Annotated in this window: 50 protein-coding genes, 1 tRNA gene and 2 pseudogenes (2 of these 53 running past the window's edge); 28 read left to right on the plus strand and 25 right to left on the minus strand. The window is 66.6% G+C overall.

What is annotated here, in order from left to right; genetic code table 11:
• The 3 genes from SD196_RS22550 to SD196_RS22560 all read right to left on the minus strand — a co-directional run.
• Nucleotides 1–887, minus strand: the 5' portion of a protein-coding gene (locus tag SD196_RS22550; protein WP_275608588.1) for a phospholipase D-like domain-containing protein. Its footprint begins 271 nt before the window's first position; the window shows 887 of its 1158 coding nt (coding positions 1–887); the start codon lies at nucleotides 885–887; its stop codon lies beyond the left edge, outside the window.
• A complete protein-coding gene (locus SD196_RS22555) occupies nucleotides 884–1459 on the minus strand; it encodes a YceI family protein (protein WP_416310688.1) in 576 nt (191 codons plus the stop codon). The genes SD196_RS22550 and SD196_RS22555 overlap by 4 nt, the downstream gene beginning before the upstream one ends.
• 112 nt (nucleotides 1460–1571) lie before the next feature.
• Entirely contained in the window at nucleotides 1572–2477 is a 906-nt protein-coding gene (locus tag SD196_RS22560; protein WP_343577382.1) for a LysR family transcriptional regulator, read from the minus strand.
• Nucleotides 2478–2586: 109 nt separating this feature from the next.
• Between SD196_RS22560 and SD196_RS22565 the strand changes: the two genes are divergently transcribed.
• Nucleotides 2587–4086 carry an MFS transporter gene (locus SD196_RS22565; protein ID WP_416310689.1) on the plus strand — a complete coding sequence of 500 codons (1500 nt, stop codon included), beginning with the start codon at nucleotides 2587–2589 and terminating at the stop codon, nucleotides 4084–4086.
• A 471-nt stretch (nucleotides 4087–4557) separates the two neighbouring features.
• Here the strand turns inward: SD196_RS22565 and SD196_RS22570 are convergent, their stop codons facing one another.
• The 5 genes from SD196_RS22570 to SD196_RS22590 form a co-directional block, all read right to left on the minus strand.
• A complete protein-coding gene (locus tag SD196_RS22570) occupies nucleotides 4558–5157 on the minus strand; it encodes a YceI family protein (RefSeq protein ID WP_416310690.1) in 600 nt (199 codons plus the stop codon).
• Nucleotides 5158–5201: 44 nt separating this feature from the next.
• A complete protein-coding gene (locus SD196_RS22575; RefSeq protein WP_275608593.1) occupies nucleotides 5202–5549 on the minus strand; it encodes an amidase in 348 nt (115 codons plus the stop codon).
• A complete protein-coding gene (locus SD196_RS22580; RefSeq protein ID WP_416310691.1) occupies nucleotides 5546–6688 on the minus strand; it encodes a serine hydrolase domain-containing protein in 1143 nt (380 codons plus the stop codon). The genes SD196_RS22575 and SD196_RS22580 overlap by 4 nt, the downstream gene beginning before the upstream one ends.
• A gap of 146 nt (nucleotides 6689–6834) precedes the next feature.
• A complete protein-coding gene (locus SD196_RS22585; protein WP_275608595.1) occupies nucleotides 6835–7620 on the minus strand; it encodes an MBL fold metallo-hydrolase in 786 nt (261 codons plus the stop codon).
• Between the two features lie 111 nt (nucleotides 7621–7731).
• Nucleotides 7732–8628: an acyl-CoA dehydrogenase gene (locus SD196_RS22590; protein ID WP_416310692.1), complete on the minus strand. Its 897-nt coding sequence runs from the start codon at nucleotides 8626–8628 to the stop codon at nucleotides 7732–7734.
• A gap of 147 nt (nucleotides 8629–8775) precedes the next feature.
• Here SD196_RS22590 and olsB point away from each other — a divergent pair, with 147 nt between their 5' ends.
• Both olsB and SD196_RS22600 read left to right on the plus strand, forming a co-directional pair.
• The gene (gene olsB / locus SD196_RS22595) at nucleotides 8776–9531 is read left to right on the plus strand and encodes an L-ornithine N(alpha)-acyltransferase (RefSeq protein WP_370600031.1); all 756 of its coding nucleotides are present in this window, start codon (nucleotides 8776–8778) and stop codon (nucleotides 9529–9531) included.
• Nucleotides 9531–10301, plus strand: a complete 771-nt coding sequence (locus SD196_RS22600; RefSeq protein ID WP_275608598.1) for a lysophospholipid acyltransferase family protein — start codon at nucleotides 9531–9533, stop codon at nucleotides 10299–10301. The genes olsB and SD196_RS22600 overlap by 1 nt, the downstream gene beginning before the upstream one ends.
• Before the next feature lie 145 nt (nucleotides 10302–10446).
• Here the strand turns inward: SD196_RS22600 and SD196_RS22605 are convergent, their stop codons facing one another.
• Together SD196_RS22605 and SD196_RS22610 are read right to left on the minus strand one after the other, a co-directional pair.
• Nucleotides 10447–11310: a universal stress protein gene (locus SD196_RS22605; protein ID WP_331319281.1), complete on the minus strand. Its 864-nt coding sequence runs from the start codon at nucleotides 11308–11310 to the stop codon at nucleotides 10447–10449.
• Nucleotides 11311–11388: 78 nt separating this feature from the next.
• Nucleotides 11389–11982: an ACP phosphodiesterase gene (locus SD196_RS22610; protein ID WP_275608600.1), complete on the minus strand. Its 594-nt coding sequence runs from the start codon at nucleotides 11980–11982 to the stop codon at nucleotides 11389–11391.
• Between the two features lie 256 nt (nucleotides 11983–12238).
• On the opposite strand from SD196_RS22610, the gene SD196_RS22615 reads away from it, so the two are divergent.
• The 3 genes from SD196_RS22615 to SD196_RS22625 are packed head-to-tail and all read left to right on the plus strand — an operon-like array spanning nucleotide 12239 to nucleotide 14860.
• Entirely contained in the window at nucleotides 12239–12568 is a 330-nt protein-coding gene (locus SD196_RS22615) for an ArsR/SmtB family transcription factor (protein WP_275608601.1), read from the plus strand.
• Nucleotides 12569–12616: 48 nt separating this feature from the next.
• Nucleotides 12617–13780, plus strand: coding sequence for an MFS transporter (locus SD196_RS22620; RefSeq protein WP_343577360.1), 1164 nt, complete (start codon nucleotides 12617–12619; stop codon nucleotides 13778–13780).
• A 30-nt stretch (nucleotides 13781–13810) separates the two neighbouring features.
• Nucleotides 13811–14860, plus strand: a complete 1050-nt coding sequence (locus tag SD196_RS22625) for an alkene reductase (RefSeq protein ID WP_416310693.1) — start codon at nucleotides 13811–13813, stop codon at nucleotides 14858–14860.
• Between the two features lie 197 nt (nucleotides 14861–15057).
• Here SD196_RS22625 and SD196_RS22630 read toward each other — a convergent pair whose 3' ends face one another.
• From SD196_RS22630 to SD196_RS22645, 4 genes are all read right to left on the minus strand, one after another.
• Nucleotides 15058–15327 (minus strand): FeoC-like transcriptional regulator, encoded by a 270-nt coding sequence (locus SD196_RS22630; protein WP_416310694.1) that lies wholly within the window; start codon nucleotides 15325–15327, stop codon nucleotides 15058–15060.
• Nucleotides 15327–17621, minus strand: coding sequence for a Fe(2+) transporter permease subunit FeoB (feoB, locus tag SD196_RS22635; RefSeq protein WP_416310695.1), 2295 nt, complete (start codon nucleotides 17619–17621; stop codon nucleotides 15327–15329). Before feoB ends, SD196_RS22630 begins: the two co-directional genes overlap by 1 nt.
• A gap of 6 nt (nucleotides 17622–17627) precedes the next feature.
• Nucleotides 17628–17855, minus strand: a complete 228-nt coding sequence (feoA, locus tag SD196_RS22640; RefSeq protein ID WP_370600035.1) for a ferrous iron transporter A — start codon at nucleotides 17853–17855, stop codon at nucleotides 17628–17630.
• A gap of 198 nt (nucleotides 17856–18053) precedes the next feature.
• On the minus strand, nucleotides 18054–18893 hold the full coding sequence (locus SD196_RS22645; protein WP_275608607.1) for an ATPase: 840 nt from the start codon (nucleotides 18891–18893) through the stop codon (nucleotides 18054–18056).
• Nucleotides 18894–19146: 253 nt separating this feature from the next.
• Between SD196_RS22645 and SD196_RS22650 the strand changes: the two genes are divergently transcribed.
• Entirely contained in the window at nucleotides 19147–19434 is a 288-nt protein-coding gene (locus tag SD196_RS22650; RefSeq protein ID WP_343577745.1) for a hypothetical protein, read from the plus strand.
• A 93-nt stretch (nucleotides 19435–19527) separates the two neighbouring features.
• On the opposite strand, the gene SD196_RS22655 is transcribed toward SD196_RS22650, so the two are convergent.
• Nucleotides 19528–20517 (minus strand): NAD-dependent epimerase/dehydratase family protein, encoded by a 990-nt coding sequence (locus SD196_RS22655; protein WP_416310696.1) that lies wholly within the window; start codon nucleotides 20515–20517, stop codon nucleotides 19528–19530.
• Nucleotides 20518–20709: 192 nt separating this feature from the next.
• Here SD196_RS22655 and SD196_RS22660 point away from each other — a divergent pair, with 192 nt between their 5' ends.
• Entirely contained in the window at nucleotides 20710–21771 is a 1062-nt protein-coding gene (locus SD196_RS22660) for a saccharopine dehydrogenase family protein (RefSeq protein WP_416310697.1), read from the plus strand.
• Here the strand turns inward: SD196_RS22660 and SD196_RS22665 are convergent.
• Entirely contained in the window at nucleotides 21758–22663 is a 906-nt protein-coding gene (locus SD196_RS22665; protein WP_416311766.1) for a LysR family transcriptional regulator ArgP, read from the minus strand. The two genes, SD196_RS22660 and SD196_RS22665, sit on opposite strands and share 14 nt — an antisense overlap.
• Nucleotides 22664–22756: 93 nt before the next feature.
• Between SD196_RS22665 and SD196_RS22670 the strand changes: the two genes are divergently transcribed.
• The 12 genes and pseudogenes from SD196_RS22670 to SD196_RS22725 all read left to right on the plus strand — a co-directional run bounded on the left by SD196_RS22670 (nucleotide 22757) and on the right by SD196_RS22725 (nucleotide 38896).
• Entirely contained in the window at nucleotides 22757–23182 is a 426-nt protein-coding gene (locus SD196_RS22670) for an ACT domain-containing protein (RefSeq protein ID WP_416310698.1), read from the plus strand.
• A 4-nt stretch (nucleotides 23183–23186) separates the two neighbouring features.
• Nucleotides 23187–23789, plus strand: a complete 603-nt coding sequence (locus SD196_RS22675; RefSeq protein WP_275608611.1) for a LysE/ArgO family amino acid transporter — start codon at nucleotides 23187–23189, stop codon at nucleotides 23787–23789.
• Between the two features lie 311 nt (nucleotides 23790–24100).
• Nucleotides 24101–24682 carry a superoxide dismutase [Fe] gene (gene sodB, locus SD196_RS22680; protein ID WP_152225940.1) on the plus strand — a complete coding sequence of 194 codons (582 nt, stop codon included), beginning with the start codon at nucleotides 24101–24103 and terminating at the stop codon, nucleotides 24680–24682.
• Between the two features lie 192 nt (nucleotides 24683–24874).
• Nucleotides 24875–26956, plus strand: a complete 2082-nt coding sequence (locus SD196_RS22685; protein ID WP_275608612.1) for a putative bifunctional diguanylate cyclase/phosphodiesterase — start codon at nucleotides 24875–24877, stop codon at nucleotides 26954–26956.
• Nucleotides 26957–27332: 376 nt separating this feature from the next.
• The gene (locus SD196_RS22690) at nucleotides 27333–28676 is read left to right on the plus strand and encodes an imelysin family protein (RefSeq protein ID WP_275608613.1); all 1344 of its coding nucleotides are present in this window, start codon (nucleotides 27333–27335) and stop codon (nucleotides 28674–28676) included.
• 221 nt (nucleotides 28677–28897) lie between these two features.
• The gene (locus SD196_RS22695) at nucleotides 28898–30286 is read left to right on the plus strand and encodes a di-heme oxidoredictase family protein (protein WP_275612011.1); all 1389 of its coding nucleotides are present in this window, start codon (nucleotides 28898–28900) and stop codon (nucleotides 30284–30286) included.
• A gap of 15 nt (nucleotides 30287–30301) precedes the next feature.
• Nucleotides 30302–31363 (plus strand): imelysin family protein, encoded by a 1062-nt coding sequence (locus SD196_RS22700; RefSeq protein WP_275608614.1) that lies wholly within the window; start codon nucleotides 30302–30304, stop codon nucleotides 31361–31363.
• A gap of 51 nt (nucleotides 31364–31414) precedes the next feature.
• On the plus strand, nucleotides 31415–32509 hold the full coding sequence (locus SD196_RS22705; RefSeq protein ID WP_343577339.1) for a DUF1513 domain-containing protein: 1095 nt from the start codon (nucleotides 31415–31417) through the stop codon (nucleotides 32507–32509).
• A gap of 605 nt (nucleotides 32510–33114) precedes the next feature.
• Nucleotides 33115–33324: pseudogene (locus SD196_RS22710) on the plus strand (methyl-accepting chemotaxis protein); the annotation flags it as partial.
• Nucleotides 33325–33552: 228 nt separating this feature from the next.
• On the plus strand, nucleotides 33553–34257 hold the full coding sequence (locus SD196_RS22715) for a methyl-accepting chemotaxis protein (RefSeq protein ID WP_416311767.1): 705 nt from the start codon (nucleotides 33553–33555) through the stop codon (nucleotides 34255–34257).
• A gap of 287 nt (nucleotides 34258–34544) precedes the next feature.
• Entirely contained in the window at nucleotides 34545–35657 is a 1113-nt protein-coding gene (locus tag SD196_RS22720) for an efflux RND transporter periplasmic adaptor subunit (RefSeq protein WP_343577336.1), read from the plus strand.
• Nucleotides 35658–35839: 182 nt separating this feature from the next.
• A complete protein-coding gene (locus tag SD196_RS22725; RefSeq protein WP_331319293.1) occupies nucleotides 35840–38896 on the plus strand; it encodes a multidrug efflux RND transporter permease subunit in 3057 nt (1018 codons plus the stop codon).
• 310 nt (nucleotides 38897–39206) lie between these two features.
• On the opposite strand, the gene SD196_RS22730 is transcribed toward SD196_RS22725, so the two are convergent.
• The 3 genes from SD196_RS22730 to SD196_RS22740 form a co-directional block, all read right to left on the minus strand.
• Nucleotides 39207–40571 carry a spinster family MFS transporter gene (locus SD196_RS22730; RefSeq protein ID WP_331319294.1) on the minus strand — a complete coding sequence of 455 codons (1365 nt, stop codon included), beginning with the start codon at nucleotides 40569–40571 and terminating at the stop codon, nucleotides 39207–39209.
• Between the two features lie 278 nt (nucleotides 40572–40849).
• Entirely contained in the window at nucleotides 40850–41872 is a 1023-nt protein-coding gene (gene hemH, locus SD196_RS22735; RefSeq protein WP_275608620.1) for a ferrochelatase, read from the minus strand.
• Nucleotides 41873–41986: 114 nt separating this feature from the next.
• On the minus strand, nucleotides 41987–42892 hold the full coding sequence (locus SD196_RS22740; protein WP_275608621.1) for a TIGR01777 family oxidoreductase: 906 nt from the start codon (nucleotides 42890–42892) through the stop codon (nucleotides 41987–41989).
• 272 nt (nucleotides 42893–43164) lie between these two features.
• Here SD196_RS22740 and SD196_RS22745 point away from each other — a divergent pair, with 272 nt between their 5' ends.
• The 4 genes from SD196_RS22745 (at nucleotide 43165) to phrB (ending at nucleotide 47644) form a co-directional block, all read left to right on the plus strand.
• Nucleotides 43165–44148, plus strand: coding sequence for an NAD(P)/FAD-dependent oxidoreductase (locus SD196_RS22745; RefSeq protein ID WP_275608622.1), 984 nt, complete (start codon nucleotides 43165–43167; stop codon nucleotides 44146–44148).
• Between the two features lie 152 nt (nucleotides 44149–44300).
• Nucleotides 44301–45260, plus strand: coding sequence for a DUF523 and DUF1722 domain-containing protein (locus tag SD196_RS22750; RefSeq protein WP_343577331.1), 960 nt, complete (start codon nucleotides 44301–44303; stop codon nucleotides 45258–45260).
• An 18-nt stretch (nucleotides 45261–45278) separates the two neighbouring features.
• Complete coding sequence (locus SD196_RS22755) at nucleotides 45279–46220, plus strand: MerR family transcriptional regulator (protein ID WP_343577329.1); 942 nt, start codon at nucleotides 45279–45281, stop codon at nucleotides 46218–46220.
• Nucleotides 46217–47644, plus strand: a complete 1428-nt coding sequence (gene phrB, locus SD196_RS22760; RefSeq protein WP_343577326.1) for a deoxyribodipyrimidine photo-lyase — start codon at nucleotides 46217–46219, stop codon at nucleotides 47642–47644. Before SD196_RS22755 ends, phrB begins: the two co-directional genes overlap by 4 nt.
• A 459-nt stretch (nucleotides 47645–48103) precedes the next feature.
• Here the strand turns inward: phrB and SD196_RS22765 are convergent, their stop codons facing one another.
• The 6 genes from SD196_RS22765 to hemA form a co-directional block, all read right to left on the minus strand.
• On the minus strand, nucleotides 48104–48625 hold the full coding sequence (locus SD196_RS22765; protein ID WP_275608626.1) for an acyloxyacyl hydrolase: 522 nt from the start codon (nucleotides 48623–48625) through the stop codon (nucleotides 48104–48106).
• 115 nt (nucleotides 48626–48740) lie between these two features.
• A complete protein-coding gene (gene murI, locus SD196_RS22770) occupies nucleotides 48741–49535 on the minus strand; it encodes a glutamate racemase (RefSeq protein WP_275608627.1) in 795 nt (264 codons plus the stop codon).
• On the minus strand, nucleotides 49528–50283 hold the full coding sequence (locus SD196_RS22775; RefSeq protein WP_275608628.1) for a molybdopterin-synthase adenylyltransferase MoeB: 756 nt from the start codon (nucleotides 50281–50283) through the stop codon (nucleotides 49528–49530). Before SD196_RS22775 ends, murI begins: the two co-directional genes overlap by 8 nt.
• Entirely contained in the window at nucleotides 50277–51107 is an 831-nt protein-coding gene (prmC, locus tag SD196_RS22780) for a peptide chain release factor N(5)-glutamine methyltransferase (RefSeq protein ID WP_343577321.1), read from the minus strand. Before prmC ends, SD196_RS22775 begins: the two co-directional genes overlap by 7 nt.
• A gap of 10 nt (nucleotides 51108–51117) precedes the next feature.
• Nucleotides 51118–52200 carry a peptide chain release factor 1 gene (gene prfA, locus SD196_RS22785; RefSeq protein WP_331319299.1) on the minus strand — a complete coding sequence of 361 codons (1083 nt, stop codon included), beginning with the start codon at nucleotides 52198–52200 and terminating at the stop codon, nucleotides 51118–51120.
• Nucleotides 52197–53465 carry a glutamyl-tRNA reductase gene (gene hemA, locus SD196_RS22790; RefSeq protein WP_331319300.1) on the minus strand — a complete coding sequence of 423 codons (1269 nt, stop codon included), beginning with the start codon at nucleotides 53463–53465 and terminating at the stop codon, nucleotides 52197–52199. The genes prfA and hemA overlap by 4 nt, the downstream gene beginning before the upstream one ends.
• Before the next feature lie 146 nt (nucleotides 53466–53611).
• Between hemA and SD196_RS22795 the strand changes: the two are divergent.
• The 4 genes and pseudogenes from SD196_RS22795 to SD196_RS22810 all read left to right on the plus strand — a co-directional run.
• Nucleotides 53612–55379 (plus strand): annotated as a pseudogene (locus tag SD196_RS22795) (tetratricopeptide repeat protein).
• A gap of 3 nt (nucleotides 55380–55382) precedes the next feature.
• The gene (gene lolB / locus SD196_RS22800) at nucleotides 55383–56000 is read left to right on the plus strand and encodes a lipoprotein insertase outer membrane protein LolB (protein ID WP_275608632.1); all 618 of its coding nucleotides are present in this window, start codon (nucleotides 55383–55385) and stop codon (nucleotides 55998–56000) included.
• 1 nt (nucleotide 56001) lies between these two features.
• Entirely contained in the window at nucleotides 56002–56850 is an 849-nt protein-coding gene (gene ispE / locus SD196_RS22805; RefSeq protein ID WP_275608633.1) for a 4-(cytidine 5'-diphospho)-2-C-methyl-D-erythritol kinase, read from the plus strand.
• A 31-nt stretch (nucleotides 56851–56881) separates the two neighbouring features.
• Nucleotides 56882–56924, plus strand: a tRNA-Gln gene (locus SD196_RS22810) (it continues 32 nt past the right edge of the window).

Consider the following 56924-nt stretch of genomic DNA (forward strand, 5'->3'; position numbering starts at 1 on the left):
TGAAGAAAGCGTGGCTGGTACTCGTATATCCGCACGCCGGCGCGCAGCAAGCGTGGGTAGTAGCGCTGGCCGGCATAGCGCACCGGCGCATGGTCGGTGAGCCGCCCGGTGAGCAACAGGCGCACATCGACACCGCGCTGGGCCGCCTTGCGCAGCGCGCGACGGACCTTCCAGGTCGGCAGGAAGTACGGCGTCGCCAGCCACACCCGCTGGCGCGCCCCACGCAATGAGCGCACCAGCGCCTGGAGGATGTCACGGTGCTGGCTGGCGTCGGCGTATGCGACCCGCGCCATGCCATCCCCTTCGCTGGGTCGAGGCGGCAGGCGGGTCAGCAGGACTTCCTCGCGCGGCTTCCACGCCCGCACGCCAAAGGTGGCGTGCCACTGGCGCTCGAACAGGCGCTGCCAGTCGGCGACGACGGTGCCGGTCATCTCCACCATCACCTCGTGCCAGTCGCTGCGGTTTTCCCGCGCCGACCAGAACTCGTCGGTGGCACCGGTCCCTCCGACATAGGCGATGCGCTCGTCCACCAGCAGCAGCTTGCGATGGTCGCGGTAAAGATTGCGCAGCCCGGCCTTCCAGTTCAGCGGGTTGTAGTGGCGCAGCTCGCCGCCAGCCTCCACCAGCTGCCGCGTCCAGGCGTTGGAAAGCTTCAGGCTGCCGAAGGCGTCGAACAGGCAGCGTACCCGCACACCTCGCGCGCGGGCGGCCAGCAAGTGGTCCAGCAATGCCTCGGCGCAGCTGCCGCTTTCCACCAGGTAGAGTTCCAGTTCGACTTGCCGCTCGGCGCCGTCGATGGCCTCGAACATGCGCGGAAAGAAGCACTCTCCATCACAGAGCAGGGCGAAGCGATTGCCGCTTCGCCAGGGAAAGATCGGGCCGCTCACCGCGAGGCGAAGATCAGCACGGCGCCCACCGGCACCGACAGGCCGATGCTTTTCAGCCCGGCCAGTTTGCGCAGCTGGGCCACGCCCGGCGCCAGGCCGAAGTCAGCGGCATTGACCACCAGCGGCGAGAGAGTCACCACCTGGAAGCGGTGCTCGTCCAGGCGGGTAATCAGCACGTCGGTGCGGTAGTCCCTGGATTGTCCACGCAGCTCCAGGCGCAGCGGCAGGCGCATCTCCATCTGCACGCCGCTGGCCAGATCGGTGATCGGCCGCAGGTCCAGGCGGGCGGTGATCCGCGCATCCGGGTACTTCTCGGTCTCGAACAGCTTCTCGCGCACCCGCTCGTCGCGCAGCGGAATGCCGGTGCTCACCGAGTCCATCTCGATGCGCAGCTCGGCCTGCCCCTGCTCGTCGACCTTGCCGTGCATCACCAGGAAGCGGTTCACCTCGGCGATATCGGCGTTCTTGGTGGTGACGAAGGTCAGCCGCGACGACTCGTAGTCGAGGTACCAGGCGGCCTGGGCGGAAGCGGCGAAACAGGCCGCGACGAGGAAGGCGAACAGCGAGCGCATGAAATCCCTTACATGAGAAACGGATGAATCAACGGCCAACGATAGCGGCCGGGCGGCGGCTTGCAAACCAGCCAAGCGGCGAGCCTATTGGGCAGGCAGCGGCGCCAATGGTTCAGTCGGCCAGCAGCGCAGGAATCCCGGCCACCAGCGCATCGATGGCGCAGCGGATCTTCGACGGCATGTAGCGGGTCTTCGGCCACACCGCATGGATGTCCAGCGGTGGCAGCCGGCAGCGCCCCTTCACCACCACCAGCTCGCCACGCTTCACGTGCCGCGCCAGCAGCCAGGTCGGCAGGCGTGCCAGGCCAAAGCCGGCCACGGCGGCGGCAGTGATCGCCTGCAGGTCGTCCATGCTCAGCTGCGGCTCCATCTCGATGCGCCTGGCATAGCCGTCGTCATCACGCATGTCCCAGGGCGAGGTGACGCCCGCAACGGAGTAGCTGATGGACGCGTGGCCGACGAGATCGTCCAGGTGGTCGGGCATGCCATGCTCGGCGATGTACGACGGTGCTGCGCCAATGCCGGTGTACTGCACGCCCAGCTTGCGTGCGGCAAGTGTGGCGCTGTCACTCAGCGGGCCGATGCGCACGGCCAGGTCGATGCCCTCTTCCACCAGGTCGACGCGGCGGTCGGTGAACGACAGGTCGATCTTCAGCGACGGATACTGGCGCGCCAGCTCCAGCATCAGAGGCGCCACGCAGAGATGGCCGAAGGAGATCGGCACACTGACCCGCAAGCGCCCGCGCGGCTCCCTGCGGCCGCCCTCCAGCGCCGTGTGCGCGGCGTCCAGCTCCGCCAGCGCGCGTACGCAGCTGTCGTAGAACACCTGGCCGTCGTCGGTGAGGTTCTGGCTGCGCGTGGTGCGCTGCAGCAGGCGCACGCCCAGGCGCGCCTCCAGCCGGGCGATGGCCTTGCCCACCGCGGAGCGCGTGAGATTCAGCCGCTCCGCCGCGAGGGCGAAGCTGCCGGCATCCACCACCTGGACGAAGGTGGCGATGCCATCGAGTCGGTCATCCATCGCCCTGCCCTTTTGCATCCTGAGAAGACCTAATGATGGGACGAAATGGAGCCAATGGGGAACCCCATTCTTTTCGACAATGGTGGCTCGCCAAACGGAGCCCACTCCCATGACTGCCCACCACAACCCCAGAAACCTCATCGCCCTGGCGGCGGTGTGCCTGTCCTCGATGATGTTCGGCCTGGAAATCTCCAGCGTGCCGGCCAGCCTGCCGGCGCTGGAGCGCGTGCTGCACGGCGACTTCCAGGACCTGCAATGGGTGATGAACGCCTACACCATCGCCGTCACCAGCGTGCTGATGGCCGCCGGCACCCTGGCCGACCGCTTCGGCCGCAAGCGCCTGTTCGTCATCAGCCTGGCGCTGTTCGGCCTCACCTCGCTGCTCTGCGGGCTGGCAACCAGCATGCCGGCCATGATCGCCGGGCGCTTCCTGCAGGGCGCCGCCGGCGGGGTCATGCTGATCTGCCAGGTGGCGGTGCTGACCAGCCAGTTCAGCGACCCGGCCGAGCGCGTCCGCGCCTTCGCCGCCTGGGGCGTGATCTTCGGCATCGGCCTGGGCTTCGGACCGATCATCGGCAGCGCCATCGTCGCCCTGGCCAGTTGGCAGTGGGTGTTCCTGGTGCACGGGCCACTCGCCCTGCTCACCCTGGCGCTGGCGCAGTACGGCGCGGTGGAATCCCGCGACCCGGACGCCGAAAGGCTCGACCTGGGCGGCATGCTGACCCTGTCGCTGGCCGTGCTCGGCACCGTCTTCTACATCATCCAGGGTGCCGACATGGGCTTCGCCAGCCCGGCCGCACTGACGATCCTGTTGATCAGCTTCGCCTGCCTGGTGGCCTTCATCGCCATCGAACGCCGCGTGGCGCACCCGATGTTCGACTTCTCCGTGCTGCGCATCCGCGCCTTCTCCGGCGCCCTGTTCGGCTCGGCGGGAATGAACGTGAGCTTCTGGCCGCTGATGATCTATCTGCCGGTCTACTACCACGGCGTGCTCGGCTACGACGACGTGAAGGCCGGCTGGTCGCTCCTGTCCTATACCCTGCCGACGCTGGTGGTGCCGCCGATCGCCGAGCGTCTGGCCCATCGCTTCCAGCCCGGCTGGGTGATTCCGGGCGGGATGTTCGTGATCGGCGCCGGCTTCTTCCTGATGCTCTGGGGCAGCGCGGTGGACCACGCGAGCTGGCTGACGCTGCTGCCGGGCTGCGTGCTCGCCGGCATCGGCCTGGGGCTGACCAACACCACGGTGACCAACACCTCCACCGCCGCCGTACCCGCCGCCCGCGCCGGCATGGCCTCGGGCATCGACATGAGCGCGCGGATGATTTCCCTGGCGATCAACATCGCAGTGATGGGTCTGATCCTGCTCTGGGGCGTCGCCGCGGGACTGCCGGACGAGGCAGGCGACGAGCGTCTGCAACTGGCCGCCAGCATCGCCAGCGGCCAGTTGGGCAGCGACGATCCCGTCGGCGCACGAGCAGCGCTGGTGCAGGGCTTCGCCTGGGTGCTCGGGTATGGCGGCGTCAGCGCCTGGCTGTTCGCGGCGGGCAGTTTCCTGGTCTTCGGCGCACATCGGACGATGGGGCGTAGACTGGAAGTCGCCCGATCCTGAAACGCAGGAGAATCGCCATGAAGACCGCCCTGCTGTTCGCACTCATCCTCGCCACCTCCGCCAGCTGCGGGTTCGGCTTCCAGGTACAGCATCAGGCGCCCTCTTTCGCGGTCAGCGCACCGGCCTGATTGCACTTCCCGTATCCGCGATCAGCCGGCAATACCGGCGTTGGGTGGGTTCGTGAGCAAGCTCACTCCTACGAAGAGCTCCTGTAGGAGTGAGCTTGCTCACGAACCGCTTGGCACGATGCTGATCGCGGACAGAGTCCGCTCCTACGAGATGCATCTGCGCTCGGGTTGGCCCTCACCCTAACCCTCTCCCAGGGGGAGAGGGGACCGTCCAGTGCAGGATGAAACTACTATGTCAGCCGGCACGATCTGGCTCCCTCTCCCTGAGGGAGAGGGCTGGGGTGAGGGGGAAAGCCCTGGCACAGATTCAGCCGGGACAAGATAGTTGCTCCTACAAAAGCCATCACGGCGCCTGCTTGATCACCTGGCGGAACCCCAGCACCGCGAACACCGGCACCTCCGGGGTGATCGACGGGAGGTTGGCGACCTCCTTGAGCGGCGCAAGCTTCTCCTCCAGATCGAAGTCGATCAGCTTGAGCACCAGCGGCTCCAGGGTCGTCACCTCGATACGCTCCTCGCTGGGCCGACTGACCAGCACTTCGGCTTTCAACCTGCGCTGCTGGCCGTGCAGGTCGAGGTTGAAGTCGATGGTTTCCGGCCGCGACTGGCCCACCTGCAGGTCATCGTAGAGGCTCAGGTCGAGCTGGCTGGTGATGGTTGCGTCCGGGTAGCGCTCGACCTCGAAGAAGGCGTTGCGCATGCGCTCGTCGCGCAGCGCCAGGCCGCTGTCGATGGAGGCCAGCGACACGACGAGGCGCACCGCGCCCTTGTCGTCGATCTGCCCGGAAAGCTGGTCGAAGCGCTGGACCTCCGCCATCTTGCCGCGCTTGACCGAGACAAAGCTGATCCGCGAGGTGTCGCCGTCCAGTTGCCACTCGGCCAGTGCCAGGGGGCTGGCCAGGATCAGCAGCGCCCCCATCAGCGCGCATTTCAGAGAAGACATCGTTCCTCCAGAGCGGGTCGCCCCCGCTCCGTGGAACGTACCCGTCAGTGGGTGCCCGAATCGGGCAATTCATCTGCCTGGGGCATCAGCTGGCATCCTTCGCGCGCGCCGAGCCAGGCGGCTGTCTGGGTACTGCCGAGGCCGCGGGCGGTCACCCGCTTGCGCGCTTCGTCGTCGAAGAATCCGCTGGTCGGCACGTACTGCTTCGTATAGGCCCGGCAATAGTCCGCCGAGTTCCCCATAACGTAACGGCAGGAGCAGTACTCCTTGGCGGTATAGGCGCCGATGATGCCGGGGAAGGCGGCGAGGTGGACGCGGTTCTGCCAGGCCGTGGCGGCGAGCATGAGCACCAGCAGGACCAGCGCGGTGAGGACCGGATGACGACGGATCATGGCTGCACCTCCCCGTGGGCGAAGGCCGCCTGGGCGAGCTTGAGGAAGGCGTCATGCTGGTAGCTGCCGTCGCGGTCGTCGGCGTAGCGCACGATCACCAGTTTCTCCTCGGGGATCACGTAAAGCGCCTGGCCCCAGTGACCGAGGGCGGCGAAGGTGTCTTCCGGTGCGCTCGGCCAGGGCGCGGGAGCGCCGGCCACCGCGCGGTTCAGCCACCACTGGCCGCCGGGCACCGCTTCGCCGGGTTTTTCCGCCTGCGGCTTGTAGTTGGGGAATGGCGCGAGGACGAACTGCAGCCAGGCCTGCGGCAACAGTTGGCGGTCCTTCCAGCGACCGCCGCGTTGCATCAGCAGGCCGATGCGGGCCATGTCGCGGGCGGTCATGTAGGCGTAGGAGGAGCCCACGAAGGTGCCGCTGGCGTCGCGCTCCCACACCGCGGACTGGATACCCAGCGGCTGGAACAGTGCGGTCCAGGGATAGTCCGCATAGGCTTGCGGGCCGACCATCTGCTTGAGGGTCGCCGAGAGCACGTTGCTGTCGCCGCTGGAATAGCGGAAGCGCTGCCCCGGAATCGCATCGAGCGGGAAGTCCGCGGCGAATTTCGCCATGTCATCGCGGCCACGGGTGTAGAGCATCGCCACCACCGAGGAGCGCACCGGGGCATATTCGTAGTCCTCCTGCCAGGCCAGGCCCGAGGCCCAGTTGAGCAGGTGGCGCATGTGGATGTCGCGGTGCGCGGCGAACGGCGCGTAGTGGCTCGCCACCGGGTCGTCGAGCTGGAAACGGCTCTCGCCGAAGGCCACGCCGAGCACGCTGGCCATCACGCTCTTGCTCATCGACCAGGCCAGGTGCGGCGTCTGCGCGCGGGTCGGGCCGGCGTAGCGTTCGTAGATCAGTTGGCCGTCGCGGATCACCACCACGGCGTCGGTGCGCACGCCCTTGCGGGTTGCGTCGTCGCGGGTGGGGAAGGCGTAACTTTCGAAGGCCTGGACGGCGGCACCGCTGGGCGTGGTGCCGTGGGGCCAGTCGGCCTCGGGCCAGGTGTCGCTGCCAAAGGCGTGGCCACCGAGCAGGCAACTGGCGAGCGCCAGGGCACGCAGCAGCGGCCTGCGCGAGGGAAAGCGCGGGAAGGTGGGCATCAGGGGGCCTCTTGTTATCGGGTCGGCCCGCACCCTAGCACGGCGAAGATGACGGATTAAGCGCCGATCGTGCCTACTTCAAGGACGATTGGCGCAATCGGTCAGCGACTCTCGCGATCTGCTGCGCGTTGGCAGAACTGCGGCTCTCAGCGCGGTACCTGATAGTCCTCCGGCCCCAGCAGGTCCATGCCGCACTGCAGGTTTTCGATCCAGTAGAGGAAGGCGCTGATCATGGCCTTGCCGACGAAGGGCCGGCCGTGCTGCGGCACGATCATCTCGACGTCCATGCCGCGCACCATCGAAGCCCAGAGCCGGGCGACCTTGTTGGAGGCCATGTAGCGGCGGTGGAAGCCTTCCATGTGCGGCAGGTGCGCGGCGAAGTCCTGCACGGGGCTGGCGTCATCCACCAGGGAGGCGCCCATGTCGCCGGAGAAGAGGATCTTGCTCACCGGGTCATAAACCTGGAAGTTGCCCACCGAATGCAGGAAGTGCGCGGGGATCATCTTCAGCTGGCAACGCCCCAGTTGCACGGACTCACCACGGTCGGGCAACGGGATGACCCGGTCATAGGTGGAGATGCCGTGGCTGACCGCCAGGTAGTTGGCCGTCAGGTGCGGCAGGAAGCGTGCCCAGAGCTTGGAGCAGATGACCTGGGCACGGGTGTGCAGCAGCCACTTGTCGAGCGCGGCGATGATGTCCGGGTCCTGGTGCGAGGCGAAGATGTAGTCCAGTTCCTGCAACGGGAACAGCTTGGACAGCTCCAGCGACAGCGGGGTGTAAGTAAGGTCGCCGCCCGGATCGAGCAACAGGCGCTTGCCATGGTCGACGATCAGGAATTGGTTGGACTGCACCCCATCGCCGCTCACCAGATCGTCGAAACACAGGCACTGGTGTTTGCCGTCGTCGAACAGCACGATGGGTTCGCGTCGCATGGGGGATTTCCTGTCGAGAGTAGTGGGCGGAAAACAGTGGGTAGCCGTGCGGAAATTTCTGGGTACAACCTCAGAAACGGCCGCAAAGGCTAACCAGCCCGCCCCCGGTACTCACTGACCTGGATCAAGCCCCAACGCCGCCCTCGCCTTTTCCAGGCGCTTGGCCCGTGCCACGCCGGCGATCGCCAGGACGCCACGGTCGCGCTGCCAGACTGCCGCCAGCGCCGGATCGGCCGTGGCGAACGCTGCATCCAGTGCCGCGGACAGCCCCTCGAACTGGCTGAACACCCCGGCCAGCAACAGATGGGTTTCCGCCTGGCCGGCCGGTTGCCGGCTCACCTCCGCGCAACCGGCCAGTACGCCGACCAGTCGCAGCGTCAGCTCCGCCGGCCAGTGCAGTTCGTTGGCCAGGCCGTAGAGCCAGGCGCAGAGGGCCGCCAGCACATGGGTGTCTTCCAGGGTGCGGAAGGGTTTGCTGTAAGTCTCCCAGCCATCCCCGGGCAGGCGCTCGCAATGGGCGCCATCGAGCAGCAGGCGGGCATGGGGGATGTCCGGCAGCAACGGCAAGGCCGGCAACGGTTCAAGCGTCGCGCCGGGCGCGCCGGCCTGCACCACGGCCATCGCCAAGCGCGGGGCCTCGCCTTCGTCCTCATCGCGCGCCGCCACCAGCCACCAGGCTGCGCGGTCGGCGGCGGTGGCGAAGTCTTTCTGGCCATGCAGCACCAGGCCCTCCAGGCGGGTCTGCAGGTCCGCCGGGCGCACGCTCTTCTTCTCGGTCACGCACAGCGCGCCCAGGCTCAGCGGCGCCGCCGGCCACAGGGCACGCAAGGCCGCCTGGTAACCGGCGAGAAAGGCCAGCCCCGGGGTGGCCGCCAGGCGTCCGCCGAGCACTGCCAGTTCGAAGCTGCCGACGGCGCCGGCGCGTTCGAGCAACTCGGCGTACCAGTCGTCCAGGGGGACTCCGGCGGGCAGTCGATCCTGCGGGCCGAGCAGGCATTTCCAGGGCATCGTGGCGCTCCTTCTCCAGGGCTTTCGTCGTTGTCATACAAGCATCACCGCACCGTCATGGGGGTGACACCGCTCATTCCTAGCCTGAGCTTGCACAACAAAGCCGACCGGCCGCAACCCGCATGGCCGGTTCACGGAGGCACTCGCATGAGTCAGATCGCCCTCTCCTGTGACACCCCGGCAGAACGCCGTCTCAAGGCCGTGCGTCTGCGCGGCGCCCGCGCCCTGCGCGAAGCCCAGGCCCTGCGTTACCGCGTGTTCAGCAGCGAGTTCGATGCCCAGCTCAAGGGCGCGGACCAAGGCCTGGACATGGACGACTACGACCGTCACTGCGCCCACATCGGCGTGCGCGACCTGAACACCGGCGCGCTGGTGGCCACCACCCGCCTGCTCGACCACCGCGCCGCCCAGCGTCTGGGCCGCTTCTACAGCGAGGAAGAGTTCGCTCTCGACGGCCTGGACGACCTGCAGGGCCCGGTGCTGGAAATCGGCCGCACCTGCGTCGACCCCGACTACCGCAACGGCGGCACCATCGCCGTGCTGTGGAGCGAACTGGCCGAAGTGCTCAATGAGGGCGGCTACCGCTACCTGATGGGCTGCGCCAGCATCCCCATGCGCGACGGCGGCATCCAGGCCCGCGCGGTGATGCAACGCCTGCGCGACCGTTACCTGTGCCAACAGAACCTGCGCGCCGAGCCCAAGACCCCGCTGCCGCCCATGGAAGTGCCGGACAACCTCACCGCCGAACTGCCGCCGCTGCTCAAGGCCTACATGCGCCTGGGCGCGAAGATCTGCGGCGAGCCCTGCTGGGACCCGGACTTCGGCGTCGCCGACGTGTTCATCCTGCTCAAGCGCGACGAGCTCTGCCCACGCTACGCCCGCCACTTCAAGGCGGCGGTGTGATGCGCAGCCTGCGCGCCTGGCTGCGCGTCGCCCGCCTCCTGCTGGTGCTGACGCTGGGCATGGCGCTGGCCTGCTTCGTCACCCTGCTGGAACGCCTGCCCGGCCGCGACTGGATGCCCTTGCGCCAGCGCCTGACCCGCTGGTTCCTGGCACGCCTCACCGCCGCCCTGCCCTTCGAGGTCAAGGTGCACGGCGAGCTGCCCAGCCAGCCGATGCTGTGGGTCTCCAACCATGTGTCCTGGGTCGATATCCCGCTGCTCGGCGCACTGTTGCCGCTGACCTTCCTGTCCAAGGCGGAAGTGCGCCAGTGGCCGGTGGCCGGCTGGCTGGCGGAAAAGGCCGGCACCCTGTTCATCCGCCGTGGCTCGGGCGATGCCCGGATGGTCAATGCGCAACTGGCCACCCAGCTCGCGCGCGGTCGTTCGCTGCTGGTCTTCCCGGAAGGCACCACCACCGATGGCCAGGGCCTGCGCACCTTCCACGGCCGCCTGATGGCCAGCGCCATAGAAGCCGGCGTGCCGGTGCAGCCAGTGGCGCTGCGCTACCGGCGCAACGGCCAGGCGTGCGAACTCGCACCCTTCATCGGCGATGATGATCTGGTCAGCCACCTGCGGCGGCTGTTCGGTAATGATCGGGGCGTGGTGGAAATCCATCTGCTGCCGGCACTGTCCAGCGCCCACCAGGATCGCAATCTTCTGGCGCAACAGGCGCGCAACGCGATCCACGCAGTGGTTTGCGACGTGCAGGAAGAACCGGCCATCGCGGCCTGATTCAAGCGGATTGAGAGCAGGAAGGGATGTGTGGATGTGGAGCCCGCCGTAACCTACGGCCGGCGGGTTCCCACTCTGACGAAACGGCTTTCGAACTGCGCCGGGCGGCACCCTCGAGCCGCCCGGTGAAGCCCGAAAACAGTCTCTAGGCGCCGGTCTCCGGCGGCACGACCAGGATGTCACAATCCAGCTCGCGCAGAGCGTAGTCGGCAACACTGCCGATCAGGGCACGCTTGATCCCGCCCATGCCCCGAGTGCCCATGACCAGCAGATCGGGCCGATGCTTGTCGACCATCCGCTGCAGCACGTTGCCCGGCAGCCCGACGGCCACCAGTTGTTCATCGATGCGATCGTCCAGGCGCTCCTCGCGCAGGAAGGTCTTCAGCTCATCCACGGCCTGGCGCGTCTCGGTGCTGACGAACTCGTCGACCCGCTCCTCACTGACCCCGGAGTACTGCATCATGCCCTTGGCCAGCGGGCTGAAGGCGTAGACCCCACGGCGCACGGCACCATCGAGCAGGCCCAGCGTCCCCGCGACATTCACCGCGTTGGCCGAGGCATGGGAAATATCCAGCGCCAGCAGCAGGTCGCGGTATTCGCCGTTCGCCGGCTGGTTGACCACCAGCACCGGCAGTTGGCCGGCGCGCAGCACGCGCTCGACCGTGGTGCCGACGAAGATGTCGCGCAGCACACTCTTGCGATGGGCGCCCATCACCAGCAGCTCAACGTTCTGGCCCTTGGCTGCGGAGAGAATCTCCTGATTCGGATCGCCGCGCTCGACCATCAGCTTCGGGCTGCTGCCGGCCAGCTCGGTGAGTTCGACCAGACGCGCCTCCAGCATCATCTTGACCTGGGTCGCCTCCTGCTCGACCAGCGCGGCCGGTTGGTCCTCGTCGACGACGTAGAGTACGGTCCAGGGACAGGCGAAACGCTTGGCGAGTGCCGCCGCGCGGTGCAGGGCCTTTTCCGAACGGCCAGACAAATCCGTTGCGACCATTAACGACTTCATCTTGCTGCTCCTCTCGTCGTCCTTCAGATGGGTCTATTGCACACGCTCCGGCACACCAGGCGGTTGACGCACATCAAGTCAGGCCGGACCGTCCATCGATTCCGGCAGGCTCCTGACGTAGGACTGCAGCTCCGGATAGAACTCGCGGAAGTCGGCGCTCAGCGGCAGGTACAAGCGCTCCAGTTCGTCCCAGGCGCCGTCCAGCAGGGACGGACGCGACAGGCGCCGGGACATCCCGAACACCACGTCCTGCAGCACCTCGAACTGCCGATAACTGCCCAGCCAGTCCTGCGCGGCCATGCGCGGCGCAATGCGGGCCAGACGCTCCGGCAAGCCGGGCGTGCGGCCCAGTACACCGTAGACGCGATGGGTGAACTGCTCCAGCGGCTCCTCGGAGAAGCGCCCCCAATCACGGGCCAGGCAATGGTCGAAGAACACGTCGAGAAGCACGCCCGCCATGCGCCGGCGCTCCTGCGGGAAGCGCGTCTTGGCAATCTGTATCAGAGGATGACTGTCGGTGAAGGCGTCGATGCGCCGATGCACCCGGATGGCCGCCTCGATATCGGCAGGCCATTGGCCGGCGAGCGGGCCTTTGACGAAGTCGCCGTAGAGGCTGCCGAGCAGTTGGGCGGGCCGGTCGCCGCCCAGATGGAGATGCGCGAGGTAGTTCATGGGGCAGAGAGTAGCGCGGATTCATGCCCGACCGTATCGGCGTGCTTCTTCTGCCATGGCCAAACGGCGCATAACGTCGAACGCTATACGCCCTACGCCTGTCCCGGCGCGTGGGAGTCATCGCGAACGGAGTCCGCTCCGGCGACGGTGCCGAAGGCTAATATCACGGGTGTCGATCATTACTATCGCCTCAAACGAATTCATATCGTTTTTCACCGATATATAGTTCGTCTCAACGCGATATACCGATGTGCCCATGACTGAACAACCCCCTCTCGATCCTGGTATCGATCTCGACGAAATCTTCAAGGCCCTGGCTCACCCGGTGCGGCGTGACATGCTGCGCTGGCTGAAGGACCCGGAGCGCTACTTCGTCGAGCAGGAGCACCAGTCCTTCGAGATCGGCGTCTGCGCCGGCAAGTTCGACCAGCGCACCGGTCTGTCGCAATCCACCGTCTCCGCGCATCTGGCCACCCTCCAGCGCGCGGGCCTGGTGACCAGTCGAAAAGTCGGCCAGTGGAATTTCTTCAAACGCAATGAAGAAACCATCCAGGCCTTTGTTCGCCACCTGAGCGAAGCGCTGTAACCCGGCTACTGCCAGCCACACCACAACCCACTCTCCAGGAGCAGGCGCATGCCCACTTCGCTTCTCGTCCTCGCTTTGTCCGCGTTTGCCATCGGCACCACGGAATTCGTGATCATGGGCTTGCTGCCCGAGGTCGCGGGCGATCTCTCCGTGAGCATTCCCGCCGCCGGCTGGCTGGTCAGCGGTTATGCCTTCAGCGTCGCCATCGGCGCACCGATCATGGCCCTGCTCACCGCCCGCCTGCCACGCAAGACAGCGCTGCTGATGCTCATGGGCATCTTCATCCTCGGCAACCTGCTCTGCGCGGTGGCCGCCAACTACGGCCTGCTGATGCTGGCGCGGATCATCACAGCACTGTGCCACGGCGCCTTCTTCGGCATCGGCTCGGTGGTCGCCGCCAGCCTGGTGCCGGCCAACCGCAAGGCGTCCGCCGTGGCCCTGATGTTCACCGGCCTGACCCTGGCCAACGTGCTCGGCGTGCCGGCCGGCACCGCACTGGGCCAGGTCGCCGGCTGGCGCTCGCCGTTCTGGGCGGTGACCCTGATCGGTGTTGTCGCGCTGATCGGCCTGTGGCGCGTGCTGCCGAAAAAGCACGACGAAGAAGCGGTGGATATGCGCAAGGAAGTCGCCGCGCTGCGCAACGGTCCGCTGTGGCTGGCGCTGGCCACCACGGTACTGTTCTCCGCGGCTGTCTTCGCTCCGTTCACCTACGTCGCGCCGCTGCTGGGTGAAGTCACCCAGGTCTCCCCACGCGGCATCACCTGGACCCTGGTGCTGATCGGCCTCGGCCTGACCCTGGGCAACATCATTGGCGGCCGTCTCGCCGACTGGCGCCTGGGCACCACCCTGGCCGGCGTGTTCGCCACCATGGCGATCGTCTCCACCGTGCTGAGCTGGACCAGCGCTTCGCTGATCCCCGCCGAGATCACCCTGTTCATCTGGGCCGCCGCCGCCTTCGCCGCGGTACCCGCCCTGCAGGTCAACGTGGTCCGCGTTGGCGGAGCCGCGCCGAACCTGGTCGCCACCCTGAACATCGGCGCCTTCAACGTCGGCAACGCCATCGGCGCCTGGGTCGGCGGCAGCGTGATCGACCACGGCCTGGGCCTGACCCGCGTGCCCCTGGCCGGCGCCGCAATCGCCGTACTCGCGCTGATCGCCGTGATGATCGCGTTCAGCGGCAAGCCCAACCAGACCCAAACCGTCCTCGATTGATCCTCCACCCTCACGCCCCGGAGTAACGCAATGACCACGCTTTTCGATCCCATCGTCATCGGTGACCTGGAACTGCCCAACCGCATCATCATGGCCCCGCTGACCCGCTGCCGCGCCGACGAAGGCCGTGTGCCCAACGCGCTGATGGCCGAGTACTACACCCAGCGCGCCGATGCCGGCCTGATCCTCAGCGAAGCCACCTCGGTGACGCCGATGGGCGTGGGCTACCCGGACACCCCCGGCATCTGGTCCGATGACCAGGTGCGCGGCTGGACCAACATCACCAAGGCCGTGCACGCCAACGGCGGTCGCATCATGCTGCAGCTGTGGCACGTGGGCCGCATCTCCGACCCGCTGTACCTGAACGGCGAAACCCCGGTGGCGCCGAGCGCGATCAAGCCGGCCGGCCACGTCAGCCTGGTGCGTCCGATCAAGGAATTCGTCACCCCGCGCGCCCTGGAAACCGAAGAGATCGCCGACATCGTCGAGGCCTACCGCATCGGTGCCGAGAACGCCAAGGCCGCCGGTTTCGATGGCGTGGAAGTACACGGCGCCAACGGCTACCTGCTCGACCAGTTCCTGCAGAGCAGCACCAACCAGCGCACCGACCAGTACGGCGGCTCCGTCGAGAACCGCGCCCGTCTGCTGCTGGAAGTCACCGATGCCGTGATCGGCGTCTGGGGCGCCGGCCGTGTCGGGGTGCACCTGGCACCGCGCATGGACTCCCACGACATGGGCGACGCCGATCCGCTGGCCACTTTCGGCTACGTGGCTCGCGAGCTGGGCAAGCGTGGCGTGGCGTTCATCTGCACCCGCGAGAAGGCCGCCGACGACAGCATCGGCCCGAAGCTGAAGGAAATCTTCGGCGGCGTGTACATCGCCAACGAACGCTTCACCAAGGAAACCGCCACCCAGTGGCTGGAGAGCGGCAAGGCTGACGCGGTTGCCTTCGGCGTACCCTTCATCGCCAACCCGGACCTGGTGACCCGTCTGCAGAAAGACGCCGCCTGGAACGAGCCGCACCCGGAAACCTTCTACGCCAAGGGCCCGGTCGGCTATCTGGATTACCCGCGCCTGTAACGGCGGGCTCCAGCGCCAGTAAAAAGGGCGCCTTCGATTGAAGGCGCCCTTTTTCTTTCCGCGAGCCAAAAGGCGGGCATGACCTGTAGGAGCGAGCTTGCTCGCGCCCCCCTACCCCGGTGCCGAGAGGTTCGCGAGCAAGCTCGCTCCTACAAAAGCGCGTCAGGTTCTGTGTCGGAGCTCGTCGCAGGATGGGATCACGAAGTCATCCAGCGTAAAGGGGCTGCAGCGTTGTGGCTGGCCAACCGATACTCCGTCGTCGCGCACCGCGCTGCCTCCGCGCAACCCTTGCAGCTCCCGCAGGCCGCCGACTCCGGCGCAACTTTTTCCACCACGCCCATCGCCAGCAGCCGCTCCAGCAGCGCTTCGAGCAGGGCCTTCGAGGCCCCGAGGCGCTGGGCCAGGGCCGGCACATCCGCCTCGCCCATCTCACCCAGCAGGTTACGCACCGCGATTGCCGTGGCCATCAGTGGCAGCTCCCCGCCGGTGCAGCGTGCAATTCGCGCTCGCCGTCCAGCTCCAGGCCGCGCCGACCGACCCAGCGCAGGATCAGGAACAGCACCAGGTTGAACACCAGCACCAGGCCGATGGCCACCGCGCTGTACTGCGGATGCTCGGCGAAGCTGAACACCTGGTAGCAGAGGGTTGCCAGCGAATACGCCACGTTCAGGCCCCAGAACACCGCGAAGGTCATCCAGCCGCGGCCGCTCTCGCGGGTGAGTGCACCGAGGGTCGCCACGCAGGGCACGTAGAGCAGCACGAACACCAGGTAGCTGTAGGCGGCCAGCGGGCTGCCGAACTTGGCGGCGAAGGTGCCCATGGAGCCCTCCTCCATCTCGCCGTCGGCCATGCTCGCGGCCACCGGGTTGGCCAGCACGCTGAGGCTGAAGGCATCGCGCAGGCCATCCAGCGTATCCGCGCCGGCCTGTTTCAGTTGGCCCCAGAGATCGTACGCATCGGCATCGAAGGCCTCGCCCTGGATGTGTTCGGCGGTGTACAGGGTGTTCAGCGTGCCGACCACCACTTCCTTGGCCAGCGCGCCGGTCACCAGGCCGACAGTGGCCTGCCAGTTGTCCTCGTGCACGCCCATGGGTTTGAGCAGCGGCGTAACCTTGTGACTGAGACTGGAAAGGGCCGAATCGGCGATGTCGCCTTGTACCGGGCGACCGTCGAGGGTGACGCTGTTGAGGCCGCCGATCACCAGGCTGACCAGGATGATCACCGTCCCCGCGCGGACGATGAAGGCGCGCAGGCGCATCCAGGTCTGCAGCAGCAGGCTGCGCAGGTGCGGCACGTGGTACAGCGGCAGCTCCATGACGAAGGGCGAGGCTTCGCCGCGCATCAGCGTGTGCTTGAGCAGCAGCCCGGTCAGCACCGCCACGACGATGCCCAGCAGGTACAGCGAGAAGATTGCCAGCGCACCGTTCTGACCGAAGAAAGCGGCGGCAAACACGGCGAAGATCGCCAGCCGCGCACCGCACGACATGAACGGCGCCATCATCGAGGTCATCAGCCGCTCGCGCGGGTTATCCAGGGTACGGGTGCCCATGATCGACGGCACGTTGCAGCCGAAGCCGACGATCAGCGGCACGAAGGATTTGCCCGGCAGGCCGAGGGCCTGCATCAGGCGGTCCATGACAAAGGCCGCGCGGGCCATGTAGCCGGAGTCTTCCAGCAGGGCGAGGAACAGGTACATCAGGCCGATCTGCGGGATCAGCGGCAGCACCGCGTTGATGCCGCCGCCCAGCCCCTGGGCCAGCAGCGCGGTGAGCCAGTCCGGCGCGCCGCTGCGGGCGCCCAGCCACTGGATGCCATCGATGAACAGCGCCGAGGAGCCCTGGTCGAAGATCGGCTGCAGCGCACCGCCCAGGGTAATGGCGAAGAAGAACATCAGGTACATCACGAACAGGAACACCGGGATGCCCAGCCAGCGGTTCAGCGCGACGCGGTCCAGCGCCTGGGTCAGGCGATGTGGGGCGGCCTGTCGATGGTTGCTGGCACGCTCGCAGAGTTCGCCGATCAGCCGGTAGCGTGCATCCACCAGCAGCAGTTCCGGGTCTTCGCCGCAGGCGCAGCGGATTGCGTCACGCGCGGCCAACAGGCTCGCCGGGTCGAGCTTGAGCTGGCGGGCGCTGTGCAGGTCGCCCTCCAGCGCCAGCAGCGCCATCCAGGCCTGAGTCGGCGGCGCATCAACAGGCAGCAGTTGGGTGACGGCGTCCCGCAGCGAGGCGGGATACGGCACCTGCAGGGGCTGCTGAGCCCCCAGGTCATCGATGGCAGCCTTCAGCGCGTCGATGCCTTCGCCACGGGTCGAGACCAGTGGCACCACTGGGCAACCCAGCTCCCGCGCCAGCGCCTCGCGGTCGATGTTCAGGCCCTGGCTGCGGGCGATGTCGAGCATGTTCAACGCGACCACGCTGGGCACTCCCATCTCGCGCAGCTGCACGGTGAGGTAAAGGTTGCGTTCCAGGTTGGTAGCGTCAACCACGTTGACCAGCACGTCGACCTCGCCATCGACGATGCAGCGCCGGGCGATCTGCTCGTCCAGCGAGGCTTGGGTGGACAGCGTGGTCAGCGAGTAGGTGCCGGGCAGGTCTACCAGGCGCACGTTGTGTCGCACGGTGCGGAAGCTGCCCTCCTTGCGTTCCACGGTGACGCCGGCCCAGTTGCCGACCCGCTGGCGGGCGCCGGTGAGCTGGTTGAACAGGGTGGTCTTGCCCGCATTGGGGTTGCCGATCAGGCCGATGCGCAGTTCATCCATGGGGGCTCAATCCTGCGGGGCGAGGTCGAGAAAGGCCAGGTCGCGGCGGCGCAGCACCAGGCTGCACTGGCGGGTATCCACCTGCACCGGATCGCCCAGCGGCGCCACGCGGCGCACGTGCAGCTCGGCGCCGGGCAACAGGCCCATGGCGAACAGACGCTGGCGGAAGGCCGCGCCGATTCCGGGACGGTATCCCGTGATGCGGTAGCGGCGATGCGCTTGAACAGGGTGCATGGGATGCCTCCGGGCAAAAGTGCCTGACAGGAAGAATCGGAATGACTCTCATTTGCTAGGCATTATTCGCCTCGTCCCCCTGTCGAAAACTGATCTGCGGCAAGACTTGCGGTCAGTACCCACAAGGAGGGATCGCACAAACGAAAAGCCCCCGCTCCGTAGGAGCGAGGGCCTGTGCGGTTGCGCCAGCGCCGAAGGTCAGCGCGTGCTGAGCTGCTGCTGGAGGTTCTGCACCTGCTGCTGCAGGGTGTTGATGTTGCGCATCACCTGGATGCGGAAGACATCGAACTCCTTGGTGTCGTTGCTGGCCTGGCCCTGGCGGCCATCGACCTCGGAACGCAGCACCAGCAGGTCGTCCTGGATGCTCTTGATCGCCTGGCTCTGGTTGCCTTGCTTCTTCAGGTTGGCGATCTCGGTGTTGAGCCCCTGGATCTGCTGGCTGGCCGCGGCAAGGTCGGCCTGTACGCTCTTGTACTTGGCCTGCTCGTCGGAGAGCGCCTTGAGCTTGCTGTCGAGCTGGGCGATCAGTTGCGCGGCGCTGTCCTGCTGGGCCTTGAAGTCAGCATTGAGCTGCGCCAGGCGCTTGCCCTGGGCGCCGTCGAACTCCGACAGCGAGGCCTGCTGCGCCTTGGCCTGCTCGGCCAGGCGGCCTTGCAGTTGCTTGACCTGCAGCTTCAGCGCCTCGCGGTCGCTGGTGCCGTTGGACTCATTGGCGACGAACTTGCCGCGGATGTCATCCAGGCGACCGGCGGCCTCTTCGCTGATCTTGGCGAAGCTCTCCTGCGTTGCGATCAGTTGCTGCTCCATCAGCAGCAGCTGTTGGTGGCTCCACCAGGCCACGCCGCCCAGGGCGATGGCCATGGCGGCGACCAGCGCCCACAGTGCCCCGGTGCTGCCGCCGCGCTTCGCCGGCTGGGGCAGCGGACGACCGTTGGGCTCAAACACACGGCGCGGGTGATGACCGAACTCGTCACGGTCGGAGGCGTCGGTGGAGAGGCTGGGCACATCATCGAATTCGTCGAACTGGTCGTTACGCATGGAGTGAACCTGTGGGGATAAAGCGGCGTGTTGCCTGCGCAACGCGCAGTATATCCGTTCAGGCACAGGCATGAGCAGCGTGCCATCACGGAGCGCGACGCACCGGGTCGGCGCACAGAAGACCCCGCAATGGGCGGTGCAGTTCCCCCGCGGCCCAGCGTTATTGGCCTTGCGACAGCGTGGCATGGCGCTTGCTCCCGCCCCAGACACTGGGCGCCGTCCGGGTGCCTTTCATGGGGGAGGACGTCGGGTGATCGAATTCAACAAGGCCATCCTGGACTGCATGCGCGAACTGCGCCGCCGGCTGCGCGCCGAACAGGGGTTGGATATCCACTTCCAGCAAAGCGACGCCATCGGTCGGATGCTGCACGCCTGCGCCGGCTCCGACCGGGAAGAAACCCGCCAGTTGGGCCTGCGGCTCGGCGAACTGAGCGGCGTGACGCTACCCCGCGTAGTGCAGGAGCCGAGCTTCCGGCCGACGCAGGCCGGTGAGCGACAGTATTCAGGTCCGTTGCGGGGCGGTGCTCGTGTACCGCGCTAGGCGAGGAGTGCTCTCCTAGGAGCGGAGCTTCTCCGCGAACATCGGCGCGCGCCGGGCCCATTTGCGGACAAGCTCCGCTCCTACGAAACGCGCTCAAACACCGCGCAGCTTCCACCAGTCGCAGAACTCATCCAGCGCATCCCACAGGCTGGCCTGCGGGTCATAGTCGAGATACTGGCGGGCGCGGGTGATGTCCAGGGAGAAGTCCTTGGCCAGCACCGCCATGCTGAGGCGGTTCATCGTCGGCTCGGGGCGCCCCGGCAGTACCTTGCACACGCCTTCGTTGAGCAGCGCCAGCGTATAGGCCAACGGATAAGGCACGTGCTGCGTCACCGGCGGCAGCTCCAGGCGGCGCATCACGTAGTTGACCACGTCCCATAGCGGCAGCGGCTGGCCGTTGCTGATGTTATAGGCCTGGCCGAGCGCCGCGTCGTCCGCCATCAGGCTGGCGAACAGGGCGTCGTTGAGGTTCTGCACGCTGGTGAAATCCGCCTTGTTCAGTCCCTGGCCGATGATGCGCAGGCGCCCCTTGCGGTGCATGGCGATCAGGCGCGGGAAGATACTGGTGTCGCCAGCGCCGGTGACGAAGCGCGGACGCAGCGCCAGCACTTCGAGGCCGAACTCCTGGGCGCCGAGGGCCACCAATTCCGACTGGTACTTGGTCGAGCCGTAGTGATTGGCGAAGCGCCTGGGCACCTGCTCTTCATTGATGCCGACATGGGACTGGCCGTCGAAGTAGATCGACGGCGACGACAGGTGCACCAGACGCCGCACCTTCTGCTTCAGGCAGGCCTCGACCACCGATTCAGTCATCACCACGTTGGCCTGGTGGAAGTAGTCATGGCTGCCCCACACGCCCACCGCACCGGCGCAATGCACCACGGCATCGACGTCGCTGCAAAGCGCACGCACCAGCGCCGGATCGGCGAGGTCGCCCGCCATGAACTCGGCGCCGCGCGCCACCAATGGCTGCAACGCCTCGGCGCGCCGTCCGTTCACCCGCACCGCCAGCCCCTGCTCCAGGGCGAAACGGGCAAAGCGCCCGCCAATGAACCCGCTGGCTCCGGTGACCAGAATCTTCATGCACGCCACTCCTGTTCTTCTAATGCGGCGACTCTAGCAGTCGCCGCACCGCACTACCCTGGCCTTGTACGCCAGAAACGAGTCCTTGCAGACCGCACGGCCGCGTCAGGGTTGCACGACTTGCGGTCGGTGACAGCCAGGCGGCGATTGGAACTACGCTCTAGGGATCGGTTTTTTCAGCGAGAGCACAGCATGAGCAAGCCCCACTGGATGATCTATGGCGCCAACGGCTACACCGGCCGGCTGGTGGCCGAGCAGGCGCAACGCGAAGGCCTGACGCCGCTCCTGGGTGGACGCAACCCGGCCAGCCTGCATGCCCTGGGCAGCACGCTCGGCCTGGAATGCCGGGTCTTCGACCTGAACGACAGTGCCGCCACCCAGGCCGCACTGGCGGATGTCGCGGTGGTCGCCAACTGCGCCGGCCCCTTCTCCGCCACCGCCGCGCCAATGATCGAGGCGTGCCTCGCCAGTGGCACGCACTACGTGGACATCACCGGCGAGATTGCCGCCTTCGAGCACGCCCACGGCCTCGACGAGGTCGCCCGTGCGGCGAGCATCGCGCTCTGCCCCGGGGTGGGCTTCGACGTGATCCCCACCGACTGCGTGGCCGCCTGCCTGAAGGAGGCCATGCCGGAAGCGACTCACCTGGCCCTGGGCTTCGACAGCGGCAGCGGGCTGTCGCCGGGCACCGCCAAGACCACGGTGGAAGGCCTCAAGCTCGGCGGCAAGGTGCGCGAGGCCGGGCGCCTGCGCGACGTGCCGCTGGGCTACAAACGCCGCGACATCGACTTCGGCCGTGGTCTCAAGCATGCCGTGACCATCCCCTGGGGCGATGTGGCGACCGCCTACTATTCCACCGGCATCGGCGACATCGAAGTCTATCTTCCGGTGCCGCCCGCCGCCGCCATCGGCATGCGCTTGATGGACAGCTTCCGCCCGCTGCTGGGCCGCGAGCGCGTACAGGACTGGCTCAAGGAACAAGTGGACAAGCGCGTCCACGGCCCCGACGAACTGGCCCGCAGCAAACTGCGCACCTGGGTCTGGGGCGAAGTGCGCAATGCCCGTGGCGAGCGCCGCACCGCGCGGCTGGAAACCGCCAACGGCTACGACGTGACCATTCACGGCGTGCTGTTCGCCGTCCGTCACCTGCTCGCCCAGCCCGAGTCCGCCGGCTACTTCACCCCGTCGAAGCTATTCGGCGCACGCTGCATCGAGCAACTGCCAGGCAGCGGCAGGATCGTCATTCGGGGCTGATCGGCACCAGCAGCTCCGGAGCCTTCGCCAGCAGGTGCCGGGTCAGGGCGGCGAGCAGTTCGCCGCCGTTGCGCCAGTGGTGCCAGTAGAGCGGCACGTCGATCACCCGGCCCGGCAGCATGTCCACCAGCTCACCGCGTTCCAGTTCGCCCATTACCTGCTGTTCTGGCACCAGGCCCCACCCCAGGCCGCCGCTGGTCATGCGCACGAAGCCTTCCGACGAGGGGCACAGGTGATAGCTGAAGTGGCCGTCGACACCCAGGGCCTGCAGGTAACGGTGCTGCAACTGGTCGTCCGGGCCATAGACGATGGCCGGAGCACGCACCAGGCCCGCCGGTGTCACGCCCTTTGGGAAGTGCCGGGCGACGAACTCGGGGCTGGCGAGGCCGCGATAACGCATCGCCCCCAACGCTTCGCAGCGCCCTCCGGCCACCGGGCGCGGGCTGGCGCAGACACAACCGGCCACCTCGCCAGCGCGCATGCGCTTGAGGCCGACTTCCTGGTCCTCCACCACCAGGTCCAACAGCACATGACGCTCGCTGCAGAAGTCACCCACCGCCTTCGCCCACCAGGTCGCCAGGCTGTCGGCATTCAACGCCAGGCGCAGGCGCTCAGGCGCCGCGCCGTCGTCCAGCGCCGGCACCCACTGCTGCAGGTCCCCCTCCAGCAAACGCACCTGCTGTACATGGTTGAGCAGACGCCGGCCCAGGTCGGTCGGCTGTGGCCGCGCCGCCCGCACCAGCACCGGCTGGCCGACCCGCGCTTCGAGCAGCTTGATGCGCTGGGAGATTGCCGACTGCGACAGCCCCAGTACCTGGGCGCCGCGCTCGAAGCCGCCCTGCTCCACCACGGCGGCCAGGGCGGCGAGCAGCTTGTAGTCGAACACGATCAGATTTCCTAATGAGATATCAGCAACATTGGTTTTTCTTATACAACCGAACACCCGACAATCGCCAGCAATCCCCCTTCTTCGATGGACGTTCCCATGGCTGGTGAAACCTCCCTGGCCGCGCTGCTGCGTGGCATGACCCCGGTACTCAACGACGGCGAGTACGTCTTCTGCACCCTGCCCGACGGCCGGATGCCCGCCGGCCTGCAGCCACTGGGCAGCTTCCGCGAGCGCGAAGGGCTGACACTGATCCTGTCGCGCGCCGAGGCCGAGAAGGCCGGGCTGGGCTTTAACTACGTCGCCGCCTGGCTGACCCTGGAAGTGCATTCCGCACTGCAGGCCGTCGGCCTCACCGCCGCCGTGGCGACCGCCCTGGCGAAGGCCGGGATCAGCTGCAACGTGATCGCCGCCTGGTACCACGACCACCTGTTCGTCGCCCACGCCGACGGCCCGCGCGCGCTGGACGTGCTGCGCGCCCTCGCCGCCACCCCCCCCGCTGTCGATAAAAAAGAAGAGGTCTGACGCCATGTGGCAGAGCTACCTGAACGGCCTGCTGGTCGCCGCCGGCCTGATCATCGCCATCGGCGCGCAGAACGCCTTCGTCCTCGCCCAGAGCCTGCGCCGCGAACACCACCTGTCGGTGGCGGCACTGTGCGTGCTGTGCGACGCCATCCTGGTCAGCGCCGGGGTGTTCGGCCTGGCCAAGGTCCTCGCCGAGAATCCCACGCTGCTGGCCATCGCCCGTTGGGGCGGCGTCGCCTTTCTGACCTGGTATGGCGTGAAGGCGCTGCGCCGGGCCATCTCGCCCGAAGCCATGGCCGACGCCGGAGAGACCGGCCCGCGCTCACGCCGTACCGTGCTGATGGCAGCGCTGGCGGTGACGCTGCTCAACCCTCATGTCTACCTCGACACCGTGCTGCTGATCGGCTCCCTCGGCGCCCAGCAGGCGGCGCCCGGTGCCTACGCCATGGGCGCGGCCAGCGCCTCGCTGCTGTGGTTCTTCACCCTGGCCCTGGGCGCCGCCTGGCTCGCTCCCTGGCTGGCGCGGCCGACCACCTGGCGCCTGGTGGACCTGATGGTGGCGGTGATGATGCTGGGCATGGCGGCGCAGCTGGTATTCGCCCGCTGACGATAAAAAGTCCGAACGACGATCCGTCATCCCGGTCGGAGCATAGTGAGAAGCGCGCACCGGCGCGGCCTCTGCCGCATGGCCTTTGACCCTACAGATGCTGCGTGGATATGCCACAGGTCGGGTGCTATGATCCGACCTTCGCGGCGCCGGCGGGCTCAGCCCTCCGGACGCAACTGGCGCGCTGTCCTGGTCCCTTGCGGACGCATTGCAGCTACGCCCGGATGCCGCGACCCATACTTCAACCGGCCCCGTGTACCGGTCGCGCGTTCGCCGCGCTAGCCCAGACTGAGTGAGATAGGAGAGACACCATGGCTTTCGAATTGCCGCCGCTGCCTTACGCGAAGAATGCCCTTGAGCCGCACATTTCCGCGGAAACCCTGGAATACCACCACGACAAGCACCACAACACCTACGTCGTGAACCTGAACAACCTGGTTCCGGGCACCGAGTTCGAAGGCAAGAGCCTGGAAGACATCGTCAAGACCTCTTCGGGCGGCATCTTCAACAACGCAGCCCAGGTGTGGAACCACACCTTCTACTGGAACTGCCTGAGCCCCAACGGCGGTGGCCAGCCCACCGGCGCCCTGGCTGACGCCATCAACGCTGCCTTCGGTTCCTTCGACAAGTTCAAGGAAGAGTTCAGCAAGACCTCCATCGGCACCTTCGGCTCCGGCTGGGGCTGGCTGGTGAAGAAGGCCGACGGCTCCCTGGCCCTGGCCAGCACCATCGGCGCCGGCTGCCCGCTGACCAGCGGCGACACCCCGCTGCTGACCTGCGACGTGTGGGAACACGCCTACTACATCGACTACCGCAACCTGCGTCCGAAGTACGTGGAAGCGTTCTGGAACCTGGTGAACTGGGACTTCGTAGCGAAGAACTTCGCTGCCTGATTCCCCCCAGCGTGACCCTGGAAACCCGGCCTTGTGCCGGGTTTCTTCGTTCTGTGCGCGCAAGAGCGGCGGGTCGGCTAACCTGAAAAGTCTAGGCTGTCAAAAATGCAACGATGGCCCTTTGACGCCATAGCGCCAATTGCCAATACTCAGACCAGTATTTCGCCCCAGGCGATGAACAAGGAAAGCCCCTTGAAACTGGACCCCCGGCACAGCCTCTCCCTCAAGCTGCTGCGAATGGTGTTACTCGCGGCCCTCGTGGTCGGGGTTGTGCTCAGCTGTGCCCAGATCGTTTTCGATGCACACAAGGCCCGGCAAGCCGTATACAACGACGCCCAGCGCATCCTGGCGATGGTCCGCGACCCCTCCACCCAGGCGGTCTACAGCCTGGACCGCGACATGGCGATGCAGGTCCTCGAAGGGCTGTTCCAGCACGAGGCCGTGCGCTATGCCGCCATCGGCCATCCCGACGAGCCCATGCTGGCGGAGAAATCCCGCCCGCTGCTGGAATCCCCCACCCGCTGGCTGACCGACCCGATCCTGGGCGCCGAGCAGAACTACGCCATCCGCCTGGCCGGCCGCGGCGGCTCCAACGAATACTACGGCGACCTGAAGATCACCCTCGACACCGCGCCCTACGGTGAGGACTTCGTCACCACCTCGGGGATCATCTTCCTCTCCGGCCTGCTGCGCGCCCTGGCCATGGGCCTGGTGCTGTTCATGGTCTATCAATGGATGCTGACCAAGCCACTGTCGAAGATCATCGAGCACCTCGCCGCGATCAACCCCGACCGCCCCAGCCAGCACAAGCTGCCGATGCCCCACGGCCACGAAACGGACGAACTGGGCCTGTGGGTCAACACCGCCAACCAGTTGCTCGCCTCCATCGAGCGCAACGGACATCTGCGCCGCGAGGCCGAAGACAGCCTGCTGCGCATCTCCCAGTACGACTTCCTCACCGGCCTGCCCAACCGAAAGCTGCTGCAGCAGCGCCTGGACCAGATTCTCGAGAGCGCCTCGCGCCAGCAGCGGCGCGTCGCCGTGCTGTGCCTGGGGCTGGATGACTTCAAGGGCATCAACGAGCAGTACAGCTACCAGTTCGGCGACCAGTTGCTGATCGCCCTCTCCGACCGCCTGCGCACCCGCAGCGCGCACCTGGGCGCCCTGGCGCGGCTGGGCGGCGACCAGTTCGCCCTGGTCCAGGCCGACATCGAACAGCCCTACGAAGCCGCCGAGCTGGCCCAGCAGATCCTCGACGACCTGGAAGCCCCCTTCGAGCTGGACCAGCACCTGGTGCACCTGCGCGCCACCATCGGCATCACCCTGTTCCCCGAGGACGGCGAGACCACCGAGAAGCTGCTGCAGAAGGCCGAGCAGACCATGACCCTGGCCAAGAGCCGCTCGCGCAACCGCTACCAGTTCTACATCGCCAGCGTCGACAGCGAGATGCGCCGCCGCCGCGAACTGGAGAAGGACCTGCGCGACGCCCTCGCGCGCAACGAGCTGCACCTGGTCTACCAGCCGCAGGTGGACTACCGCGATCACCGCGTGGTCGGCGTCGAAGCGCTGCTGCGCTGGCAGCACCCAGCCCAGGGCTGGGTGGCGCCGGACCTGTTCATTCCCCTGGCGGAGCAGAACGGCAGCATCTTCAGCATCGGCGAATGGGTGCTCGACCAGGCCTGCCGGCAACTGCGCGAATGGCACGACCAGGGTTTCGACGACCTGCGCCTGGCGGTCAACCTGTCCACCGTGCAACTGCGCCACAACGCCCTGCCGCGGGTGGTCAGCAACCTGTTGCAGATGCACCGCCTGCCACCGCGCTCGCTGGAGCTGGAGATCACCGAGACCGGCCTGATGGAGGACATCTCCACCGCCGCCCAGCACCTGCTCAGCCTGCGCCGCGCCGGCGCCCTGATCGCCATCGACGACTTCGGCACCGGCTACTCCTCACTGAGCTACCTGAAGAGCCTGCCGCTGGACAAGATCAAGATCGACAAGAGCTTCGTCCAGGACCTGCTGCTGGACGACGACGACGCCACCATCGTTCGCGCCATCATCCAGCTGGGCAAGAGCCTGGGCATGCAGGTAATCGCCGAGGGCGTGGAGACGGTCGAGCAGGAGACCTACATCATCGCCCAGGGCTGCCACGAGGGTCAGGGCTACCTGTACAGCAAGCCGCTGCCGGCGCGCGAACTGACCCTCTACCTCAAGCAGGCCAGGCGCCTGGCCGAAGTGGCCGGCGGCGGTTCGAACGGCTCGGTCGAGCGGCACTGACATGCCGTAGGGCGTACAACCGTTCGCGGTTGTACGCTGTTACACCTCACTCCATCGGCTGGCTCCCAGGCCGAGTTCGGAGTGTCCGGAGATCAAGGCCAAGCGGCGTATAACGCGGTGCGTTATACGCCCTACCCTCCTCGCGGCACTGGCGCGAAGCTGTTCGCGAGCAAGAACCAAGGGTCCCCCTCGCTCCTACGAACAGCGAAAAGCCCCCGCAACGCGAGATCCACCGCCCTGCTGGCGACCTGCTGGCCACTCTCCGAGAAAGCTCGTTCGAACACTCTTTTCAAAAATGCAAATCTTTCGCATTATGTTGCCGTTTTTCTTGCGCAGTTCGATCTCGTGCGCCTCCTACACCTCAAAGGAACCCGTCATGACACGTATGCCCTGGGCCACTGCCAGCCTGCTCGCCATCGCCATTTCCCTCGCCGGCTGTGGCGATGACAAGAAAGCCGAAGCCCCTGCGAACCAGGCCGCTACCCCGGCAGCCAGCACCCAGAGCAACGCCCCGGCGGCAGCCAAGGTCGACGAGGCCGCGGTCAAGGCCGTAGTGAAGAACTACGCCGACATCGCCGAAGCCACCTTCGGTGACGCCCTGACCACCGCCAAGGCCCTGCAGACCGCCGTCGATGCGCTGATCGCCAAGCCCAGCGAAGCCAACCTGAAAGCCGCCCGCGAAGCGTGGCTGGCCGCGCGCAAGCCCTACTCGCAGAGCGAAGGCTTCCGCTTCGGCAACGCCGTGGTCGACGATTGGGAAGGCGCGGTCAACGCCTGGCCGCTGGACGAAGGCCTGATCGACTACGTCGCCAAGGACTACCAGCACGCCGAAGGCAACGCCGGCGCCACCGCCAACATCATCGCCAACACCGAGATCCAGGTCGGCGAAGACAAGATCGACGTGAAGGAAATCACCGGCGAGAAGCTGCTGAGCCTGAACGAACTGGGCGGCTCCGAAGCCAACGTCGCCACCGGCTACCACGCCATCGAGTTCCTGCTCTGGGGCCAGGACCTGAACGGCACCAAGCCGGGCGCGGGTGATCGCAAGTACACCGACTACGCCCAGGGCAAGGACTGCACCAACGGTCACTGCGACCGTCGCGCCGCCTACCTGAAGGCCGTCACCGACCTGCTGGTGGCCCAGATGGAAGAGATGGTCGGCAACTGGAAAGCCGGCGTGGCCGACAACTACCGCGCCAAGCTGGAGGCCGACAGCGCCGACAACAACCTGCGCAAGATGTTCTTCGGCCTGGGCAGCCTGTCCCTGGGCGAGCTGGCCGGCGAGCGCATGAAGGTCGCCCTGGAAGCCAACTCCACCGAAGACGAGCACGACTGCTTCAGCGACGACACCCACCACACCCTGTTCTTCGATGCCAAGGGCATCCGCAACATCTACACCGGCGAGTACAAGCGTGTAGACGGCAGCGTGGTGAAAGGCCCGAGCCTGTCCGACCTGGTGGCCAAGGCCAACGCCCAGGCCGACAGCGAGCTGAAGGCCGACCTGGAAGGTACCGAAGCGAAGATGCAGGCCATCGTCGACCGTGCCGAGAAGGACGGTGTGCACTTCGACCAGATGATCGCTCCGGACGCCAAGGACGATCAGCAGAAGATCCGCGACGCCATCGCCTCGCTGGTGAAGCAGACCGGCGCCATCGAGAAGGCTGCTGCCGCCGTCGGCGTGCAGGACCTGAAGCCGGATACCGCCGATCACCAGTTCTGATCCAGGCATTCCAGTGCTGCGGCTCCACGCCGCAGTGCCGGTCCGGTCCCGACAAAGCCCCGCAGTGCGGGGCTTTGTCATTTTCGCAGCGGGCCAAGGTCGATTCTTAAATACAAATTTCTCAGATTTGCATTTGGCTCCCCTGATAAGATGGAGAGCTGCATTTTCAAGCCTTGGAACTGAAGTCGATGCTCCACCGCCGCGCCGTTCTGCTCGTACCGATGCTTTGCGTCCTCGCCCTTGCCGCCTGCAAGCCGGAGACCTCCCGGCACGCCGTGGCCGAGCCGGGAGAAGCGCTTTCCGGCGGCGCCACCACGGTCGGCCAGAGCGACCGCAACGCCTACTCGATGCCCTCGGCCAACCTCACGCCGAGCCGCCGCCTGGACTTCAGCGTCGGCAACAGCTTCTTCCGCAACCCCTGGGTGATCGCCCCGTCCACCACCACCGCGCGTGACGGCCTGGGCCCGCTGTTCAACACCAACGCCTGCCAGAACTGCCACATCAAGGACGGCCGCGGCCATCCGCCAGAGCCCAATGACGTCAACGCCGTCTCCATGCTGGTGCGCCTGTCGATTCCGGCCGGCCCGGAAGATGCGCGCACGCTCAAGCGCCTGGGCGTGGTGCCCGAGCCGGTGTATGGCGGCCAACTGCAGGATTCGGCCATCCCCGGCGTGGCGCCCGAAGGCAAGGTACGGGTGGACTACGAGCCGGTGCCGGTGCGCTTCAAGGACGGCACCGTGGTCGAGCTGCGCAAGCCTACCCTGCGCATCAGCAATCTCGGCTATGGCCCGATGCAGGCCAACACCCAGTTCTCCGCACGCATCGCCCCGCCGATGATCGGCCTGGGCCTGCTCGAATCGATCCGCGAGGAGGACATCCTCGCCAACGCCGACCCGGACGACCGCAACGGCGACGGCATTCGTGGCCGCGCCAACCAGGTCTGGGATGATGCGCGCCACGAGACCGTACTCGGCCGCTTCGGCTGGAAGGCCGGTCAGCCCAACGTCGCCCAGCAGAACGCCCACGCCTTCTCCGGCGACATGGGCCTGACCAGCGACCTGCTGCCCACCGACGACTGTACCGACGCCCAGGTCGACTGCCGCAACGCCATCGACGGCGGCAAGCCGGAAGTCAGCCAGCACATCTTCGACCAGGTCGCCTTCTATGCCCGCAACCTCGCGGTGCCGGCGCGGCGCAAGGTCGACGACCCGCAGGTGCTGACCGGCAAGGGCCTGTTCGTCGACAGCGGCTGCAGCAGCTGCCACACGCCGAAATTCACCACCGGCCCCAATGCCGCAGAACCCGAACTGGCCAACCAGGTCATCCGCCCCTACAGCGACTTGCTGCTGCATGACATGGGTGATGGACTCGCGGACAATCGCCCGGAATTTCTCGCCAGCGGACGCGACTGGCGCACGCCGCCGCTGTGGGGCATCGGCCTGACCGAGACGGTCAACGGCCATACCCAGTTCCTCCATGACGGCCGTGCCCGCAACCTGCTCGAAGCCGTGCTCTGGCACGGTGGCGAAGCCGAAGCGGCCAAGCAGCGCGTACTGACTTTCAACGCCGAGCAGCGCAATGCCCTGCTGGCGTTCCTGAACTCACTCTAAGGAGCCGAGCCGAACATGTTCCGCCCCCGTCTACTGATCACCAGCCTCGCCATCGCGCTGGGTGCCTGCTCGCCCACCGACCCGCAGGCCACCACCAGCGCCACGCTGGCCCAACAGGTGATCCTGCCGACCTACAGCCGCTGGGTGGACGCCGACCGCGCCCTGGCCGCCAGCGCCCTGGCCTACTGCCAGGGCAAGGAAGACCTGGCCAAAGCCCGCGCCGACTACATGGCCGCGCAAAAGGCCTGGGCCGAGCTGCAGCCGCTGCTGGTCGGCCCGCTGGCCGAGGGCAACCGCGCCTGGCAGGTGCAATTCTGGCCGGACAAGAAGAACCTGGTCGCCCGCCAGGTCGAGCAGTTGCTGGGCAGCGGCAACCCGATCACCCCGGCGACCCTGGATAAATCCAGCGTCGTGGTGCAAGGCCTGACCGCCTACGAATACATCCTCTTCGACGCCAGGATCGACTTGGCCAACGCCGAGACCAAGGCGCGCTACTGCCCGCTGCTGGAAGCCATCGGCACGCACCAACAGGCCCTGGCGGAAGGCATCCTGGCGCAGTGGAAGCAGGACGGCGGCATGCTCGCCCAACTCTCCAAGTTCCCCAACGACCGTTACGCCGATGCCCACGAGGCCATCGCCGAACTGCTGCGCGTGCAGGTCACCGCACTGGACATGCTGAAGAAGAAACTCGGCACCCCGCTGGGCCGCCAGAGCAAGGGCATCCCGCAGCCGTTCCAGGCCGAGGGCTGGCGCAGCGACGCCTCCCTGGCAAGCCTGGATGCCAGCCTGACCGGCGCCCAGGCGCTGTGGAACGGCACCGACAACAAGGGCCTGCGCGCCCTTCTGCCGGCCGAGCAGAAAGAGCTGGCGGGCAAGATCGACGCCGCCTACGCCGACACCCACGGCAAGCTGAAGGCGATCGACAAGCCGCTCAGCGACCTGCTCAAGGACGAAGCCGGCCTCAAGCAGCTGAACGAGTTGTACGACAGCCTCAATGCCGTCCACCGCCTGCATGAGAGCGACCTCGCGAAGGCCCTGGGCGTGCAACTCGGCTTCAACGCCAACGACGGCGATTGATCGGCTGCGCGTCGGCCAGATCAAGGCGAATGAATGAAAGAGGTGAACGCCATGTTGCGACGTCACGTGCTCGGCCTGGGCAGCCTGCTGCTCGGCGCCCTGACCTTCGGCGGCTGGACGCTGTCACGCAAGGGCAAGGAGCCCCTGCTGCTGTCCGCCCGTGACGACGCGGATGGCAAGCATTACGCGGTGGGCTATCGCCTGGATGGCAGCCGCGTGTTCGCCACGCAGGTGGGGCTGCGCTGCCACGACATCGTCCAGCATCCCAGCCTGCCGCTGGCGCTGTTCGTCGCCCGCCGGCCGGGCCGACAGAGCTACCTGATCCATCTGGACGACGGCCGCCTGCTGCAGACTCTCGACTCCCAAGCCGACCGCCACTTCTACGGCCACGGCGTCTGGCACAAGGACGGCGAGTGGCTCTACGCCACCGAGAACGACACCACCGATCCGGGCCGTGGCATGCTCGGCGTGTACCGTTTCGACGGCGAGCGCCTCACGCACACCGGCGAAGTCTCCACCCACGGTCTCGGCCCGCACCAGGTGTCCTGGATGCCCGACGGTGAAACCCTGGTGGTGGCCAACGGCGGCATCCGCACCGAAGCCGAAAGCCGCGTGGAGATGAACCTCGACGCCATGGAACCGAGCCTGGTGCTGATGCGCCGCGATGGCTCGCTGATCTCCAAGGAAACCCTGGCGCAGCAGATGAACAGCGTGCGCCACTTGGCCATCGCCGCCGACGGCACCATCGTCGCCGGCCAGCAGTACATGGGCGACAGCCATGACCACGCCGACCTTCTCGCCATCAAGCGCCCCGGCGAGGCCTTCCAGCCCTTCCCGCTGAAGGACGAACAACGCCTGGCGATGACCCAGTACACCGCCAGCGTCGCCATCCACAGCGACCTGCGACTGGTAGCGCTGACCGCACCGCGCGGCAACCGCTTCTTCATCTGGGACCTGGATACCGGCGAAGTACGGCTGGATGCGCCGCTGCCCGATTGCGCCGGCGTCGGCGCAGTGAAGGACGGCTTCGTCGTCACCTCCGGGCAAGGCCGCTGCCGAGTCTATGACTGCCGTGGCGAGCGCATCGCCGGCACCCCGCTGGAACTGCCGCCCGCATTCTGGGACAACCACCTGCACCTGGCCTGAGCGCCCGTCCCAGACGTTCCGCCGCACGATCACCATTCGTCTGCCCGCGCTAAGGAAGGCACGGGCGTTGCCGATTCAAGGGACTGACCGATATCCCTTTGCGTCCCAAGAGGCGTTCCACCATGTCCCCCAACACATCCTTGCGTACCCAGATCCTTTCGCTGCTGGGCGGCAGCCTGCTGCTCGTACTGCTGATCGCCCTCGCCTGCTTCCACTTCCTCTCCGGCAGCGTCAGCGCCTACCAGCGCCTGCTGGACGGCCCGCTGCAGGCCTCACAACTGGTCGACCAGGCCAACGTCGCCTTCAAGATCCAGGTGCAGGAGTGGAAGAACGTCCTGCTGCGCGGCCAGCAACCGGCCGACCTGAACAAATACTGGGGCCAGTTCGAGGATCAGGAGCGTGCCGTGCAGGACATCCTCCAGCGCCTGGAGCAGAACGCCGCCACCGACCCGCAGCTCAAGTCCCAAGTGAGCCGCCTGCGCGACGAGCACCGCCAGCTCGGCCAGGCCTACCGCAAGGGCCGCGACGCCTATCTCGCCGCCGGCAGCGACCCGCGCGCCGGCGATGCCGCGGTGAAGGGCATCGACCGCGCCGCCAGCGACCAGATGGCCGCTCTGGTGGACAGCCTGCACCGCGACGCCCAGGAAGAAGCCAGGAGCATTTCCGCCAGTGCTCACAGCACCGTCATCAGCGGCAGCCTGATCCTGCTGATCTCTGGCCTGGTGCTGGGCCTGCTCAGCCTGTGGCTGGTCAATCGCAACCTGATCGGCCCGATTGCGCGCCTGATCGAGCACATCGCCCAGCTCAGCGAAGGCAACTTCGGCGAGCGCGTCGACGCCAGCCGGCGCGACGAACTCGGCCGCCTGGCGCGCGCCGCCAACACCCTGCGCGACTTCCTCGCCGATACCTTCAACCGCTTGAAGCACAGCACCAGCGAACTGGACACCGCCAGCGGCGAACTGAACGCCATCGCCACCCTGATGGCCGAAGGCACCCGCGAGCAGTTCTCGCGCACCGACCAGGTGGCCACGGCGATGCACGAGATGTCCGCCACTGCCCAGGAAGTCGCCCGCCACGCCTCCGACGCCGCGCGCGCCGCCGACGATGCCGACCAGCACGCCCAGCAGGGCGGCGAAGTGATGAAGACCACCATCGTCACCATCACCGAAATGAGCAACGAGATCGCCAATACCGCCGAAGTGATCCGCCGCCTGGAAAGCGACAGCGGGCGCATCGGCAAGGTGCTGGAAGTGATCCGTGGCATCGCCGACCAGACCAACCTGCTGGCGCTCAACGCCGCCATCGAGGCCGCCCGCGCCGGTGAAGCCGGCCGCGGTTTCGCCGTGGTCGCCGATGAAGTACGTACCCTGGCCCAGCGCACCGCCGAGTCCACCGCCGAGATCCACCAGATCATCGACACCGTGCAGACTGGTTCGGTCAACGCCCTGCGCGCCATCGAGAGCGGCCAGACCCGCAGCGAACAGGGTGTGGAGCGCGTCACCCAGGCCGGCGAAGTGCTGCGCAGCATCACCCAGGCCGTGGAGGCGATCCGCGACATGAACCGGCAGATCGCCACCGCCGCCGAGGAGCAGACCTCGGTTGCCGAGGACATCTCGCGCAACCTCACCGAGATCACAGCCATCGGCGCCACCAACGAGGAAAACGTGGTACGCACCCAGAGCGCCAGCCGCCACCTGCACGGCCTCTCCGGCGAGCTCGCCGAAGTAACCCACAAGCTCAGCGCCTGACCCGCTTCGGCCACAGGGACGTGGCCCCCTTCCCTTCGTACCGCGCGCGCCCATTCAACGGGATTTGCCCGCGATCACATCATCTTCTTCGCGAAACGCCTTGTAATCGCCGCCCTTTGACTCGCCACGCGATCAGGCATAAGGTGCGCAATTCCGCCCCGCAATGGGGCGTCCCCGTATCGGCTTCGAAGCCTGATCGACATCCCGCGAACGGAAGGCCGTCCCGCAGTTACCGGACGAGCGAATCGCGGAGGATTGCTGCCAGGCACGTACCAAGGAACAGGAAGATGTTGCGCCGCATGCTGCTCATGCTGGGCGTAGTTGCCGTCATCGTTGCGGTGCTCGCCGGCTCGAAATACCTCTCCATCCAGAAACAGATCGCCATGTTCTCGGCGCCACGCCCACCGGTCAGCGTCACCGCGACCGACGCCGTGCAGCGCGACTGGCAGAGCCGCCTGCCGGCCATCGGCACCCTGCGCGCCGTGCAGGGCGTGACCGTGACCGCCGAAGTCTCGGGCATCGTGCGCAGCATCCTGTTCGTCTCCGGCGACAAGGTGAAGCGCGAGCAGCCCATCCTGCAGATGGATGACGACGTCGAGCAGGCCACCCTGCGTAGCGCCGAGGCGGACCTGGGCCTGGCCAAGGTGGAATACGAGCGCGGCCGCAACCTGATCGACCGCCAGGCCATTTCCAGGAGCGACTACGACCGCCTCGCCGCCCAGCTGAACCGCTCCACCGCCACCGTGGCGCAGCTGCGCGCGGCGCTGGCGAAGAAGCGCATCCTCGCACCCTTCGACGGCACCGCCGGCATCCGCCGGGTGGACGTGGGCGACTACGTCTCGCCGGGCACCGAGATCGTCACCCTGCAGGACCTCTCCACCCTGCTGGTCGACTTCTTCCTGCCGGAACAGGACTTCCCCCTGCTCAAGACCGGCCAGGTCGTCAGCGTGAGGGTCGCGGCCTATCCCGGACAGAGCTTCGAGGCCCGCATCGAGGCGATCAGCCCGCGGGTGGACAACGAGACGCGCAACCTGCTGGTCCGCGCCAGTATGGCCAACCCCGACGGCAAACTGCTGCCGGGCATGTTCGCCAACCTGGAAGTGCAGTTGCCCGACAGCGCGCCGCGCATCGTGGTACCGGAAACCGCCGTGGCCTTCACCCTGTACGGCAACTCGGTGTACGTGGTTGGTCCGCAGAAGGACAAGGACGGCAAGGCGAAGACCGACGACAAAGGCCAACCGGCCCTCGCCGTGGAGCGCCGCTACGTCAAAACCGGCGAGCGCCGCGAAGGCAACGTGGTGATCGTCGAGGGCCTGAAGGCCGGCGAACAGGTTGTGACCTCCGGCCAGCTCAAGCTCGACAGCGGCACGCCGGTGGCCATCGTTCCGGACGCGCAGTAACAGACAGCAGTGCCATCGCCCATGCGAGGACTACGAGAGTCAACGGATTTCGCGAGCTAGAGCCAGGCAAGGCGGCGGGATACGGCGAAAGCGGAGTTGGCTGTAGCCAATGAGCATTTCGACGTACCCCGCCAACGCGGCATGGCCGACGCGCAGCAAATCCGAATACAGGGATTGAGCTTATGTTCACCGATCCATTTATCCGTCGCCCCGTGCTGGCGACCGTGGTCAGCCTGCTGATCGTCCTGCTCGGCATGCAGGCCTTCAGCAAGCTGGTGATCCGCGAATACCCGCAGATGGAAAACGCGCTGATCACCGTCACCACCTTCTATGCCGGCGCCAACGCCGAAACCATCCAGGGCTACATCACCCAGCCGCTGCAGCAGAGCCTGGCCAGCGCCGAAGGCATCGACTACATGACCTCGGTGAGCCGGCAGAACTACTCGGTGATCTCGATCTATGCACACATCGGCGCCAACACCGACCGTCTGGTGACCGAGCTGCTGTCAAAGATCGGCGAGGTGAAGACCCAGCTGCCGCCGGACGCCGAAGACCCGGTGCTGGACAAGGAAGCCGCCGACGCCTCGGCGCTGATGTACATCAGCTTCTTCAGCGAGCAGATGAACAACCCGCAGATCACCGACTACCTGTCGCGCGTGATCCAGCCCAAGCTCGCCACCCTGCCGGGCATCGCCGAGGCGGAGATCCTCGGCAACCAGGTGTTCGCCATGCGCCTGTGGCTGGACCCGGTGAAGATGGCCGCCTACGGCATCACCGCCGGGGACATCGATAGCGCGGTGCGGCAGTACAACTTCCTCTCCGCCGCCGGCGAGGTGAAGGGCGAGATGGTGGTCACCTCGGTGAACGCCTCCACCGACCTGAAATCCCCGGAAGCCTTCGCCGCCATCCCGCTCAGGACCGCCGGCGATCGCCGCGTGCTGATGGGTGATGTGGCACGCATCGAACTGGGCGCGGCGAGCTACGACGCGGTCAGCTCGTTCAACGGCATCCCCTCGGTGTACATCGGCATCAAGGGCACGCCCAGTTCCAACCCGCTGGACGTGATCAAGGAAGTCCGCGCCAAGATGCCGGAGCTGGAAGAGCAACTGCCGCCGAGCCTGAAGGTGACCATCGCCTACGACGCCACTCGCTTCATCCAGGCCTCCATCGACGAGGTGGTGAAGACCCTGGGCGAGGCGATCCTGATCGTCATCGTGGTGGTCTTCCTGTTCCTCGGCGCGCTGCGCTCGGTGATCATCCCGGTGGTGACGATCCCGCTGTCGATGATCGGCGTGCTGTTCTTCATGCAGATGATGGGTTATTCGATCAACTTGCTGACCCTGCTGGCCATGGTGCTCGCCATCGGTCTGGTGGTGGACGACGCCATCGTGGTGGTGGAGAACATCCACCGCCACATCGAGGAGGGCAAGACGCCCTTCCAGGGCGCCATCGAAGGCGCGCGGGAGATCGCCGTGCCGGTGGTGACCATGACCATCACCCTGGCCGCGGTGTACGCCCCCATCGGCTTCCTCAGCGGCCTGACCGGTGCGCTGTTCAAGGAGTTCGCCTTCACCCTGGCCGGTGCGGTGATCATCTCCGGCATCGTCGCCCTGACCCTGTCGCCGATGATGTGCTCGCGCCTGCTGCGTCACGACGCGAACCCCACGGGCCTCGCCCATCGCCTGGATGTGATCTTCGAGGCACTCAAGCAGCGCTACCAGCGCACCCTGCACGGCACGCTGAACAGCCGGCCGGTAGTGCTGGTGTTCGCCGCGCTGGTGCTGGCGATCATCCCGCTGCTGATGATGTTCACCCACAAGGAACTGGCGCCGGAGGAAGACCAGGGCATCGTCTTCATCATGTCCAACTCGCCACAGACCGCGAACCTGGACTACCTGTCCAAGTACACGGCCGAGTTCGAAGGCATCTTCCGCAAGTTCCCCGAGTACTATTCGGCGTTCCAGATCAACGGCTACAACGGCGTGCAGACCGGCATCGGCGGCATGCTGCTCAAGCCCTGGGACGAACGCGAGCGCAGCCAGATGGAACTGCTGCAGGTGGTACAGGCGGAGCTGGACAAGATCCCCGGACTGCAGATCTTCGGCTTCAACCTTCCCTCGCTGCCGGGCACCGGCGAAGGCCTGCCGTTCCAGTTCGTGATCAACACCGCCAGCGACTACCAGTCGCTGCTGCAGGTGGTCGAGCGGGTGAAGAAGCGCGCCGAGGAATCGGGCAAGTTCGCCTTCCTCGACCTGGACCTGGCGTTCGACAAGCCGGAGCTGGCAGTCGACATCGACCGCGCCAAGGCCGCGCAGATGGGCGTAACCATGCAGGACCTGGGTGTCGCGCTGGGCGCGCTGCTGGGCGAGGGCGAGATCAACCGCTTCACCATCGACGGGCGCAGCTACAAGGTGATCGCCCAGGTCGAGCGCGCCTACCGCGACAACCCGGGCTGGCTGAGCAACTACTACGTGAAGAGTCAGAGCGGCCAGCTGATCTCCCTGTCGACTCTGGTGACCTTCCACGAGCGCGCGCGGCCGCGCCAGCTCAACCAGTTCCAGCAGCTCAACTCGGCGATCATCTCCGGCGTGCCGATGGTCAGCATGGGCGAAGCCATCGACACCGTGCGCAGCATCGCCGAGGAAGAGTCGCCGCGCGGCTTCTCCTTCGATTACGCCGGCGCCTCGCGGCAGTTCGTGCAGGAAGGCAGCGCGCTGATGGTCACCTTCGCCCTGGCGCTGGCGGTGATCTTCCTGGTGCTGGCGGCGCAGTTCGAGAGCTTCCGCGATCCCCTGGTGATCATGGTCACCGTGCCGCTGTCGATCTGCGGCGCGCTGGTGCCGCTGTTCCTCGGCCTGTCGAGCCTGAACATCTACACCCAGGTGGGCCTGGTGACGCTGATCGGGTTGATCAGCAAGCACGGCATCCTCATCGTCGAGTTCGCCAACCAGCTGCGCCACGAACGCGGACTGTCGGTGCGCGAAGCGGTGGAGGAAGCCGCGGCGATCCGCCTGCGCCCGGTGCTGATGACCACCGCCGCCATGGTGCTGGGCGTGCTCCCGCTGCTGCTCGCCACCGGCGCCGGCGCGGTCAGCCGCTTCGACATTGGCATCGTGATCGCCACCGGCATGAGCGTGGGCACGCTGTTCACCCTGTTCGTCCTGCCCTGCGTGTACACGCTACTGGCCAAGGAGGACCCGAGGCCCGTCGACGGCAGCGCCCCGGCATCGGCGCACTGAACGAAAAAGCCCCGCATCAGCGGGGCTTTTTCCACCTACAGGGAGCTCCGGCTCTCATAGGAGCGGACCTTGTCCGCGAAATCCCCGCAACGAAATACCCTCCTCCAGGCAAATGCCGATGCCAGCACCGTAGGGCGTATAACGCTCCGCGTTATACGCCGATCAGCCGTGGTCTCAGACGCCCGGCATGCTCCCGGCGTTGGCGATACGTCGTGGCGTATCGGCGTACAACCGCGAACGGTTGTACGCCCTACGACGGACCAAAGTGGTGAAACCGAACTGTAGGAACGAGCTTGCTCCTACGACGAGTTCAAGCCGGCTGGCGTTGCAGCTCACCACTCGTGCTTTCCCCTTTCAGGCTCCAGCTCTTGAGGTGCTCCAGGCTGGCCCGGTAAGGCTTGAGCCCCCGCGCCAGCAGGACGGCGCCCGCCGTCAGCGCCAGCAGGCTGACGATCAGCAGCGAGTAGCGCAACGACATGTCGTCGGCGAACACATAGTCGGTCACCAGGGCGATGGCGGTCGGACCGACGCCCAGACCGAGCAGCGTCACCACGAACAGGTAGATGGCCGACGCCTGGCCGCGCATGGAGTTGGGCATGATTTCCTGGATCGCCGCCGGGGCGACGCCGAACGGCATGCCGAGGAAGAACACGATGGGCGCCATCAGCACCGCCGCGGCATTGCCGTTATCGAGCAGCGGGTAGGCCAGGGTGAAGGGAATCGCCAGGACGGCGGCCAGCAGGCCCACACGCATGTTCGCATCGGTACGCCCGCGCTTGGCCCAGTAGTCCGCCAGGCGGCCGCCGCAAACGATGCCCAGACAGCCGAACACCGCGACGATGCTGCCGTACACCACACCCACATGGCCGGCATCCCAGCCATAGGTGCGAACAAAGAAGGTCGGTATCCAGGCGCCGCTGCCGTAGCTGGCGAAGGAGATGCAGGCAAAGCCGAAGTTGTGGCAGATCACCGTCTTGCGGTTGGCGCGCAGGTAGGCGCCCACCTCGCTCATCGGCACCACCACGCCAGCGCCCACGCCACGCCGGGTCGGCTCCTTCACCGCCAGCATCAGCAGGGTGAAGAGCACCCCGGCGGCCCCCAGCAGCAGGAAGATCAGTTGCCACGGGCGCACTTCGCCGAGGATCGGCAGGTGCACGTCGCCCTGGGCCGAGGCGAACTTGATCACCAGGCCACCGAGCAGGAAGGCCAGGCCCGAACCCAGGTAGATCCCCATGGAATACACACTGATGGCCGTGGCGCGACGGTGGGACGGGAAGCTATCGGCGATCAGCGAATAGGCTGCTGGCGACAACGCCGCCTCGCCCACGCCAACGCCGACGCGGAACAGCAGGAAGTGCCAGTACTGTCGGGCCAGGCCGCAGGCAGCGGTCATGGCGCTCCAGATCAGCACACCGACGGTGATCAGGCCGCGCCGGCTGCGGCTGTCGGCCATGCGCCCGAGCGGGATGCCACAGAGGGTATAGAACAGCGCGAAGGACAGGCCCATCAGCAGGCTCATCTGCGTGTCGCTGATCGCCAGGTCGCGACGGATGGGGCCGACCAGCAGGTTGAGGATCTGTCGGTCGATGAAGGACAGCACGTAGGCGACCATGAGGATCGCGACCGTGGACCATGCCACGAAGCTGGAGGGGTAGCCGTTATTGTTGTTGTGCATGCGGGCTCCTGGACGCCGCCAACGCGGCGATGGCGATGGGGAGAACCCGCAGGGTAGGCACTGTGGACGCCAGGCGCGCCCACTATCAGGTCTCTGAATGCGGGCGGCGACCGTTGGCTGATGAATGGGTGGTCAGGGATTGGCCGAGGGGTTTTGCTGGAAACACTTGTAGGAGCGAGCTTGCTCGCGAACAGACTGTCCGGCGGCTCCGGTGTTAAGCGGGTTCGCGAGCAAGGGCTGGGCGCCCCCCTTGGTCCTACAAAGAGCTGAGCCTGCGCTCAGCTCGCCGTCGACATCCGCTCACACAGCTTGGCCAGCGCCTTCGCCCAGAGCTCCTGGTCGTTCAGGCAGGGCACCAGCACCAGCTCTTCCCCACCCGCCGCGCGGAACTGCTCGCTGCCACGCTGGCCGATTTCCTCCAGCGTCTCGATGCAGTCGGCAACGAAGGCCGGGCACATCACCAGCAGGCGCTTCACGCCCTGCTTGCCGAGCTTGTCCAGCTGCGCCTCGGTGTAGGGCTCGATCCACTTGTTGCGCCCCAGGCGCGACTGGAAGGACACCGACCAGCGCCCTTCCTCGAGCCCCGCACCCGCGGCGAAATCCTCCGCCGTGCGCAGGCACTGGCTGCGGTAACAGAGCGCCATCACCTCATCGCTCATCCCACGGCTGCTGGTTGCGGTGAGATCGTGGCGGCGGTCCTTCACCAGCTTGCGGATGTGCGACTCGGGCAGGCCGTGGAAGCTCAGCAGCAGGTGGTCGTAGGGTTGTTCGAGATAGGGCTTCACGCTGTCCACCAGCGCCTGGCGGTACTCCGCCTCAGCATAGAACGGCGGCAGCACCTTGAGTTCCAGCTTCAGGCCGCGCTCGCGCATGACCCGGCGCGCCTCCTCGATGGCGGTGGTGGTGGTGCTGTCGGCGAACTGCGGGTAGAGCGGCGCGAAGGTCACCCGGGTGATGCCCTGCTCGCTCAGGCGCAGCAGGGCCGACTCGATGGACGGCTCGCCATAGCGCATACCCAGCTCTACCGGCCCGTGCGGCCAGTAGGGGCGGATCGCTTCCTGCAGGCGGCGGCTGAGCACGATCAGCGGCGACCCCTCGTCCCACCAGATCGACGCATAGGCATGGGCCGACTCCTCGGGACGCTTGCGCAGGACCAGCGACACCAGCAGGCGGCGAATAGGCCACGGCAGGTCGATCACGTAGGGGTCCATGAGGAACTGATCGAGGTAGCGGCGCACGTCCTCGACCTGGGTGGAAGCCGGAGAGCCCAGGTTGACCAGCAGGAGGGCGTTTTGGGTCATGCAATGTCCTTGGAATCGGTTCACGATCTCGTCGGGCGGGCCCGGTAGGGCTGCGCAGTTTACACGCAGCGATTTGCCGCACAGCCTGTCGCCATTGCCGCAGGGCGTGGCGGATCAGCGCTGCTCGCGCAGCACGTCGGCCAGGGCGTCCGGCAGCTCGGGGAAGCGGAAGGTGAAGCCCGCATCGAGCAGCCGGCGCGGCACCACCCGCTGTCCACCCAATAGCAGCACCGACATCTCGCCGAGCATCAGGCGCAGGGCGAAGCCGGGTACGCCCAGCACGGTCGGCCGGTGCAGCGCTCGCCCCAGCTCGTGGGTGAAGTCGCGGTTCCGCACCGGCTGCGGCGCGCAGGCATTATAAGGACCCTCGGCGTCGGCCCGCTGCAAAAGAAAATCGATGAGGGCGATCTGGTCTTCGATATGAATCCAGGACATCCACTGCCGACCGCCTCCCAGTTGCCCCCCTAGCCCCATGCGGAATGGCGGCAGCATGCGCTTGAGGAAGCCGCCCTCGGGCGCCAGTACCAGTCCGGTGCGTACCAGCACCACGCGAATATCCAGCGCCTTGGCCTCGCGGGCGATCTGCTCCCAGGCCAGGCACAACTCGCTCGCGAAATCCTCGCCGGCCGCCGCGCTGTTCTCCTCCAGCGGCCGCTCGCCGGCATCGCCGTACCAGCCCACGGCCGAACCGTTGATCAGCACACCAGGGCGCTGGCTACGCGACTCCAGCCAGGCCAGCAGCCGCTCGGTCAGGCCCACCCGGCTGTCCCACAGCAGCGCCTTGCGCGCCGCGCTCCAGGGCTTGTCGGCGATCGGCTCGCCGGCCAGATTGACCACCGCGTCCAACGGTTCGTCGCCGTAATCCTGGAAGTCGGCGATCCCGCGCACCTGCTCGCCGCACAACGCGGCAACCCGCTGCGGCTGACGACTGAGCACGGTCAGGCGATGTCCGGCCGTGCTCCATTGGCGGCAAAGTCGGCGGCCGATCAGCCCGGTCCCACCGGTCAACAAAATATGCATGGCGAACTCCTTGTCAGTGTGTCGCACCTACCATCAGTCTGGACGAGACAGCGACGCTTGCACCTGCACCGGACAGCGCTGAAGGTCTACGCTGTATGTGCCGGAACCGGCTGCGCTCATTCATGAAGGAACCGATGAGACGCGGAAGGTTCCGATGATCGGATTTCTGCCGATCACGGGTGCGCTGGCAGTCAAACGATTGTACAGATCAAACCATTTGTACAACTCAAGCGCGCTCGTTACTCTGAAATACACAACCTACGAGGCACGTCATGAGCGCCCCCATTGCCATCATTGGCACCGGTATCGCCGGACTCTCGGCCGCCCACGCCCTGCGGGACGCCGGACAGGAAGTCCAGCTGTTCGACAAGGGTCACGGCAGCGGCGGCCGCATGGCCAGCAAACGCACCGAAGCCGGTGCCCTCGATCTCGGCGCGCAGTACTTCACCGCCCGCGATCGACGCTTCCTCGACGCCATCCAGAAATGGCGCGAACAAGGCTGGGTAGCCGAATGGGACCCGGCCCTGTACCAGTACCGCGACGGCGAACTGAGCCCGTCGCCGGACGAACAACCCCGCTGGGTCGGCACCCCACGCATGAGCGCGATCACCCGCGCCCTGCTGCAGGACCAGACCGTCACCTTCGCCTGCCGCATCACCGAGGTCTACCGCGGCGAGCAGCACTGGCACCTGCAGGACGCCGAAGGCCAGACACACGGTCCGTACAGCCGCGTGCTGATCGCCACCCCGGCGCCCCAGGCCGCCGCACTGCTGGCCAGTGCGCCGAAGCTGGCGGCGGCGGCAGCGAGCATCCCCATGGAGCCGACCTGGGCCGTCGCCCTGGGCTTCGCCGAGCCGTTGCAGACGCCGGTGCAGGGCTGCTTCGTCCATGAAGGCCCGCTTTCCTGGCTGGCCTGCAACCGCTCCAAGCCCGGTCGCGACGGGCAGCTCGACACCTGGGTGCTGCATGCCAGCAGCAGCTGGAGCAAGCAGAACATCGACCTGCTCAAGGAGAGCGTGATCGAGCACCTGCGCGGCGCCTTCGCCGAGCTGATCGGTTGCGCCGTACACGCCCCGGACTTCGCACTCGCTCACCGCTGGCTGTATGCCCGGCCGATGGAAGCCCACCAGTTCGGTGCGCTGGCCGACGCTGACCTGGGGATCTACGCCTGCGGCGACTGGTGCCTCTCGGGCCGTGTCGAAGGCGCCTGGCTGAGCGGCCTGGAAGCTGCCCGCCGTCTGCTCGAGCACCTCTGAACCCGCCACGGTCTCCTCTTGCGGAGAAGACCGTGGATTCCCCTTGCCCGCCGCACAACCTTGTACAAACCTTTGCACTTGTACATGCCTGGGTCTATCCTAACCGATAGTTGTACAAAAATATCTACCTGTACAAGAAATCGGTTACCACCATGTCCGACACCACGCCACGTCCCCAGCTCGGTATCAGCGCCTGCCTACTGGGCGAGCCGGTGCGCTACAACGGCGGACACAAGGCCTCGCGCCTGTGCCTGGACGTGCTCAGCCGCCACTTCGATTTCGTTCCGGTGTGCCCGGAAGTCGCCATCGGCCTCGGCGTACCGCGACCGACCCTGCGCCTGATCGGTGACTACGACACCCCGAGGGCGGTGATCCAGCGAGAAGGCAACCGCGACGTCAGCGTGGCCCTGCGTGACTTCGGCCGTGAGCAGGCCGGCCTGCTGCGGGACATCTGCGGCTACATCTTCATGCAGCAATCACCCTCCTGCGGGCTGCAGCGGGTGAAGCTCTACCGTTCCGATGGCCAGGCGTGCCCGCCCGGCGTTCGCGGGCTCTATGCGGAAACCTTCTGTGCTGCTCGCCCGGAGCTGCCGGTGGAGGAGGAAGGCCGGTTGAACGACCCGGTGATCCGCGAGAACTTCCTCACTCGCGTATTCGCCTACGCCGCCTGGCAGAAGCTCCGCGCGCAGGGCCTGACACGCCACGCGGTGATTCGCTTCCACTCGCGCTACAAGTACCAGCTGATGGCCCACGACCCTCGCCAGTACAGCGTGCTTGGTCAGCGCCTGGCGAGGATCGCCGACCAGCCGCTGGACGATTTCGCCCCGGCCTACTTCCGCGACTTCATGCGTGCGCTGGGTACCTGCGCCACGCGTGGCACCCACAGCAACGTGCTGCAGCATCTGGCCGGCTACCTCAAGCATGACCTGCCGGCCGAGGAAAAAGCCGAGATGCTGCGGCTGATCGGCCAGTACCGCGAAGGGGTGATCCCGCTGGTGGTTCCGCTGACACTGCTCAAGCACCACTTCCGCCGGCATCCGCATCCCTACATCGATGCCCAGGCCTACCTTCAACCGCATCCCGAAGACCTGAGCCTTCGCAATGCCATTTGACGTACCGGCAGGAACGCCATGAAGCCCGACCACCCACACCGCGAAACGGACGACGATTACCGCCAGGCCCTGGCCGAAGGCTGGCTGCCCATCCGCGAGGTGGCACGACGCACCGGGGTCAACCCGGTCACCCTGCGCGCCTGGGAACGGCGCTACGGCCTGGTGGTGCCCCAGCGCACGCCCAAGGGCCATCGCCTGTACTCCGAGGCGCAGATCGCGCGCATCCAGGCCATCCTCACCTGGCTGGGGCGGGGCGTGGCAGTGAGCAAGGTCCGCGCACTGCTGGACAACCCCGATCCGCCCGCCGCCGAGCCGGACGCCTCGCCGTGGGAGGACCTGCTGCAGCACTGCATCGGTGCCATCGGCCGGATCAGCGAGCGCCAGCTCGACGAACTGTTCAACGGCGCCCTGGCGGTCTACCCGGCGCACACCCTCTGCGAACACCTGATGCTGCCGCTGCTGGAGCAACTGGAGCGACGCTGGCAGGGCCAGTTCGGCGCGCAACTGGAGCGGGTGTTCTTCCACGGCTGGCTGCGCAGCAAGTTCGGCACCCGCCTCTACCACCACAACCGCCAGCAGCGCGGTGCACCACTATTGCTGGTGAACCATTCCGAACTGCCGCTGGAACCGGGACTCTGGCTCAGCGCCTGGCTGGCCAGCAGCGCCGGCTGTCCGCTGGAAGTCTTCGACTGGCCGCTGCCACCCGGCGAACTGGCGCTCGCGGTGGAACGCCTGAAACCGCGAGCGGTGCTGCTCTACTCCAGCCAGACACTCAATCTCGTTCAGCTGCCGCGCGTGCTGGCCGGCGTCGACTGCCCCCGCGTGCTGGCCGGGGCCGCCGCGCGCATCCACCAGGAACAACTGGCCGAGGTTGCGGCACCGCTGCACCTGGCGCAGGACCCGGTCAGCGCCCTGCACTGCCTGCGCGAGCTCGGCCTGCTCAACGGTGAACCGGCATGAAGCGGCAACTCGTCTGGCTGCGCACCGACCTGCGCCTGCGTGACAACACCGCCCTGGCGGCCGCCGCCGAACGCGGGCCGGCCATCGCCCTGTTCCTGCTCAGCCCTGGCCAGTGGCGCGAGCACGACGATGCCGCCTGCAAGGTGGACTTCTGGCTGCGCAACCTGCGAGAGCTGCGCGCCGGGCTTGCCGCGCTCAATATCCCACTGCTGGTACGCACGGCGGATCGCTGGAGCGACGCGCCCCGGGTGATCACCGAACTGTGCCGCCACCATGACATCGAGACAGTGCACGTCAACGAGGAATACGGCCTGCACGAAGCCCGCCGGGACGCCGCCGTGAAGCGTGAGCTGGCCGGCCAGGGTGTCGAACTGCGCAGCTACCTCGACCAACTGCTCTTCGCCCCCGGCACCCTGCTCACCAAGGGCGGCGGCTACTTCCAGGTCTACAGCCAGTTCCGCAAGCTCTGCTACGAGCGCCTGAACCTGGGTGCTCCCTCGTTGCAGCCGGCGCCGCGTCCTCAGGCGCCGCTGGAACTGGCCAGCGATCCGCTGCCCGAATGCATCGACGGCTTCGAATCACCCACTGAGGATTTGCGCAGTCACTGGCCGGCCGGCGAGACCGAAGCCCACGAACGCCTGGAAGCCTTCACCGACGAGCGCCTGGGGGGCTACCACGACCGCCGCGACTTCCCCGCCAGCGACGGCACCAGCCAGCTCTCGCCCTACCTCGCCGCCGGAGTCCTCTCGCCCCGCCAATGCCTGCACGCGGCGCTGGCCAACAACCACGGCGAGTTCGAAACCGGCAACAGCGGCGCGGTCAGCTGGATCAACGAACTGCTCTGGCGCGAGTTCTACAAACACATCCTGGTCGGCTTCCCGCGCGTAAGCCGGCACCGCGCGTTCCGCGAGGACACCGAGAAGCTGAACTGGCGCCACGACCGACAGGACCTGGAAGCCTGGCAACAGGGCCGCACCGGCTTCCCGATCATCGACGCGGCGATGCGCCAACTGCTGGCCACCGGCTGGATGCACAACCGCCTACGCATGGTGGTGGCGATGTTCCTCACCAAGAACCTGCTGATCGACTGGCGCGAAGGCGAGCGCTGGTTCATGCGCCACCTGATCGACGGCGACCTGGCGGCGAACAACGGCGGCTGGCAGTGGAGCGCCTCCACCGGCACCGATGCGGTGCCCTACTTCCGCCTCTTCAACCCGATCTCTCAATCCGAGCGCTTCGACCCGGACGGCCGCTTCATCCGTCGCTGGCTGCCGGAGCTGGCTGGCGTGGAAGGCCGGGCGATTCACGATCCGTCACGGCTGGGGCTGTTCGGCGCGGCAGGTTATCCACAGCCGATGGTCGATCTTTCCGCCACGCGGGAGCGGGCGCTGGAGGCGTTCAAGGGACTCTCCGTCCAGCCTTGATGCTTCAGGAGGAGCGGATTCCTTCCGCGATTGTTTTCGCCGGGCGCTGCGGTGCCAGGTGGATCGCGGACAAAGTCCGCTCCTACAAGATCAAGGCCCCCTCACCCTGACCCTCTCCCGCAAGCGGGAGAGGGGACTGTTCGGTGCAGGATGAAACCGTAGTGTCAGCCGGCACGGACGGCTCCCTCTCCCTGAGGGAGAGGGCTGGGGTGAGGGGGAAGCGCAGGCAGGGATTAACCCGGTAGAAGACAGTTGCTCCTACGAGAGCCGCCGGGACGAAGGTCAGACGGCATCCATCGCCGATGCGACCGGGGACTTCTGTTCGCGAGCAAGCTCGCTCCTACAGGCGATGCACCGTGCCGCTCTTCGTAGGAGCGAGCTTGCTCGCGAACCCGCCCAGCCGCAGAGCGGACACAAAAAAGCCGGACCCAAGGTCCGGCTTTTTTCGTCAGCGTTCTGTTACAGAGGCTGCGTGAAATAGAGGCTGTAGGACTCAATGCCTTCGTTGGGCTGGCTGAGGCCGGCGTTGGAGTAGTGGATCGCGCGCACGCCGACGGCCTGGCCGCCGTTGAATTTCATGCCGAAGCCCAGGCGATCCTCGAAGTTCACCGAGCCGCCCAGATCCTGGTCGCCCACTTCCGAGCCAGTGAAGGCGGCGATGCCGATGCCGGCTTCGACGAAGGGTTTGACCGACTCGCCGGAGAACTCATAGACGAACACCGGGGCGAACGACAACGAGTGACGGCCACCGGCGCGCTCACCGGCCGACCAGTAGGTGTACCCCGCATCCCAGTACCCGGTCAGATGTCCTACGGAGCTTTCCCACCAGCTCTTGTCCCAATCGAAGCCCAGTCCCAGACGATAGGTCATATCGCCCTGACCGGTCGCACCCACGGCGCCAGTAAGGCTGGCGGCCTGCACGCTGACAATCTGCCCCAGGGACAATGCGGCCAAGGCGGCCAGCGAAAGTAGTTTCTTCATCGAAACATCCTTAATGAGAAAGCTGAATGAAAAATCCCCGCGAATAGCTAGGTATTATAAGACCACTTCTCGAACTTGGCCGACAGAGCATGGTCGCTGGCAGGTAATTTTTCTGTCATCCGCTGAAGGAACTGACAATTTCATCGCTGCCCCACAACACCGGCATGACCTTCTCCAGGTTTTCCACCGGGCCACTGGTCCAGAACTCCGTCCGCCCCTCTGCCCTCGCCGCCAATAGCTCACGCGCCTTGAGCAAACGCTCCAGCTGACGCGCCACGGCCGCGCCGGTATCGATCAGCGAGATATCTGCAGGGATCAGCTCACGCAGCAACGGACGCAGGAACGGGTAGTGGGTGCAGCCGAGGATCAGCGTGTCGCAGCCTTCGGCCAGCAACGGCTCGACATAGCGCCCGAGCAACTCGCGCGTCTGAGGACCACTCAGATCGCCAGCCTCGATACGCTCCACCAGTCCCGGACAGGGCTGGGTGATCACCCGTACATCACCGGCGAAACGATCGAGCAAGGCGGCAAAGCGCGCGCTCTTGAGTGTGCCGGTGGTCGCCAGGACACCCACCACGCCGCTGCGGGTCGCCTCGGCGGCCGGCTTCACCGCCGGCTCCATGGCCACGATCGGCACCTGCGGGTACAGCTCGCGCAGGTCAGCGGCAGCTGCAGCGGTGGCGGTGTTGCAGGCCAGCACCAATGCCTTGGCGCCACGGGCCAGCAGGAAGCCCGCGATGGCGCGGCAACGCTCGCGGATATAGTCGGGGGTCTTTTCGCCGTAGGGGACGTGGCCGCAGTCGGCAAGGTAGATCAGCGATTCGTTGGGCAGCCGGGCGCGGATTTCGTGAAGGACACTGAGCCCGCCAACGCCGGAGTCGAAGACACCGATGGGCGCGGCATCAGCCATGCGCCACTCCGCACACGGCGCACTGCGGGTCACGCTTGACGCGCAACTCGCGGAAGCGCGTACCCAGCGCATCGATCAGCAACAGGCGCCCCACCAGCGGCTCGCCGAACCCGGCCAGCAGCTTGAGCGCTTCCAAGGCTTGCAGGCTGCCCACCAGGCCCACCAGCGGGCCAACCACGCCGGCCTCGCTGCAGGTCAGTTCGGCTTCGCTGCCGTGACCGTAGAGGCAGTGGTAGCAGGGGCTGTCGTCGCGGCGCGGGTCAAACACCGAGAGCTGCCCTTCCAGACGGATCGCCGCACCGCTCACCAGCGGCTTCTTCGCGGCGACGCAGGCGGCATTGACCGCCTCGCGGGTGCCGAAGTTGTCGCAGCAATCCAGCACCAGATCCACCGCCGCCACCGCCGAGTCGAGGGAGTCGGCGTCCAGCGCCTGGCGATGGGCGACCAGTTTCACGTCCGGGTTGATCGCGGTCAGGCGGGCGATGGCGGAGTCCACCTTGCTCGTGCCGACGCTGCCGGTGTCGTGGATAATCTGCCGTTGCAGGTTGGTCAGGTCGACGCTGTCGAAGTCCGCCAGGTGCAGCTCGCCGACACCGGCGGCGGCCAGGTACAGCGCCACCGGTGCGCCCAGGCCGCCGAGGCCGACGATCAGCACGCGGCTATCCTTCAGGCGCAGCTGGCCGTCGACGTCGATCTGCGGCAGCAGGATCTGCCGGCTGTAACGCAGCAGTTCGTTATCGCTCAGCATGTCCAGTTCCCCAGGCTGATTCGTTCGTGGTCACCGAGGTCGCGGCGGCTTTCCACGCGGGCAAAGCCACGGGTCAGCAGCAGGTCGCGTACGGCGTCGGCCTGGTCGAAGCCATGTTCGAGCATCAGCCAGCCGCCGCTCTCCAGGTGCGCAGGCGCCTGCTCGATGATCAGGCGGATGTCGTCCAGACCGTCCGCCCCAGAGACCAGCGCGCTCGACGGTTCGAAACGCACGTCGCCCTGCGCGAGGTGCGGGTCGGCGCTGGGAATGTAGGGCGGGTTGCTGACGATCAGCGAGAAACGCTGGCCGGCCAGCTCGGAAAACCACTGACTGGCGCGGAAGGCGGCGTTTGCCAAGTCCAGGCGCTCGCGGTTGCGCTCGGCCAGTGCGACGGCCTCGGCCACGCGGTCCACACCCTGCACCTGCCAGCCCGGACGTTCACAGGCCAGGGCCAGGGCGATGGCGCCGGTGCCGGTGCCCAGGTCGAGCACGCGGGCCGGTGTGGCCGGCAGCAGGTCGAGGGCGGTTTCCACCAGCAGTTCGGTGTCCGGGCGCGGGATCAGGGTGTGCGGCGCCACTTCCAGGTCCAGGCTCCAGAAGCCCTGGCGACCCAGGATGTAGGCCACCGGCTCGCCGGCCCGGCGGCGGGCGACGAAGCTGTCGAAGAGGTCGTGGGCCTCACGGCTGACCACACGCTCCGGCCAGGTACGCAGGAAGCTGCGCGGTTTGCCCAGGGCGGCAGCGAGCAGCAGCTCGGCATCCAGTCGCGGGCTGGGCGAGTCCGGCAGTTGCGCCTCGTTGAGCAGGGTCATGATGGTTGCCATCGCCGCTCTCTCAATCACCCAGTGCGGCCAGCTGGTCGGCCTGGAATTCCTGCAGCAGGGGCTCGATCACCTGTTCCACCGCGCCTTCCATCACTTCGCCCAGGGAATAGAGGGTGAGGTTGATGCGGTGGTCGGTCACCCGGCCCTGGGGGAAATTGTAGGTGCGGATGCGCTCGGAACGGTCACCCGAACCGACCAGCAGCTTGCGCGTGCTGGCGATCGCCTGCTGGGCGGCGGCCTGCTGCTGGTCGTTGAGCTTGGCCGCGAGCCAGGCCATGGCCTTGGCGCGGTTCTTGTGCTGCGAGCGCTCTTCCTGGCACTCGACCACGATGCCCGACGGGATGTGCGTGATGCGCACCGCCGAGTCGGTCTTGTTCACGTGCTGGCCGCCGGCGCCGGAGGAGCGGTAGGTGTCCACGCGCAGGTCGGCCGGGTTGATCTCGATGGCCGCCTGCTCGTCCGGCTCGGGCAGCACCGCCACGGTACAGGCCGAGGTATGGATGCGCCCCTGGGATTCGGTGGCCGGCACACGCTGCACGCGGTGGGCACCGGACTCGAACTTGAGCTTGGCGTAGACGTTGTCGCCCTCGACACGGGCGATGACTTCCTTGAAGCCGCCGTGCTCGCCTTCGTTCTCGGACATGATCTCGACGCGCCAGCCCTGCTTCTCGGCATAGCGGGAGTACATGCGGAACAGGTCGCCGGAGAAGATCGCGGCTTCGTCACCGCCGGTGCCGGCGCGGATTTCCAGGAAGACGTTGCGGCCGTCGTTGGGGTCCTTGGGCAGCAGCATGCGCTGCAGGCGATCCTCCAGGCCGACCAGCGCGGCCTTGGCCTGCCCGACTTCTTCCTCGGCCATCTCGCGCAGGTCCGGGTCGCTGTCCTTGAGCAGCGCCTGGGCGCCCTCCAGGTCCGACTGCACCTTGCGGAACTCGCGGAAAGCGAGGATGACCGGTTCCACTTCCGCATATTCACGGGAGTAGGCGCGGAACTTGGTCTGGTCGCTGATGACCTCGGCATCGCCCAGCAGAGCCGTCAGCTCTTCATAGCGGTCACTGAGGATATCCAGCTTTTTCAGGAGGGACGCTTTCATCGCTTGTCAGTGCCCTCCTCGAGGGCGAACAGTTCCTGCGCGACGGCCAGCGCATCGATGCGGCCCTCGGCGGAGAGTTTCTTCATCTGCACGCTGGGCGCGTGCAGCAACTTGTTGGTCAGACCGCGGGCGAGCTGCGCCATGACTTCCATCGGGTCGGCGCCGTTGGCCAGCAGGCGCTGGGCCTTCTGGGTTTCCTCGTCGCGCAGGCGCTCGGCCTGCTGGCGATAGGCACGCAGCACGTCGACGGCGGCCAGCTCGCGCAGGCGCGCCATGAACTCGAGAACGCCATCGCCGACCAGTTCCTCAGCGGCCTGGGCGGCGCCCTGGCGGCTCTTGAGGTTCTCGGCAACCACTTCATGGAGGTCGTCGACGCTATAGAGGTAGACGTCTTCCAGCTCGCCGACTTCCGGCTCGATGTCGCGCGGCACGGCGATATCGACCATGAACATCGGCTTGTGCCGGCGCTGCTTCAGCGCACGCTCCACCGCGCCCTTGCCGAGGATCGGCAGCTGGCTGGCGGTGGAACTGATGACGATGTCGCTGTTGACCAGTTCGTCGGGCATGTCCGCCAGCAGGATGGCACGGGCGCCGAACTGCTCGGCCAGCTGGCTGGCGCGCTCCAGGGTACGGTTGGCGACCACGATGCGCTTCACGCCCTGCTCGTGCAGGTGGCGGGCGACCAGGGTGATGGTCTCGCCGGCGCCGATCAGCAGCGCTTGGCTGCGGCTCAGGTCGCTGAATATCTGCCGGGCCAGGCTTACCGCGGCGAAGGCCACGGACACCGGGTTCTCACCGATGGCGGTGTCGGTGCGCACGGTCTTGGCGGTGCTGAAGGTCGCCTGGAACAGGCGGCCCAGCATAGGGCCGATGGTGCCGGCCTCGCGGGCCACGGCGTAGGCGGACTTCATCTGGCCGAGAATCTGCGGCTCGCCCAGCACCATGGAGTCCAGGCCGGCGGCGACGCGCATCATGTGGCGCACCGCTTCGTCGTCCTGGTGCACGTAGGCGCAGGCGCGCAGGTCGTCGATGTTCAGATTGTGGTAATCGGCCAGCCAAGCCAGCACGTCACCGGCGTCCGGATGTTCGATCTCCAGGTAGAGTTCGCTGCGGTTGCAGGTGGAGAGGATGGCGGCTTCGCGGCTGGACGTGAGCCGGCAGAGCAGTTGCAAGGCCTCGACCATCTGCTCGGGAGTAAAAGCCACGCGCTCGCGGACGGCCACGGACGCGGTCTTGTGGTTGATACCGAGGGCAATGAAGGCCATGCAGAATCGCTGATGCTGATCGGAAAGCCCGCAATTGTCCTACTTAGCCTTGTGAAGGACAACCACCCGCGACGGATCGCACACTGCAAATCGTATACAAGGCCCGATGCCGTGCTTGCCCATGGGATTGCCACATTCCTTATGTCATGATGGGTGCTATTTCGCAGGTCAGGCCCTCGTCCTTCCTCTATGAACAAGTCTCTTGCGCTGCTGACTGCTCTGCTGCTGCTCGGCGGCTGCCAGTCTCTTTCCCATAAAACCCCGGAGGGTTCTTCCGCCGAGAAGGACAAGGCCGCCGCTGCCCAGAAGCAGCAGAAGTACGGCTCGTTCAGCGAAGAGACCCTGTTTTCGCTGCTGACCGCGGAGCTCGCCGGCCAGCGCAACCGCTTCGACATCGCCCTCGCCAACTATGTCGAACAGGCCCGCGCCACCCAGGACCCGGGCGTTGCCGAGCGCGCCTTCCGCATCGCCGAGTACCTGGGCGCCGACCAGGAAGCCCTGGACACCTCGCTGATCTGGGCCAAGGCCGCGCCGGACAACCTCGACGCCCAGCGCGCCGCCGCCATCCAGCTGGCGCGCACTGGGCAGTACGACGAATCCATGGTGTACATGGAGAAAGTCCTCAATGGCCAGGGCGACACCCACTTCGACTTCCTCGCGCTGTCCGCCGCCGAGACAGACCCGGACACCCGTGCGGGCCTGCTGCAGAGCTTCGACCGCCTGCTGAAGAAGTACCCGGACAACGGCCAACTGCTGTTCGGCAAGGCCCTGCTGCTGCAACAGGACGGCCGCCCGCAGGAAGCCCTGCACCTGCTGGAAGACAATTCGGCGAGCAAGCACGACGTTGCCCCGCTGCTGCTGCGCGCCCGCCTGCTGCAAAGCATGAAGCGCAGCGACGAAGCGCTGCCGCTCTTGAAGAACGGCATGAAGGAGCACCCGGACGACAAGCGCGTGCACCTGGCCTACGCCCGCCTGCTGGTGGAGCAGAACCGCCTGGACGAAGCCAAGGCCGAGTTTTCCGCGCTGGTCGAACAATTCCCCGATGACGACGACCTGCGCTTCTCCCTGGCGCTGGTCTGCCTCGAAGCCCAGGCCTGGGACGAAGCCAAGGTCTACTTGCAGGAACTGGTCGAGCGCGACAGCCACGTCGACGCTGCCCACTTCAACCTGGGTCGCCTGGCCGAGGAACAGAAGCAGCCTGACACCGCGCTCAAGGAATACGCCCAGGTCGGCCCGGGCAACGACTTCCTTCCGGCCCAACTGCGCCAGACCGAAATCCTGCTCGACCAGAAGCGCGTCGACGAAGCCTCCCGCCGCCTCGCCGAAGCCCGCGAGCGCCAGCCAGACTATGCCATCCAGCTGTACCTGATCGAAGCCGAGGGCCTGTCCAACCGCGATCAGGTCGACCGCGCCTGGAACGTCATCCAGCAGGGCCTCAAGCAGTTCCCGGACGATCTCAACCTGCTCTATACCCGCTCCATGCTGGCCGAGAAGCGCAACGACCTGGCGCAGATGGAGCAGGACCTGCGCCTGATCATCCAGCGCGAGCCGGACAACGCCATGGCGCTCAACGCACTGGGCTACACCCTGGCCGACCGCACCACCCGCTACAGCGAGGCCCGCGACCTGATCCAGAAGGCCCACTCGCTGAACCCGGACGACCCCGCGATCCTCGACAGCCTGGGCTGGGTCAACTATCGCCTGGGCAACCTCAGCGAAGCGGAAGGCTACCTGCGCAAGGCGCTGGAACGCTTCCCCGACCACGAAGTCGCCGCCCACCTGGGCGAAGTGCTCTGGGCCCAGGGCAAGCAGAGCGAAGCCCGCCAAGTGTGGGCCGCGGCCCTGCAAGCTCAGCCCGACAGCGCCGTCCTGCGCGACACCATGAAGCGCCTGACCGGTTCCGGAACCCTCTGATTTATGCGTTTACGTCACCTCCTCGGCACCGCCGCCCTCGCCCTGCTTGCCGGCTGTACCGGCCTTGGCACCCACGAGTCCCTGGAAGGCCAGGGCAACGCCACCGCCTGGAACGCCCACAAGACCCAGATCACCGCCCTCGACGGCTGGCAGATCGACGGCAAGGTCGGCATCCGCGCACCGAAGGACTCCGGCAGCGGTACCCTGTTCTGGCTGCAACGCCAGGGCTACTACGACATCCGCCTGTCCGGCCCGCTGGGGCGTGGCGCGGCGCGCCTGACCGGGCGCGAAGGCGCGGTGACCCTGGAAGTCGCAGGCCAGGGCCGCTATGAAGCCGCGTCCCCGGAAGAACTGCTGGAACAACAGATGGGCTGGCGACTGCCGGTGTCCCACCTGCTCTGGTGGGTTCGCGGCCTGCCCGCGCCGGACAGCAAGAGCCGCCTGACACTCGACGGCGACAGCCGCCTGGCCAAACTCGAACAGGACGGTTGGGAAGTGGAATACACCCGCTACAGCGAGCAGGACGGCTACTGGCTGCCCGAGCGCCTGAAGCTGCACGGCCAGGACCTCGACGTGACCCTGGTGGTGAAGACCTGGCAGCCGCGCCAACTGGGCCACTGACATGCAGGACCGCCTGACCCTGCCAGCCCCGGCCAAGCTCAACCTGTTCCTGCACATCAACGGTCGCCGTCCCGACGGCTATCACGAACTGCAGACCCTCTTTCAATTCCTCGACCATGGCGACGAACTGCAATTCGCCCTGCGCGAGGACGGCGAAATCCGCCTGAACACCGACATCGAAGGCGTTCCCCACGACAGCAACCTGATCGTCAAGGCCGCCCGCCGGCTGCAGGAACAATCGGGCTGCACGCTGGGCGCCGATATCTGGCTGGACAAGCGCCTGCCCATGGGCGGCGGTATCGGCGGCGGCAGTTCCGACGCCGCCACCACCCTGCTCGGCCTCAAGCACCTGTGGAACCTCGACTGGGACGAAGACCGCCTCGCCGCACTGGGCCTGACCCTGGGCGCCGACGTGCCGGTATTCGTGCGTGGCCGCGCGGCCTTCGCCGAAGGCGTCGGCGAGAAGCTCACGCCGGTGGAGCTGGAAGAGCCCTGGTTCCTCGTCGTCGTGCCGCAAGTCTTTGTCTCCACAGCAGAAGTTTTCTCCGATCCCGAGTTGACACGGGATACTCCGCCCATTAAAGTTCGCAGCCTTCTCGGGGTGGACGGTCATAACGACTGCCAGCCGGTCGTCGAGAAGCGTTACCCGGATGTACGTAACGCACTGATCCAGCTAGGTAAATTTACCGAAGCGAGATTGACCGGCACCGGAGCTTGTGTGTTTGGGAGCTTCCCAAATCAGGGCGATGCTGATAAAGTTCGCCGCCAACTTCCGGCCACTCTGCCAAGTTTTGTCGCCCAGGGGCGTAACATCTCGATGTTGCACCGCAAGCTGCAAAGCCTGGTCTGAGAAGAAAGCAATGTAATCGGTTGTACGATACAGGGGCGTCGCCAAGCGGTAAGGCAGCAGGTTTTGATCCTGCC

The sequence above is a fragment of the Pseudomonas macauensis genome (assembly GCF_047902425.1).
GTDB lineage: Bacteria > Pseudomonadota > Gammaproteobacteria > Pseudomonadales > Pseudomonadaceae > Pseudomonas.

Coding starts and splice junctions, on each gene's coding strand:
- SD196_RS22555 (WP_416310688.1), bottom strand. CDS start 1,459: ATGCGCTCGCTGTTCGCCTTCCTCGTCGCGGCCTGTTTCGCCGCTTCC.
- SD196_RS22560 (WP_343577382.1), bottom strand. CDS start 2,477: ATGGATGACCGACTCGATGGCATCGCCACCTTCGTCCAGGTGGTGGAT.
- SD196_RS22565 (WP_416310689.1), top strand. CDS start 2,587: ATGACTGCCCACCACAACCCCAGAAACCTCATCGCCCTGGCGGCGGTG.
- SD196_RS22570 (WP_416310690.1), bottom strand. CDS start 5,157: ATGTCTTCTCTGAAATGCGCGCTGATGGGGGCGCTGCTGATCCTGGCC.
- SD196_RS22575 (WP_275608593.1), bottom strand. CDS start 5,549: ATGATCCGTCGTCATCCGGTCCTCACCGCGCTGGTCCTGCTGGTGCTC.
- SD196_RS22580 (WP_416310691.1), bottom strand. CDS start 6,688: ATGCCCACCTTCCCGCGCTTTCCCTCGCGCAGGCCGCTGCTGCGTGCC.
- SD196_RS22585 (WP_275608595.1), bottom strand. CDS start 7,620: ATGCGACGCGAACCCATCGTGCTGTTCGACGACGGCAAACACCAGTGC.
- SD196_RS22590 (WP_416310692.1), bottom strand. CDS start 8,628: ATGCCCTGGAAATGCCTGCTCGGCCCGCAGGATCGACTGCCCGCCGGA.
- olsB (WP_370600031.1), top strand. CDS start 8,776: ATGAGTCAGATCGCCCTCTCCTGTGACACCCCGGCAGAACGCCGTCTC.
- SD196_RS22600 (WP_275608598.1), top strand. CDS start 9,531: ATGCGCAGCCTGCGCGCCTGGCTGCGCGTCGCCCGCCTCCTGCTGGTG.
- SD196_RS22605 (WP_331319281.1), bottom strand. CDS start 11,310: ATGAAGTCGTTAATGGTCGCAACGGATTTGTCTGGCCGTTCGGAAAAG.
- SD196_RS22610 (WP_275608600.1), bottom strand. CDS start 11,982: ATGAACTACCTCGCGCATCTCCATCTGGGCGGCGACCGGCCCGCCCAA.
- SD196_RS22615 (WP_275608601.1), top strand. CDS start 12,239: ATGACTGAACAACCCCCTCTCGATCCTGGTATCGATCTCGACGAAATC.
- SD196_RS22620 (WP_343577360.1), top strand. CDS start 12,617: ATGCCCACTTCGCTTCTCGTCCTCGCTTTGTCCGCGTTTGCCATCGGC.
- SD196_RS22625 (WP_416310693.1), top strand. CDS start 13,811: ATGACCACGCTTTTCGATCCCATCGTCATCGGTGACCTGGAACTGCCC.
- SD196_RS22630 (WP_416310694.1), bottom strand. CDS start 15,327: ATGGCCACGGCAATCGCGGTGCGTAACCTGCTGGGTGAGATGGGCGAG.
- feoB (WP_416310695.1), bottom strand. CDS start 17,621: ATGGATGAACTGCGCATCGGCCTGATCGGCAACCCCAATGCGGGCAAG.
- feoA (WP_370600035.1), bottom strand. CDS start 17,855: ATGCACCCTGTTCAAGCGCATCGCCGCTACCGCATCACGGGATACCGT.
- SD196_RS22645 (WP_275608607.1), bottom strand. CDS start 18,893: ATGCGTAACGACCAGTTCGACGAATTCGATGATGTGCCCAGCCTCTCC.
- SD196_RS22655 (WP_416310696.1), bottom strand. CDS start 20,517: ATGAAGATTCTGGTCACCGGAGCCAGCGGGTTCATTGGCGGGCGCTTT.
- SD196_RS22660 (WP_416310697.1), top strand. CDS start 20,710: ATGAGCAAGCCCCACTGGATGATCTATGGCGCCAACGGCTACACCGGC.
- SD196_RS22670 (WP_416310698.1), top strand. CDS start 22,757: ATGGCTGGTGAAACCTCCCTGGCCGCGCTGCTGCGTGGCATGACCCCG.
- SD196_RS22675 (WP_275608611.1), top strand. CDS start 23,187: ATGTGGCAGAGCTACCTGAACGGCCTGCTGGTCGCCGCCGGCCTGATC.
- sodB (WP_152225940.1), top strand. CDS start 24,101: ATGGCTTTCGAATTGCCGCCGCTGCCTTACGCGAAGAATGCCCTTGAG.
- SD196_RS22690 (WP_275608613.1), top strand. CDS start 27,333: ATGACACGTATGCCCTGGGCCACTGCCAGCCTGCTCGCCATCGCCATT.
- SD196_RS22695 (WP_275612011.1), top strand. CDS start 28,898: ATGCTTTGCGTCCTCGCCCTTGCCGCCTGCAAGCCGGAGACCTCCCGG.
- SD196_RS22700 (WP_275608614.1), top strand. CDS start 30,302: ATGTTCCGCCCCCGTCTACTGATCACCAGCCTCGCCATCGCGCTGGGT.
- SD196_RS22705 (WP_343577339.1), top strand. CDS start 31,415: ATGTTGCGACGTCACGTGCTCGGCCTGGGCAGCCTGCTGCTCGGCGCC.
- SD196_RS22715 (WP_416311767.1), top strand. CDS start 33,553: ATGTCCGCCACTGCCCAGGAAGTCGCCCGCCACGCCTCCGACGCCGCG.
- SD196_RS22720 (WP_343577336.1), top strand. CDS start 34,545: ATGTTGCGCCGCATGCTGCTCATGCTGGGCGTAGTTGCCGTCATCGTT.
- SD196_RS22725 (WP_331319293.1), top strand. CDS start 35,840: ATGTTCACCGATCCATTTATCCGTCGCCCCGTGCTGGCGACCGTGGTC.
- SD196_RS22730 (WP_331319294.1), bottom strand. CDS start 40,571: ATGCACAACAACAATAACGGCTACCCCTCCAGCTTCGTGGCATGGTCC.
- hemH (WP_275608620.1), bottom strand. CDS start 41,872: ATGACCCAAAACGCCCTCCTGCTGGTCAACCTGGGCTCTCCGGCTTCC.
- SD196_RS22740 (WP_275608621.1), bottom strand. CDS start 42,892: ATGCATATTTTGTTGACCGGTGGGACCGGGCTGATCGGCCGCCGACTT.
- SD196_RS22745 (WP_275608622.1), top strand. CDS start 43,165: ATGAGCGCCCCCATTGCCATCATTGGCACCGGTATCGCCGGACTCTCG.
- SD196_RS22750 (WP_343577331.1), top strand. CDS start 44,301: ATGTCCGACACCACGCCACGTCCCCAGCTCGGTATCAGCGCCTGCCTA.
- SD196_RS22755 (WP_343577329.1), top strand. CDS start 45,279: ATGAAGCCCGACCACCCACACCGCGAAACGGACGACGATTACCGCCAG.
- phrB (WP_343577326.1), top strand. CDS start 46,217: ATGAAGCGGCAACTCGTCTGGCTGCGCACCGACCTGCGCCTGCGTGAC.
- SD196_RS22765 (WP_275608626.1), bottom strand. CDS start 48,625: ATGAAGAAACTACTTTCGCTGGCCGCCTTGGCCGCATTGTCCCTGGGG.
- murI (WP_275608627.1), bottom strand. CDS start 49,535: ATGGCTGATGCCGCGCCCATCGGTGTCTTCGACTCCGGCGTTGGCGGG.
- SD196_RS22775 (WP_275608628.1), bottom strand. CDS start 50,283: ATGCTGAGCGATAACGAACTGCTGCGTTACAGCCGGCAGATCCTGCTG.
- prmC (WP_343577321.1), bottom strand. CDS start 51,107: ATGGCAACCATCATGACCCTGCTCAACGAGGCGCAACTGCCGGACTCG.
- prfA (WP_331319299.1), bottom strand. CDS start 52,200: ATGAAAGCGTCCCTCCTGAAAAAGCTGGATATCCTCAGTGACCGCTAT.
- hemA (WP_331319300.1), bottom strand. CDS start 53,465: ATGGCCTTCATTGCCCTCGGTATCAACCACAAGACCGCGTCCGTGGCC.
- lolB (WP_275608632.1), top strand. CDS start 55,383: ATGCGTTTACGTCACCTCCTCGGCACCGCCGCCCTCGCCCTGCTTGCC.
- ispE (WP_275608633.1), top strand. CDS start 56,002: ATGCAGGACCGCCTGACCCTGCCAGCCCCGGCCAAGCTCAACCTGTTC.